This window comes from Candidatus Zixiibacteriota bacterium (genome assembly GCA_036397555.1).
In the GTDB taxonomy this organism is placed as follows: Bacteria; Zixibacteria; MSB-5A5; order WJJR01; family WJJR01; genus DATKYL01.
The window spans coordinates 672,501-730,171 of record DASWIS010000008.1; the positions used below are offsets into that span (position 1 = coordinate 672,501).

The 57,671-nt window shown below is 60.5% G+C and carries 55 protein-coding genes, 1 tRNA gene, 2 rRNA genes and 1 riboswitch (2 of these 59 cut by a window edge); of the genes, 47 read left to right on the plus strand and 11 right to left on the minus strand.

The annotated features are described in order from the left end of the window. From VGB22_04495 to VGB22_04510, 4 genes are all read left to right on the plus strand, one after another. A 23S ribosomal RNA gene (locus VGB22_04495) occupies positions 1-2,489 on the plus strand (it extends 1,283 nt beyond the left edge of the window). Positions 2,490-2,671: 182 nt separating this feature from the next. Next, a 5S ribosomal RNA gene (gene rrf, locus VGB22_04500) occupies positions 2,672-2,788 on the plus strand. A gap of 81 nt (positions 2,789-2,869) precedes the next feature. Next, complete coding sequence (locus VGB22_04505; protein HEX9750534.1) at positions 2,870-3,166, plus strand: nucleotidyltransferase family protein; 297 nt, start codon at positions 2,870-2,872, stop codon at positions 3,164-3,166. A gap of 22 nt (positions 3,167-3,188) precedes the next feature. Then, on the plus strand, positions 3,189-3,317 hold the full coding sequence (locus tag VGB22_04510; protein ID HEX9750535.1) for a hypothetical protein: 129 nt from the start codon (positions 3,189-3,191) through the stop codon (positions 3,315-3,317). A 6-nt stretch (positions 3,318-3,323) separates the two neighbouring features. On the opposite strand, the gene VGB22_04515 is transcribed toward VGB22_04510, so the two are convergent. After that, positions 3,324-3,566 carry a hypothetical protein gene (locus tag VGB22_04515; protein HEX9750536.1) on the minus strand — a complete coding sequence of 81 codons (243 nt, stop codon included), beginning with the start codon at positions 3,564-3,566 and terminating at the stop codon, positions 3,324-3,326. Between VGB22_04515 and VGB22_04520 the strand changes: the two genes are divergently transcribed. From VGB22_04520 to VGB22_04530, 3 genes are all read left to right on the plus strand, one after another. Next, on the plus strand, positions 3,553-3,831 hold the full coding sequence (locus VGB22_04520) for a hypothetical protein (GenBank protein HEX9750537.1): 279 nt from the start codon (positions 3,553-3,555) through the stop codon (positions 3,829-3,831). The genes VGB22_04515 and VGB22_04520 overlap by 14 nt on opposite strands. Before the next feature lie 38 nt (positions 3,832-3,869). Next, positions 3,870-4,595: a hypothetical protein gene (locus tag VGB22_04525; GenBank protein HEX9750538.1), complete on the plus strand. Its 726-nt coding sequence runs from the start codon at positions 3,870-3,872 to the stop codon at positions 4,593-4,595. 143 nt (positions 4,596-4,738) lie between these two features. After that, positions 4,739-5,032, plus strand: a complete 294-nt coding sequence (locus VGB22_04530) for a hypothetical protein (GenBank protein HEX9750539.1) — start codon at positions 4,739-4,741, stop codon at positions 5,030-5,032. A gap of 119 nt (positions 5,033-5,151) precedes the next feature. Here VGB22_04530 and VGB22_04535 read toward each other — a convergent pair whose 3' ends face one another. Further along, entirely contained in the window at positions 5,152-5,538 is a 387-nt protein-coding gene (locus VGB22_04535) for a hypothetical protein (GenBank protein HEX9750540.1), read from the minus strand. 365 nt (positions 5,539-5,903) lie between these two features. Here VGB22_04535 and VGB22_04540 point away from each other — a divergent pair, with 365 nt between their 5' ends. The 14 genes from VGB22_04540 to VGB22_04605 all read left to right on the plus strand — a co-directional run bounded on the left by VGB22_04540 (position 5,904) and on the right by VGB22_04605 (position 18,530). Then, complete coding sequence (locus VGB22_04540; protein HEX9750541.1) at positions 5,904-6,401, plus strand: DinB family protein; 498 nt, start codon at positions 5,904-5,906, stop codon at positions 6,399-6,401. A 117-nt stretch (positions 6,402-6,518) separates the two neighbouring features. After that, positions 6,519-8,021 carry a Do family serine endopeptidase gene (locus tag VGB22_04545; protein HEX9750542.1) on the plus strand — a complete coding sequence of 501 codons (1,503 nt, stop codon included), beginning with the start codon at positions 6,519-6,521 and terminating at the stop codon, positions 8,019-8,021. Positions 8,022-8,068: 47 nt separating this feature from the next. Continuing rightward, positions 8,069-8,722 (plus strand): hypothetical protein, encoded by a 654-nt coding sequence (locus VGB22_04550; protein HEX9750543.1) that lies wholly within the window; start codon positions 8,069-8,071, stop codon positions 8,720-8,722. Between the two features lie 193 nt (positions 8,723-8,915). Further along, on the plus strand, positions 8,916-9,542 hold the full coding sequence (locus VGB22_04555) for an STAS domain-containing protein (protein HEX9750544.1): 627 nt from the start codon (positions 8,916-8,918) through the stop codon (positions 9,540-9,542). A gap of 12 nt (positions 9,543-9,554) precedes the next feature. After that, complete coding sequence (locus VGB22_04560) at positions 9,555-10,646, plus strand: GGDEF domain-containing protein (GenBank protein HEX9750545.1); 1,092 nt, start codon at positions 9,555-9,557, stop codon at positions 10,644-10,646. A 50-nt stretch (positions 10,647-10,696) separates the two neighbouring features. Next, positions 10,697-11,848: a DUF362 domain-containing protein gene (locus VGB22_04565; GenBank protein ID HEX9750546.1), complete on the plus strand. Its 1,152-nt coding sequence runs from the start codon at positions 10,697-10,699 to the stop codon at positions 11,846-11,848. 19 nt (positions 11,849-11,867) lie between these two features. Beyond that, a complete protein-coding gene (locus VGB22_04570; protein HEX9750547.1) occupies positions 11,868-12,260 on the plus strand; it encodes a CoA-binding protein in 393 nt (130 codons plus the stop codon). 40 nt (positions 12,261-12,300) lie between these two features. Continuing rightward, a complete protein-coding gene (locus VGB22_04575; GenBank protein HEX9750548.1) occupies positions 12,301-13,497 on the plus strand; it encodes a threonine synthase in 1,197 nt (398 codons plus the stop codon). Positions 13,498-13,595: 98 nt separating this feature from the next. Continuing rightward, the gene (locus VGB22_04580; GenBank protein ID HEX9750549.1) at positions 13,596-14,651 is read left to right on the plus strand and encodes a glycosyltransferase family 2 protein; all 1,056 of its coding nucleotides are present in this window, start codon (positions 13,596-13,598) and stop codon (positions 14,649-14,651) included. 14 nt (positions 14,652-14,665) lie between these two features. Then, positions 14,666-15,859 carry a glycosyltransferase gene (locus tag VGB22_04585; GenBank protein ID HEX9750550.1) on the plus strand — a complete coding sequence of 398 codons (1,194 nt, stop codon included), beginning with the start codon at positions 14,666-14,668 and terminating at the stop codon, positions 15,857-15,859. A 16-nt stretch (positions 15,860-15,875) separates the two neighbouring features. Then, positions 15,876-15,947: transfer RNA gene (locus VGB22_04590), tRNA-Asn, on the plus strand. 87 nt (positions 15,948-16,034) lie between these two features. Further along, on the plus strand, positions 16,035-16,844 hold the full coding sequence (locus VGB22_04595; protein ID HEX9750551.1) for a class I SAM-dependent methyltransferase: 810 nt from the start codon (positions 16,035-16,037) through the stop codon (positions 16,842-16,844). Beyond that, complete coding sequence (locus VGB22_04600; GenBank protein HEX9750552.1) at positions 16,841-17,740, plus strand: class I SAM-dependent methyltransferase; 900 nt, start codon at positions 16,841-16,843, stop codon at positions 17,738-17,740. The genes VGB22_04595 and VGB22_04600 overlap by 4 nt, the downstream gene beginning before the upstream one ends. Then, positions 17,721-18,530, plus strand: a complete 810-nt coding sequence (locus VGB22_04605) for a prepilin peptidase (GenBank protein HEX9750553.1) — start codon at positions 17,721-17,723, stop codon at positions 18,528-18,530. The genes VGB22_04600 and VGB22_04605 overlap by 20 nt, the downstream gene beginning before the upstream one ends. Before the next feature lie 78 nt (positions 18,531-18,608). On the opposite strand, the gene VGB22_04610 is transcribed toward VGB22_04605, so the two are convergent. Further along, positions 18,609-18,851 (minus strand): zinc-ribbon domain containing protein, encoded by a 243-nt coding sequence (locus VGB22_04610; GenBank protein HEX9750554.1) that lies wholly within the window; start codon positions 18,849-18,851, stop codon positions 18,609-18,611. 204 nt (positions 18,852-19,055) lie between these two features. After that, the gene (locus VGB22_04615) at positions 19,056-20,426 is read right to left on the minus strand and encodes a sigma-54 dependent transcriptional regulator (GenBank protein ID HEX9750555.1); all 1,371 of its coding nucleotides are present in this window, start codon (positions 20,424-20,426) and stop codon (positions 19,056-19,058) included. A 159-nt stretch (positions 20,427-20,585) separates the two neighbouring features. Here VGB22_04615 and VGB22_04620 point away from each other — a divergent pair, with 159 nt between their 5' ends. The 16 genes from VGB22_04620 to VGB22_04695 all read left to right on the plus strand — a co-directional run bounded on the left by VGB22_04620 (position 20,586) and on the right by VGB22_04695 (position 35,574). Continuing rightward, on the plus strand, positions 20,586-20,924 hold the full coding sequence (locus VGB22_04620; GenBank protein ID HEX9750556.1) for an STAS domain-containing protein: 339 nt from the start codon (positions 20,586-20,588) through the stop codon (positions 20,922-20,924). 20 nt (positions 20,925-20,944) lie between these two features. Further along, on the plus strand, positions 20,945-21,664 hold the full coding sequence (locus VGB22_04625) for an SDR family NAD(P)-dependent oxidoreductase (protein ID HEX9750557.1): 720 nt from the start codon (positions 20,945-20,947) through the stop codon (positions 21,662-21,664). Between the two features lie 166 nt (positions 21,665-21,830). Continuing rightward, a complete protein-coding gene (locus tag VGB22_04630; GenBank protein ID HEX9750558.1) occupies positions 21,831-22,655 on the plus strand; it encodes a segregation/condensation protein A in 825 nt (274 codons plus the stop codon). Next, positions 22,648-23,499, plus strand: a complete 852-nt coding sequence (gene scpB / locus VGB22_04635) for an SMC-Scp complex subunit ScpB (GenBank protein ID HEX9750559.1) — start codon at positions 22,648-22,650, stop codon at positions 23,497-23,499. The genes VGB22_04630 and scpB overlap by 8 nt, the downstream gene beginning before the upstream one ends. 9 nt (positions 23,500-23,508) lie before the next feature. Beyond that, positions 23,509-24,291 carry a pseudouridine synthase gene (locus VGB22_04640; protein HEX9750560.1) on the plus strand — a complete coding sequence of 261 codons (783 nt, stop codon included), beginning with the start codon at positions 23,509-23,511 and terminating at the stop codon, positions 24,289-24,291. A 75-nt stretch (positions 24,292-24,366) separates the two neighbouring features. Continuing rightward, entirely contained in the window at positions 24,367-25,878 is a 1,512-nt protein-coding gene (lysS, locus tag VGB22_04645) for a lysine--tRNA ligase (GenBank protein ID HEX9750561.1), read from the plus strand. Between the two features lie 7 nt (positions 25,879-25,885). Further along, the gene (locus VGB22_04650) at positions 25,886-27,112 is read left to right on the plus strand and encodes a lipoprotein-releasing ABC transporter permease subunit (protein ID HEX9750562.1); all 1,227 of its coding nucleotides are present in this window, start codon (positions 25,886-25,888) and stop codon (positions 27,110-27,112) included. Between the two features lie 28 nt (positions 27,113-27,140). After that, positions 27,141-27,863, plus strand: a complete 723-nt coding sequence (locus tag VGB22_04655) for an ABC transporter ATP-binding protein (protein HEX9750563.1) — start codon at positions 27,141-27,143, stop codon at positions 27,861-27,863. 104 nt (positions 27,864-27,967) lie between these two features. Further along, positions 27,968-28,507 (plus strand): UvrB/UvrC motif-containing protein, encoded by a 540-nt coding sequence (locus VGB22_04660; protein ID HEX9750564.1) that lies wholly within the window; start codon positions 27,968-27,970, stop codon positions 28,505-28,507. Continuing rightward, complete coding sequence (locus tag VGB22_04665) at positions 28,504-29,607, plus strand: protein arginine kinase (GenBank protein ID HEX9750565.1); 1,104 nt, start codon at positions 28,504-28,506, stop codon at positions 29,605-29,607. Before VGB22_04660 ends, VGB22_04665 begins: the two co-directional genes overlap by 4 nt. A gap of 120 nt (positions 29,608-29,727) precedes the next feature. Then, positions 29,728-32,202 (plus strand): ATP-dependent Clp protease ATP-binding subunit, encoded by a 2,475-nt coding sequence (locus VGB22_04670; GenBank protein ID HEX9750566.1) that lies wholly within the window; start codon positions 29,728-29,730, stop codon positions 32,200-32,202. A gap of 95 nt (positions 32,203-32,297) precedes the next feature. Beyond that, positions 32,298-32,552 carry a 50S ribosomal protein L27 gene (gene rpmA, locus VGB22_04675; GenBank protein HEX9750567.1) on the plus strand — a complete coding sequence of 85 codons (255 nt, stop codon included), beginning with the start codon at positions 32,298-32,300 and terminating at the stop codon, positions 32,550-32,552. A 99-nt stretch (positions 32,553-32,651) separates the two neighbouring features. Further along, positions 32,652-34,049 (plus strand): class II fumarate hydratase, encoded by a 1,398-nt coding sequence (gene fumC, locus VGB22_04680; protein ID HEX9750568.1) that lies wholly within the window; start codon positions 32,652-32,654, stop codon positions 34,047-34,049. Between the two features lie 215 nt (positions 34,050-34,264). Beyond that, positions 34,265-34,729: a nucleotidyltransferase gene (locus VGB22_04685; protein HEX9750569.1), complete on the plus strand. Its 465-nt coding sequence runs from the start codon at positions 34,265-34,267 to the stop codon at positions 34,727-34,729. A gap of 26 nt (positions 34,730-34,755) precedes the next feature. Next, positions 34,756-34,817: riboswitch (Fluoride riboswitch) on the plus strand. Between the two features lie 11 nt (positions 34,818-34,828). Then, the gene (crcB, locus tag VGB22_04690; protein HEX9750570.1) at positions 34,829-35,227 is read left to right on the plus strand and encodes a fluoride efflux transporter CrcB; all 399 of its coding nucleotides are present in this window, start codon (positions 34,829-34,831) and stop codon (positions 35,225-35,227) included. Next, positions 35,224-35,574: a DUF190 domain-containing protein gene (locus VGB22_04695; GenBank protein ID HEX9750571.1), complete on the plus strand. Its 351-nt coding sequence runs from the start codon at positions 35,224-35,226 to the stop codon at positions 35,572-35,574. Before crcB ends, VGB22_04695 begins: the two co-directional genes overlap by 4 nt. Here the strand turns inward: VGB22_04695 and VGB22_04700 are convergent. From VGB22_04700 to rplU, 5 genes are all read right to left on the minus strand, one after another. Further along, positions 35,541-35,939, minus strand: coding sequence for a dockerin type I repeat-containing protein (locus VGB22_04700; GenBank protein ID HEX9750572.1), 399 nt, complete (start codon positions 35,937-35,939; stop codon positions 35,541-35,543). The genes VGB22_04695 and VGB22_04700 overlap by 34 nt on opposite strands. A 179-nt stretch (positions 35,940-36,118) precedes the next feature. After that, positions 36,119-37,201: a UDP-3-O-(3-hydroxymyristoyl)glucosamine N-acyltransferase gene (gene lpxD, locus VGB22_04705; GenBank protein HEX9750573.1), complete on the minus strand. Its 1,083-nt coding sequence runs from the start codon at positions 37,199-37,201 to the stop codon at positions 36,119-36,121. Beyond that, complete coding sequence (locus VGB22_04710) at positions 37,198-37,755, minus strand: OmpH family outer membrane protein (protein HEX9750574.1); 558 nt, start codon at positions 37,753-37,755, stop codon at positions 37,198-37,200. Before VGB22_04710 ends, lpxD begins: the two co-directional genes overlap by 4 nt. 27 nt (positions 37,756-37,782) lie before the next feature. Continuing rightward, a complete protein-coding gene (gene bamA / locus VGB22_04715) occupies positions 37,783-40,218 on the minus strand; it encodes an outer membrane protein assembly factor BamA (GenBank protein ID HEX9750575.1) in 2,436 nt (811 codons plus the stop codon). Continuing rightward, on the minus strand, positions 40,211-40,528 hold the full coding sequence (gene rplU / locus VGB22_04720; GenBank protein HEX9750576.1) for a 50S ribosomal protein L21: 318 nt from the start codon (positions 40,526-40,528) through the stop codon (positions 40,211-40,213). The genes bamA and rplU overlap by 8 nt, the downstream gene beginning before the upstream one ends. Before the next feature lie 257 nt (positions 40,529-40,785). Between rplU and uvrB the strand changes: the two genes are divergently transcribed. The 4 genes from uvrB to VGB22_04740 all read left to right on the plus strand — a co-directional run bounded on the left by uvrB (position 40,786) and on the right by VGB22_04740 (position 46,497). Further along, positions 40,786-42,834 carry an excinuclease ABC subunit UvrB gene (uvrB, locus tag VGB22_04725; GenBank protein HEX9750577.1) on the plus strand — a complete coding sequence of 683 codons (2,049 nt, stop codon included), beginning with the start codon at positions 40,786-40,788 and terminating at the stop codon, positions 42,832-42,834. 341 nt (positions 42,835-43,175) lie between these two features. Then, positions 43,176-43,439 (plus strand): FeoA family protein, encoded by a 264-nt coding sequence (locus tag VGB22_04730; GenBank protein ID HEX9750578.1) that lies wholly within the window; start codon positions 43,176-43,178, stop codon positions 43,437-43,439. Beyond that, positions 43,436-45,604 (plus strand): ferrous iron transport protein B, encoded by a 2,169-nt coding sequence (gene feoB, locus VGB22_04735; GenBank protein ID HEX9750579.1) that lies wholly within the window; start codon positions 43,436-43,438, stop codon positions 45,602-45,604. The genes VGB22_04730 and feoB overlap by 4 nt, the downstream gene beginning before the upstream one ends. Positions 45,605-45,840: 236 nt before the next feature. Continuing rightward, on the plus strand, positions 45,841-46,497 hold the full coding sequence (locus VGB22_04740; GenBank protein ID HEX9750580.1) for a hypothetical protein: 657 nt from the start codon (positions 45,841-45,843) through the stop codon (positions 46,495-46,497). Positions 46,498-46,916: 419 nt separating this feature from the next. On the opposite strand, the gene VGB22_04745 is transcribed toward VGB22_04740, so the two are convergent. Together VGB22_04745 and VGB22_04750 are read right to left on the minus strand one after the other, a co-directional pair. Continuing rightward, positions 46,917-47,789 (minus strand): FlgD immunoglobulin-like domain containing protein, encoded by an 873-nt coding sequence (locus VGB22_04745; GenBank protein HEX9750581.1) that lies wholly within the window; start codon positions 47,787-47,789, stop codon positions 46,917-46,919. 297 nt (positions 47,790-48,086) lie between these two features. Next, entirely contained in the window at positions 48,087-48,401 is a 315-nt protein-coding gene (locus VGB22_04750; protein HEX9750582.1) for an iron-sulfur cluster assembly protein, read from the minus strand. Between the two features lie 281 nt (positions 48,402-48,682). On the opposite strand from VGB22_04750, the gene VGB22_04755 reads away from it, so the two are divergent. The 6 genes from VGB22_04755 to VGB22_04780 form a co-directional block, all read left to right on the plus strand. Beyond that, the gene (locus VGB22_04755) at positions 48,683-50,659 is read left to right on the plus strand and encodes an oligopeptide transporter, OPT family (GenBank protein HEX9750583.1); all 1,977 of its coding nucleotides are present in this window, start codon (positions 48,683-48,685) and stop codon (positions 50,657-50,659) included. An 84-nt stretch (positions 50,660-50,743) separates the two neighbouring features. After that, positions 50,744-52,549, plus strand: a complete 1,806-nt coding sequence (locus VGB22_04760; GenBank protein HEX9750584.1) for a tetratricopeptide repeat protein — start codon at positions 50,744-50,746, stop codon at positions 52,547-52,549. Positions 52,550-52,604: 55 nt separating this feature from the next. After that, the gene (locus VGB22_04765) at positions 52,605-54,332 is read left to right on the plus strand and encodes an Ig-like domain-containing protein (GenBank protein HEX9750585.1); all 1,728 of its coding nucleotides are present in this window, start codon (positions 52,605-52,607) and stop codon (positions 54,330-54,332) included. Between the two features lie 79 nt (positions 54,333-54,411). Then, a complete protein-coding gene (locus tag VGB22_04770; protein HEX9750586.1) occupies positions 54,412-55,323 on the plus strand; it encodes a mechanosensitive ion channel family protein in 912 nt (303 codons plus the stop codon). Positions 55,324-55,491: 168 nt separating this feature from the next. Next, a complete protein-coding gene (locus tag VGB22_04775) occupies positions 55,492-56,247 on the plus strand; it encodes a hypothetical protein (protein HEX9750587.1) in 756 nt (251 codons plus the stop codon). A 33-nt stretch (positions 56,248-56,280) separates the two neighbouring features. Next, positions 56,281-57,671: the 5' portion of a SpoIIE family protein phosphatase gene (locus VGB22_04780; GenBank protein ID HEX9750588.1), read on the plus strand. Its footprint extends 628 nt past the window's final position; the window shows 1,391 of its 2,019 coding nt (coding positions 1-1,391); the start codon lies at positions 56,281-56,283; the stop codon falls past the right edge of the window.

Sequence of the window (57,671 nt, forward strand, 5' to 3'; positions counted from 1 at the left end):
CGGATCGGTAGGGGAGCATTGCCAATGGGGTGAAGGTCGTCCGTAAGGGCGGCTGGACCGTTGGGAAGAGATTATGCCGGAACGAGTAGCGATCAGACGGGCGAGAAACCCGTCCGCCGAAAACCCAAGGGTTCCTGAGGAAGGTTAATCCGCTCAGGGTTAGTCGGGACCTAAGCCGAGGTCGAAAGGCGTAGGCGATGGAAAACAGGTCAATATTCCTGTACCTCCTGATGACGCGTTTGAGCGATGGGGTGACGCAGAAGTGACGGCCAGCCGGGTGTTGGATGTCCCGGTCCAAGCTGGTAGGAGGAGACGGCAGGCAAATCCACCGTCTCATACTCCGAGAGGTGATGGGGAGGGCTCTGCCCACAAACTGGTCTTAATCATGCTGCCGAGAAAAACCTCTAAGCGAGTGTCGTCGGGGGCCCGTACCGCAAACCGACACAGGTGGGTGAGGAGAGTATCCTAAGGTGCTCGAGAGAACCCTCGTTAAGGAACTAGGCAAAATGGCCCCGTAACTTCGGAAGAAGGGGTGCTCCTTAGTACGTCGGCGGTCTTCGCGACCGACGGCGGAATGGAGCCGCAGAGAATCGGCCTGGGTGACTGTTTACTAAAAACACATGTCTCTGCTAAGCCTAAGAAGGCGATGTATAGGGACTGACACCTGCCCGGTGCTGGAAGGTTAAGAGGAGGGGTCATTCCACTTCGGTGGGAGAAGCTCTGAATCGAAGCCCCAGTAAACGGCGGCCGTAACTATAACGGTTCGAAAACGTACCTCTTCCGATTCGCTCCCTTGACTATCACACATAGTGACTGTCTCAGGGCCGTTGCAAAACCCGGCTGTATGCTGGAACATCCGTGTATCCGAGACTACTTCAGAAAGAGGTGATTATGTCAGGCAAGCTTTTGTCTGACGCGCGTCTCAGGCGTAGTTGGCATCAGTCACCTCGCGAAATCGTAGGCAAGTTGCTTTCGCGAGCCTGAATGCTCAAGCGTGCTGAGTGCAACGAATAGCTGATGCCCCGAAAGGATGCCTACTGCATAAGGGTCACCTTCGGCCGCGCGTCCATCTTTCTCGAAGTGATAATGTCGTTGGTGCGGACAATCAGCAGGAAAGACCGTGGTCGAATCCGTAGGGGCACACTTCGCTACGCTCAGTGCGAGCGGCGTGCCGTGCCCGTTAAGATCGACCGCGGTATCCCCAGAGACTACACGCCGGGGATGCCGACCATCTCAATACTGTCATTCTGAGGACGCTCCGCCGATGGCGGAGCAGGACGAAGAATCTGCTGTTCGAAGGGAACAAAAGCAGATTCCTCGCTTCGCTCGGAATGACAGAATTGGATTCGGCATCAAGATATAGTCCGACCTCCATGGCGACATGGAGAGTCCGGCGGAAACGACCGGACCCATCAGCTCAACCTCTCCCTGTGGGAGGGGTCGTCCCGAATTTCGCGTGCGATGGCGAGCGAAACGGAGGGACGGGTGAGGGATGAGTAACAAATCGCCTAAGGTAGCGAAATTCCTTGTCGGGTAAATTCCGACCTGCACGAATGGTGTAACAATTTGGGCGCTGTCTCAACGAGGGGCTCGGCGAAACTGAAGCAGCGGTGAAGATACCGCTTACCCGTATCGGGACGGAAAGACCCCGTGAACCTTTACTGTACCCTGGCGTTGGGTTTTGATGTGGCATGTGTAGCATAGGTGGGAGACTGTGAGACCGGGTCGCTAGATTCGGTGGAGTCGCCGTTGAAATACCACCCTTGTGGCATCGGAATTCTAACCCGGAGCCGTGAATCCGGCTCGGGGACATCGCCAGGCGGGCAGTTTGACTGGGGCGGTTGCCTCCTAAATGGTAACGGAGGCGCTCTAAGGTTCCCTCAGGCTGTTTGGTAATCAGCCGCAGAGCGTAAAGGTATAAGGGAGCTTGACTGCGAGACCTACAAGTCGAGCAGGTGCGAAAGCAGGACTTAGTGATCTGGCGGTTGCACGTGGACGCGCCGTCACTCATCGGACAAAAGGTACTCCGGGGATAACAGGCTTATCTCCTCCGAGAGTTCACATCGACGAGGAGGTTTGGCACCTCGATGTCGGCTCATCACATCCTGGAGCTGAAGAAGGTTCCAAGGGTTTGGCTGTTCGCCAATTAAAGTGGTACGTGAGCTGGGTTTAGAACGTCGTGAGACAGTTCGGTCCCTATCTGATACGGGCGCAGGAAACTTGAGGGGAGCTGTCCCTAGTACGAGAGGACCGGGATGGACCGACCTCCGGTGCACCGGTTGTCGTGCCAACGGCATCGCCGGGTAGCCGCGTCGGGACGGGATAAGCGCTGAATGCATCTAAGTGCCAAGCCCACCCCAAGACAAGGTTTCCCTCCCGCGCAAGCGGGACTGAAGGCCCCTAATAGACGATTAGGTTGATAGGTCGCAGGTGGAAGCGCCGCGAGGCGTGCAGCCGAGCGATACTAATCGGCCGTGCGACTTGACCGGATTATTTTCTGAGGATTCCACACATCGCGCGCGACACAGAAGATATGGAATCCTTAGGTGGGTCGATCGAGCAACACAGACGAATGGCTTCCTGCACGATTTCGGATATGAAGTTGTCGGCGAACTGACCGACTTTCGGTCGGCAATCCGCCCAAATGACGGCGGACAAGCGCCAATCGATTTCCGGTGACTGTGGCGAGGGGGAAACACCCGTTCCCATTCCGAACACGGCAGTTAAGCCCCTCAGCGTCGATGGTACTGCCTCTGAGAGGGGGTGGGAGAGTAGATCGTCGCCGGGATTAATTTAAACGCCTTCCGTCACCTGACGGAGGGCGTTTGTTCTGATTGCCTCGTCCGGAGACCGACATTTATATACACCGATGATCCGCATCGACTACGACCGTCAGAGACTGACGGCATTCTGCGTGCGCAATCACATCCGGCGATTGGCGTTCTTTGGTTCGGTGACGCGCGACGACTTCGGGCCCGGCAGCGATGTTGACGTACTCGTCGAATTCGCGCCGGGGAAAACACCGGGCCTGGCATTCTTTCGCATGCAGGACGAATTGTCGGAATTGCTGGGTCGACGGGCTAACCTGAATACCGTCGGGTTTCTCGGTCCGTACTCTCGTGAGCAGGTGATCCACGAATCGGTACCGGTGTATGACGCGGCATGACGACACAGCGAGCATGCGCCACATGCTTGATCTCGCCCGCGAGGCCATTGTCATCGCTCGCGGTAAGACCAAGTCGGATTTGCTGACCGACAGGAAGTTCGGTCTCGCTGTCACACGCCTCCTGGAGATTATCGGCGAGGCGGCCGTTTGAGTTTCGTCAGCAACGCGCCAGAAATACGAACTCATTGAATGGCGAGGCGCCATCGCTATACGTAACCGACTGATCCATGGATACGATGAAACTGACTAAGACGTCCTGTGGAAAATCGTGACCGATGATTTGCCGCCGCTCATAGTCGAGCTCGAACGAATCCTCGACCGTTGAGCAAGAACCGTCGGTCGGGACGACTGTGCTTCTGACATGATGTGGAAAGGAGATCGATCGCATGCCCAGATTCATGATCGAAGTTCCCCACGAAGAGAGTGTCTCCGCCTGCCTGCGCGCAATCGAGGTCTTTCTGCAGACCGGCTCGCATTTTCTCACCAATGCCGATTGGGGCTGTGCCGAAAACGTTCACAAGTGCTGGTTCCTCCTGGATGCCGACAGCCGCGAGGAGGCGCTCATGGTGGTCCCGCCCGCCTACCGCCCGGTCGCCACTATCATCGAGGTCAGCAAGTTCAACATGAAGCAGGTCGAAGAGATGAAGAAAGAGCACCGGATCTGATTCTTGCGCAGCACCAATCCGTAATTCACGAGTGAATTGTGACGCTGTACGAAGTGTTACTCGCCTACCTGCAACAGTGGGGGCAAGTCTTACTCACCATCGCGATCGCTGTCGGCGGATGGATGGTCGCGTTCTGGGTCTCAAACAGGCAGGTGCGAAAGACATTTGAGAGATCCGCGAGACTGGCTGATAAACAAGCGAAGTGCGAAATGTCGATGACCGCTGCTGATGAAATGATCAAGTCACTAAGAGAGATGGAACGCGCTTACGGCGACTTCGTGGAGTGGATCTCCACGCGCAGTGCTGTATTGAAGTGGGAGGCGTCAAAACTGTCAATTCCTGTACGGTCACTTGCCGACTTCCAAAAAGAAACAGTGGAAAGATGGAGATCAACAGTTTCCGCGGGCACCGCATGCGGGCAAACATTCGAATCGAGACAAGTCATCCTCAATCGGTTCCTCCCCTTCCACGACAAACTCAGCAGTGTGAACCTTAGGTTCATTGAGTCGATCGGAGCATTATTTCCGCTCCTGTCTCCGAGGGCAGCGAAAGACTGGGACGCGCTGAAGGATCAGTTAGGGCAACTCAAGGAATTGAGCTGGGATGTCACCTGCTATACTCATGATTTCATTGTGGGTCTGCAGAATGAGTTTCACTCGCCCCTGTATGGTTACCTGATTCCAAGGAGACAGCCGACCGATCCTAGGTACAAAGTCCTCTCCGTCGATCTTGCCTCATTTACTGGAATTGACAAAGAGTCGTAATGTCTCTTGGGTTTCAAACCGCCATCTTACAATCGTCGGGCCGATACGTCAGCGCAGCGTAGTTTATGCTGAACACGAATTCGTTGACTAACTGTGAGTGACTACAGATCCTACCGCCACTGTAGCACAAAAGGAGCGCCTGCATGTCGATCCATCTGATTCGCCGGTTTTTGATTGCGCTTTCGCTGGTCGCGTTTTTCGGGTGCGCTGGGACGGCCTACGTTGTTGTCGATCCTCCCGCGGCGAAAGAAGAAGTCCAACCGGCCCGCCCCGGGCCGCGTGCGGTTTGGATCCCGGGACACTGGAAGTGGCACAAAGGGCAGTATGTCTGGGAAGGCGGGCATTGGGCCAAGAAGGCCAAGGGAGCTTGGGTCGCCGGCCATTGGGACAAACGTCCGCGCGGCTGGGTCTGGGTCCCGGGGCATTGGAGAAAGTAGCGAGTGCGGGCTGCTGCTACTCCACCTCACCTTCGCGCAGAGCTATCGCGACCCGCACACGAGTGCAAAAAGCCCCCGGCAGTGACTCCGGGGGCTGACTCATTCCGGTACGGATCAGTTCACTCCTGCGAGTCTGCCGGCTCCGGCGGCGGCACATACTCCGGCACCCGGTTGGGAATCGCCGGGATACTGCGCAGGTAGGCATAGACCGCCTTGAGATCATCCTCGGGCAGCGATGCGAGATTCATCCACGGCATCGGCGGCATGATCGGATGCCCGGCGCCCATGTGCTGGCCCGATTTCATCGCCTGGAGAAACATCTCCTCTGTCCAAATTCCCATTCCTGTATTGGTGTCCGGAGTGAGGTTGGGGGCATACGTGATTCCCCAGGGCCCCGCGAACGCCGTGATCGTCATCGCGCCCACCCATCCCCACGGGCTGTTGCCCAAGTCGGGCGGTGTCGGCATCACCATGTCCTGCGGGTGGCCCGAGAGCATGCGGCTCATGTCGGGTGCGAAACCTTGACCACCCATGACCCATGGCGTGTGACATCCATTGCAGTCGCCGATGCACCAGGAACTCGCCCCGCTTGACTGTGTCCGGTACGCTCCGCTACTGGGCCTGAGTCGACGCCAAGGCGACGTAGACAATGAGCAATCCGACGAACGTGCCGGCGCGCAGTCCGACACGAGACCGAGGGAGCGTCTTACAGGTGGACTTTTGAGTATTCATTTTGTTCTGATCCTCCCATTTTGCGGCGGATTATGAGAGATCGCGATCGACTATTACAAGTGAATTGTTTGACCGCTTGCCAGTATTTGGCGACCCTTCGGGCAGTGGTCCCATCGGTCACAGGGGAGGATGTGGCGTCATGAACACCGATCCATTGAGCTGGGCCGACTATCGTCCGTGGCTGCGCGCCGTCCTCGATGAGTACGCGCGGGCGATACGTGACCTCGAAGGAGTTCTAAAACCCGTGACCCCCGACCGCTATGTCGCACGGACCGAACTCTCCGATGAAGAGTTTCCGTCGATGCGGGAGATCATGTGGCATGTCATCGGCGCCGCCAACCGCTATGTCGACTACATCAATGACGCCCTCGACAAAACCGACCGCGGCATGCAAAAACACGAGTATGCCTTCGAATCGACACAGGCAGCGGCCGCATCGCTCGGGACTGCTTTCGGACGGATGGTCGAGGTTCTGGGCAGGGTGCGCGACAAAACCGACGAAGATCTCCAGCCCATTGTCTTTCGTACCCGGTGGGGTCAGAATTATGATATCGAGCAGATGCTGGAGCATGCCATCGTGCACATCCTGCGTCATCGCCGCCAGCTCGAGCGCTGGCTGGTCGCCGCACCGGCATAGCCACCCGGTCGTCGATGCGATGCATCCGGCACGGGCCGCCGATTGTACCTCTCCTTGCGCGGGCACCCAACCTGCGTATAATCGTTGCGGGCCTGCATCACCGGGCCCCACAGGACAATGGGCCGACCGCTACGTGTCATAGCTGCGCTGATCGTTGTGGCCTCCGCCGTGCTGGGTGGAGTGCTCATCGGTGCGCGTCTGGGCGGGATCGACGACCCCCTTGGCCAGGAGACCCCGACGTCTGAGCCGGGTGCGGGAGACTCAAACTCTTTACCGATCGACGCGTCTCCGCCGTTGCTGCTGAACGGCGCAGACCGCAGAGTCGGCTTCGGTGAAGTCGCCGCCGCCGTGGCGCCCGCAGTCATCAATATCTCCTCGGAACGCATCATCACAACGCAACGCCGTGTCCCGACACCGTTCGGATGGGACCCCTTCTTTGAGTTCTTCGGGCAGCGCTGGCAGACCGTGCCGCAGCAGCGCCGTCAACAATCGCTGGGCTCCGGGGTCATTGTCGCCGATTCCGGGGTCATTCTCACCGCCAATCATGTGGTCGAAGGCGCGCGCGAGATCATGGCCGTGCTTCCCGACGGCCGCAGTGTGGCCGCGAAGCTGCTGGGCAACGATCCGGCCACGGATGTCGCGGTCCTTAAGGTTGATGCCGCCGATTTGCCCTCGGTCCCGCTGGGCAATTCCGACTCCGCGCGGATCGGCGATGTCGTTCTGGCGTTCGGCAATCCGTTCGGGCTCGGCCAGACCGTGACGATGGGCATCATCTCGGCGACCGGCCGCTCGTCCGTCGGGCTGGTCGACTATGAAAACTTCATACAGACCGATGCGGCGATCAATCCGGGGAATTCCGGCGGCGCACTGGTCGATGTGCAAGGACGTCTGATCGGAATCAACACCGCCATTTTTTCGCGCTCCGGCGGCTACCAGGGGATCGGGTTTGCCGTGCCGATCAACATGGCGCGCTCGGTCATGGATGGCATTCTCAGCACCGGATCGATCACACGCGGCTGGGTGGGTCTGTCCTACCAGGATATCGATGAGGCCATGGCCCGCGCGCTGGGATTGCCGAGCACGCAGGGCGCGCTGATCAACGACATCACCAGCGGCAGCCCCGCCGCCGATGTCGGATTGGAGCGCGGCGATGTCGTCGTCAGCTTCGATGGCCAACCGGTCGCCAATTCCGCCCAATTGCGGCGGCTGATCGCCCTGGGGCGCATCGGGCAGTCGGTCGAAATCGTCGTGTGGCGCGACGGACGAGAAGACAAACGCCAGCTCACCGTCGAGTCGTACGAAACCGAGTTGGAACTGTCCGAGGAAATCAGCCACGGTACGCCATTGGAGGGATTGGTCGTCGAAGAGCTTGATGCCGCTGGCGCCGGGCGCATCGGCCTGCGTGCCGACACACGTGGTGTAATCATCAAAGACATCGTCCCCAACTCGCCCGCCGATCGCGCCGGATTTCGGATCGGCGATGCCATCCTCGAGATCAATCGCGAGTCGGTCGTGGGCGTATCGAACTTCCGGCGGCTCGTCGAACGCATCGGCGACCGACCGGCCGTGATGCTGCTTTCGCGCGACGGCCGATTGTACTACCTTTCATTCCCGACATGACTCCCCGGCAGACAATTCTCCGGCTCGTCCGGCACTGCAGCGCGGCCTTGACAGCCGCGATTGTCGTGGCCGTTTTCCCCGGATGCCGAAGTGAACAGCAGCAGACAGCGCCGGAACCGAAGCCGCAGGTCATCATTCCGGAGAAGCCCGAACCCCGCGATGAGAAAGTCGAGTGGGTGACGCGCAAACCCGGCTGGCCGGACACCTTGCGATTCACCGCCGACGAATCCGGCGAGATTCATCAGGACGATTTTTTGTTGCGGCTTTACGTGGTGCCGATGAAAATGCTCCACGCAGCCGACAAAGTGCCGGAGAAACCGCTCTGGTCGCGTATCGACATGACCATCCGTCCCGTTCCCGACTGGAAGACAGCGATGACGCTGCGAATGGATTCTGTCGTGTACTTCGACCCGGTGCGATCGGTGCGCATACCGGCGCTGCCGATGCTCTCGTCGGCGCGCCACTATGATGGGTGGACCGTTCGGACCGAATTTACCAACAATGCGGTCGTCATAGTAGACCCGCCATTGGACGAAGGGCAGCCGCTGGAGCCGACAGTTTATTTCACGTGGGATGACAAGACGTTCATCATCAAGGTCAAGCCGATCCCCGTAACCTTTATTCGTGGCGTCCGGGAGCCGGGCACCCCAACGCCCCGTTGGGTCCCCGATTCGATCAAACGTTCATCGGACGGTACCTAAAAGGCTGATGAAAAACTCCAGGAAGTGCAGAAGAGCCAGCTTTGTCATGCTGAGCGGAGCGAAGCATCTGCTGTTTTTCTCCTATGGGGCAGAAAGCAGACTCTTCGCTTCGCTCAGGGTGACAGACTGCGTTGTGGCGATCACGGTGGTTTTTTCAGCAACCTGCTAAGCGCTCTGTGTGATGACCCCGCTCGTGCGCGAGAATTTGCGGATTTCCTTGTCCGAACCCGGCAAGGGGGTCCATGTCGTGCGCGTCGATGGCCGTGTCGATGCGATCACGGCGCCGGAATTGGATGGCGTTCTCGGATCATTGATCGGCCGCGGCGACCGGCGTCTCGTCATCGATCTCGCCGGCGTCAACTACATCTCCTCGGCCGGATGGGGAATCTTCGTCTCTCGGCTGCGGGCGGCCCGCGATGGCGACGGCGACATCGTCCTGGCGCGGATGACACAACCGGTGCGCAGCGTGTACGATCTGCTGGAATTCGACGGACTGTTGCCGACGGCGCAGAGTCTCGAGGCGGCGCAGGGGAGGTTTAACGCTGGCCGTATCGAGTCGACGCCTCCCGCAGTGCTCGCCGAATCCCGCGAAGAATCCATCGAATCGACGTCCGCCCCGGATTCATGGGATGCCGCGCTGGTGCGCTTGGTGCTGGAAGACCCGTTTTATTCGATCGGAGAACTGCGGACGCGACTGGCTGAGTTGGGTCACACAGGGCACGGCCGACTTTCGATCTTTCGCGCCCTTTGGATACGGCGCCTGTGGCGTCCTCGTCAACGATTCAGTCACTACCGTCGTCACCGTCGTCCGATGATTTAGAGTCCACGCTCCATGAGCGGCCAACCTCCTGATCACAGACGCGGCGGCGACCCCGCCCCATCCGATGCGCTCAGCACGCTCCGCCGGTGGCTGGCGCTGGATTCGCTCGAAGAGATTTGCACGCGCGCCTTTCCGGTATTGCAGGAACATATGGGAGTCGAATCACTGGTCGTCGTCGAGTTACACGGTCGGCGTGTGGTGAGATGGTCGGGCCATGTGGGCGAGACGGCCGACCCGACGATGATTCAACAGATTGAGGAGGTCATTGGGCGCGGCTCCGCCGAGTCGAGGGATGGCCTTGCCGGATCACAGACAGCGGCGACCGCGGACATTCCCGAGATTTTGTCGGCAACGGGCCTGAATCACCTGCAGCGGCTGCAGAGCGGAAGCGCCACCATATTCGATATCGGGTGGCGTGGAGCGCCGCACGTGCCCGATGACGCTCACGGCTATTGGCGCTCGTTCGAATTGAGTCTTGAAAATCTGGCCCGGCGCGATGCCCTTCTGGAGCTTTCGCACATCGATCCGGTCACACGCGTCTACAACCGACGACACTTCAATCAACGCATTCACGAAGAATTGCAGCGTGCCAAGCGTTACGGTCGGCCGCTCTCGCTGGTGTTGCTCGATCTGGATCGTTTTAAGCTGCTGAACGACACCCATGGCCACCAGGCGGGTGACATCATCCTGCGCTATATCGGGCAGTCGATTCGGCGCTCGGTCCGGGCCATCGACATCTTGTGCCGCATCGGCGGAGACGAGTTTGCCGTACTGATGCCCGATACCGACATGGATAGCTGTTGCGCGCTGGCCGAGCGACTGCGGGATTTGACCTCGACCCGATCGATCACGGTCGGCCCCGCCGGATCCTCCGTCACGGTCTCCGCGTCCGTGGGAGCGGCGACTTTTCCCCGTCACGCCGATAGTCCGGAACGTGTCCTGTGGTGTGCGGATATGGCGCTATTGGCGGCCAAGCACGCAGGAGGCGCGCGCAGTGCCTACTTCGACCCGGCGCTGCACTCGACGGGCTGCGCCCGGGATGGTGAGAGCGAAAGACATTCCGATGCCACACGGAAACAAACCGATAGGACGCAATCTTCGTAGGTGATGGAGATGTTCGGATCCGCCAAACCATCGACTGACGCAGGGAATTGATGCCGACCAGACCCACAGAGACTCAGGACTCCCGTACAACGCAGCCGTCGCCGATTCGGTCGCGTGTCGTTGCGGTCAAAACGACGCCCGGCACCGTGTTGAACGACTATCGCCGGCTGCTGGACTTAGTCGGTGTGACCGACGGCATCTCGCGTGAGATCGACACACTGCTCAAACTGAACCTGTCGTGGACCAAGTACTTTCCGGCGTGCTCCTCGCAGCCGTGGCAGGTTGAGGGTGTGGTCCGTGCATTGATCGACTACGGGTACGACCGGCGGCGTCTGATCCCGATCGAAAACAAGACCGTCGTGACCGAGCCGGTCGAAGGCGCGATCAACAACCGCTGGTTGCCGGTCCTGAAGCACTACGGTCTCGATTTTACGCCGCTGCCCAGCGTCGAGTGGATGACCTATACCTTCGAGTCGCCGCTGTTGATGCTCAACCAGATTTTCCCGAACGGAATCGAGATTCCCCGGATGTACGCCGGCAAGCAGATCATCCATCTGCCGACGGTCAAGACCCACGGTCACTCGATCACCACCGGCGCGATCAAGAATGCCTTCGGCGGGCTGCTTAAAGAGGTTCGGCATTACGCACACAAGCACATCCATGAAGTGCTGGTCGACCTGGTCATGATGCAGAGAGAACTGCATCCGAAAGTATTGGCCGTGATGGACGGCACGGTCTGCGGCGACGGCGCCGGACCGCGCACGATGATCCCGCGCGCGGGCAATGTCCTGCTGGCGTCGTTCGACTCCGTCGCCATCGATGCGGTTGCGGCGCGCGTCATGGGCTTCGAGCCGCTGTCGATTCCCTATCTGCGCATGTGCCACGAACGCGGGCTGGGCGTCGCTGATCCCGATGCAATCGATCTGATCGGCGATGATATCCGCGAGCTCAATCTCGGATTCCGGACCAAACGCTCACTGGTCATCTGGGGCGATCAGATGCTCCGACGCGGACCCTTGCGTTTTTTGGAAAAAGTCGCCTTGCACTCGCCGCTCGTCGTGTGGGCGCCTTTTGCCTCCAATGTATACCACGACTGGATGTGGTATCCCACCATCGGCCAAAAACTGATTCGCCAGTTCCGCAAAACCGAATGGGGCGCGTTGTGGGACGACTACAAGAACCGGTACCGGGATTCTGAGTAGCGCGACGAGCCGCTCGTCCATGACGTCCGAATTCAACAAAAGCGTCGTGATTATCGGGGCTTCCAACGATCGCCGCAAGTTCGGCAACAAGGCGGTGCGCGCCTATCGGTCGCTGGGCTGGACGGTCTACCCGGTCAACCCGAAGGAGCGCTTGATCGAGGATTTGCGTGCTTATCGTGCTCTGGCGGATGTCCCGCGGCCGGTCGACCGCGTCTCGATGTATGTCCCGCCTGCTGTTGGCATGACGCTGCTGGAGGATCTCGCCGCACTGGAACCCGACGAGGTGTTCTTCAATCCCGGCTCCGACTCCCCTGAAGTAATCGACTGCGCCAAAGGGGTGATGCTGCCGGTCGTGGCCGCCTGCTCGATTGTCGATATCGGCCTGTCGCCGTCGCAATTCCCCGACGCCTGAGCAATCCACGACACCTGTTGCTCTCCAGCACGAGAATCCCGTGAACAGTCATCCTCGCTTCGCACTGCGGTGCGGACTGTGCGGACGGTCGCATGATCCGGCCGTCGTGCAGCGTCTCTGCGCCGATTGTCAGCGTCCCTTGGTTGTGGAGTATGAGTTGAGTCGCGCCCTGGGCCACGCGATCAGATCAGGGCTGTCAGCCCGGCCCCACTCGCTTTGGCGTTACGCCGATGTGCTCCCCATTCGGAATCCTGAGAACGCTGTCACTTTGGGAGAAGGTGCGACGCCGTTGGTGCGTTCAGAACGGTTGTGTCGACGCCTCGGCATCGACGAATTGTGGATTAAAGACGAATCACAGAATCCAACCGGGTCATTTAAGGCCCGCGGGATGAGCGTTGCGATTACACGCGCCGTCGAGCTGGGCGTTCGGCGGTTTTGTCTGCCGTCGGCCGGAAATGCCGGAGGCGCCGCCGCAGCGTATGCTGCAAAGGCGGGATGCGAAGTGCGCGTCTTTCTGCCGGCGGATTCCGGAGAGGCATTCTTTGCCGAGTGCCGCGCTCATGGCGCGCAGGTGGTCGCCGTCGACGGGACCATTGCCGATTGCGCAGCGCAGATGCGCTTGGAATGCAATCCGAATGAGTGGTTTGATCTCTCGACGCTCAAGGAGCCGTTCCGATTGGAAGGCAAGAAAACTATGGGATACGAGCTCTGGGACGACTTGGGAGGTCAACTGCCCGATGTCATCGTCTATCCCACCGGCGGCGGCACCGGTCTGATCGGCATGTGGAGGGCGTTCGGCGAAATGCAGCAGTTGGGATGGATCGGCGACGAGCGCCCCAGAATGGTCTCCGTACAGGCCGTCGGCTGCGCCCCGATTGTCAATGCGTTCGAGTCCGGCTCCGAGTTTGCGAGTCCGGTCAGCAATCCTTCGACATCCGCCCTCGGTTTGCGTGTCCCCTCGGCCATTGGTGACTTTCTGATTCTGCGCGCAATCCGTCAATCCCGCGGCTGGGCCGTGGCCGTCACCGAAGAGCAGTGGGCCGAGGGCCAGTCATGGCTTGCGTCCGACGCGGGGTTATTCGCCTCGCCCGAAGGCGGCGCCGCCGTCGCGGGGCTCTACCAGGCGGTCGCCAGGGCAAAGGTGAGCTCGACGGACCGTGTCGTCGTATTCAACACCGGGTCGGGATTCAAATACCCTCCATCCGTGCACCCACGCGCGCCAAGTAGCCGTACGTAGCTCCCCGCATTCCCACAGTCAACGCCACGGTCGCCGGCGTCGATATAACTACTATAAGGACGCCACCGTGTCGTTGTCCATGTGGGGGGAGAAAACTTGTGCTCATAGATCCGGACGGAACCAGTCGGCGGCCCGAAGTGTCCATCGTTGTGCCGATGCACAACGAGTCGGCGAATCTGCCCGATCTGATCACGCAGCTCGGCGACGCGGTGAGTGCTTTCTGTCGCTCCTTTGAAATCGTCGCGGTGGATGACGGTTCGACCGACGACACGCTGGCCCATCTGAACGGCGCCGCCGCTCACGGTGCGCCGCTGCGAATCGTTACCTATCGCACCAATCGCGGCCGGGGATATGCGCTGCGACGCGGGTTTGCCGCTGCGAACGGAGACATCGTCGTCACCATCGATGCCGACCTGAGTTATGCCCCATCACACATTCCCGCCATGCTCCGCACGTTGGCGGAACATCCCGAAGCCGACTTTGTCGTCGGCTCACCGTATGCCAGAGGCGGCGGTACCAGAAACGTTCCCACCGGACGGCTGCTTTTGTCACGCTGGGGCAATCGCGTGCTCGGACTGGCGATGCCCGGCAAGCTGACGGCGGTCACCGGAATCCTGCGCGCCTACCGGCGGCCGGTGCTCGAAGGGCTCGACTTGGAATCCAACGGCAAGGAGATTCATCTCGAGATCGTCTCGAAGGCGCTGGCGGCCGGATTTGTGCCGGTCGAAATGCCGGCGGTACTGACCGGACGGCGCCGTGGCAACTCGAAATTCTTGTTTCGCGCGACCGTTGCGTCGCATCTGATCTTTTCATTCTACGAACGGCCCGTGCTGCTGTTCGGACTCATCGGCGCCCTGTTTATCGGCGTCGGATTGGGCAGCGGGTTACACCTGATCGCGCTCTGGCAATCGGGGACCTTGAATCCCACGCGTCCCCTCGTTTCGCTCACCGTCATCCTGCTGGTGGCAGGGCTCCAGATTCTGCTGTTCGGGTTTCTGGGTTCGCAGATTGTGCAGGTGCGGCGCGAGTTGTTTCGCATGCAGAAGCATCTCAAATCGCCTCGACAGCAGGCGCAGGTCTCCCGGCCCGCTCCTTCAGAAAATCCCGACTCACCGGTTGTTCACGGCGCAGGTCGGACACCGGCCCCGGTCTGACTCAGCCGTTTCCCATGCGCATCCTGCTGATCAGCAATCGCTATCCGACAAGCGTCGATGACACGGCGTCGCCGTTTGTGCCGCACTTTGTCGACGCGTTGCGCGCCGGCGGTGCCGCGGTCGATGTCCTCACTCCCCAATACAATGACACAGCGGACACCGATCCCGAAGTCCATCGCTTCGCCACCGGGGCGACCGACCCGATCGGCTCCTGGTCGATGTCCAACCCGCTTTTTCCGATACGACTGATGCGGTTCATCCGTCGCGGTTTGGCATTGGGTGAGCGACTCTGCCAGACCAGCACGTATGGCCACATTCTCGCGCTCTGGGCACTGCCGTCGGGGCACTTTGCCCGTGCCTTGTCTCGACGGTATCGCATCCCGTATTCCGTCTGGTGTCTGGGATCGGACATCTATTCCTGGGCACGACGCCCACTGGTCCGCATGCAGATTGCCGGGGTTCTCGGAGACGCGGTTTCGGTCTACGGCGATGGCGAAGACTTGTGCAAACGTGCCCAAGCGCAGTTTGGCATCACGTGCACATATCTTCCGTCGTTTCGCCCGTTGCCTGTCATCACACGAACGCGCCCCATCCGTGCCACCGATGCACCGAAGTTTCTGTATCTGGGACGCATTCATCGCGCCAAGGGAGTCTTCGATCTGTTCAAGGCATTCGAGATGGTCCGCGGGACACTCCCGTTGGCGACACTGCGCTACATCGGCGAGGGACCGGCGGCGCACGAACTGTCCGCGGGAATCGGCCTGTCGCATGTATCGGGGGCGATTCGCTTTGATGGTCGTGTCGGACACGATGGCGTCATCGACGCGCTCGCCTCATCCGACTGTGTCGTCATTCCGACCAAATCCGATAGTCTGCCGCTGGTGTTTTCCGAGGCGGTACAAGCCGGGACGCCGGTCATCGGCACCGATGTCGGCGACTTGGGATGCTTCATCCGCCGTTACCGGGTCGGCGCGGTGGCGCCGTCGGCGACTCCGCGTGATTTGGCCGACACGATGCTGCAGATGGCGCGTCTCCCGGTCTTCGATCATGCCGGGCAATCGCGTCTCATCGACGACCTGTCGCCCGCTCGTGCCGCCCGGCTGTTCTGTAAGCGATCCCTCGGTTTGACGCCCTCCGACACGCATCGTTTGGCACAGCCCCGAATCAGTCGATCTGCGAAGGTGGCACGATCGTCGGCAATCCATTAGATTCGCGCGCAACGTTTGGGGAGTGGCCAAGCGGTAAGGCGTCCGGCTGTTAACCGGAAGAGCGCAGGTTCGAATCCTGCCTCCCCAGATGATCCGCAGAAATTCCCCAGACCCGGCGATCATCGGGTTCATACAGGGATGCAGCGACATCGGCTGCACGCCGATAATTCTATAGATGGGGATGAATGCAGACTCCGTAATCCGCTCGCTGCCGGCGGCCCATGAACCGGCGACCGCGGGCACCGGCGACCCACAGCGCGCGCGCAACTCGACCCCGGTCGGCAGCGCCGCAGCCGCTCAGCATCAACGCTTCGACCGCTACTGGGCCACCCGCGAGCTCCGTTCACTCGATGCGCGAACACGGTTGCGCATCGGCATCGTCGAACACATGCTGACCCATGCCTCCGGGAGTCTGCTTGATGTCGGCTGCGGACGCGGCGCAACCTCGGCGCACTTCGCGCAATTGGGCCATGCCGTAACCGCCATCGATATCTCGCCGCAGGCCCTCGAATGGACCCGCCGCCAGCATCCGTCGGTGCGGACACATTTGGTCGATCTGGAGTGCGACAGTCTCAGCGGGCGCTTTGACGCTGTCGTCTGCCTTGAGGTCTTACAACAAGTCCGCAACCCTGTCGATGTGCTGTCGGGGCTGGCAGGCGTGACCGCCGCCGCCGGCGATCTGATTGTGAGTCTGCCCAATGAGTTTCACCTGCGTCGGCGGTTGCAGATTCTGGCGGGGTCCGTCGATTTCGGCGGTATCGACGATACGCACATCAAACTCTACAACGTCGCTGAGCACCGTCGCCTCTTCGAACGCTGCGGCCTGCGCGCCGTCGCGTCGGCTCAGCAATCGATCATCCCGCCGCGATGGCTCGATGGAGGGCCCCACCGCGCCGCCAACGCTCTGGCACGGATGCTGCCGGGACTGCTGGCGTTGTCGGTCGTTTATCGTCTCGTCCCGGCGGTCGGGACGCGCACACCATGAGTGCGACCGCTGCCGCCGCACCGTCGGTCACCCGCGTCAACGACGACGCCGGGACATTCTCCGAACGCTTTCCCATTCTCTTTGATCCGGGCGGACGGTTGCAGAAGGCCGACAAAGTAGTTGCCGTTCTCTCAGACTACTTCGGTCCGTCGGCGTCTGAAATCTCCGCATTGGACATCGGCTGCTCGACCGGCATCATGACGTGCCGGTACGCCCAGAGATTCGGACGCGTCGTCGGGATCGATACCGACGCGGTGGGAGTCCAGTATGCCCGTCGATTCGCCGAACAGGCGGGATTTTCCTCGGATCAGGTGGCATGTGAAGTTGCCGATGGATGCAATCTGCCCTTCGACGATAACTCATTCGACGCCGCCGTTTGCAATCAGGTCTACGAGCACGTCGACGACCATCAGGCGCTGATCAACGAGATCTTCCGTGTTCTCCGTCCCGGCGGCGCGTGCTATTTCGGCTGCGGCACGCGCCATGTCCTGATCGAGGGCCACTACAAGCTGCCGCTGTTGTCATGGCTGCCGCGACCGGTGGCCGATTGGTACATGGCGGCGGCCGGAAGGAACGCACGGTACGACGTTACGCTGCTGTCCTACAGAAACCTCAGAAAGCTGGTGCGGCCGTTTGCCGTTGTCGATTACACGATCGACATCATCAAGCGCCCGGAACGCTACGCCGAGGGCCATCGCGGACCAATCCGTCGATTCGTATCGCGCTGGCCGGCATGGTTGCTTCAGGCGATTCTGCCGATTGTCCCTATCCATGTATGGGTCTTGGTCAAGCCGGATGGCCGAAGCGCATGGGCTGCATCATTTGGACACCGGCACGAGCAGGCGTTGGCAATAGCAGCCGGAAACGAGGACCAAGATGGATCTGAGCGTTCTTGAAGCATACCCGGCGTTTGCCTGGAGTCTGGTTGTTTTCCTTGGGCTGGTCTTCGGCAGCTTCACGACCGTCCTCGTGCATCGATTGCCGCGCAACGAATCGATCTTCCGTCCGCGTTCGAAGTGTCCCTCATGCGGCCGGTCCATCGCCTGGTACCACAATATCCCGGTTGTCTCATGGGCATTTCTGCGGGGGCGATGCGGGTTCTGCGGCACGGGGATTTCGTGGGTGTATCCCGCCATCGAGCTGGCGTGTGCCGCGCTCTTTGCTGTGTTCTACCTGCGTTACGGCGTCACCACGACAACACTCGCCTTCTGGTATCTCTCCGTCACGCTGCTGGCGGCGTTTGTCATCGATGTCCGCGAACGAATCATCCCCAACACGCTGACCTATCCCGGCGTGGTGGTGGGTATTCTCTTCGCCATCATCTCACCGCATATCATCTGGTGGCAATCATTGCTGGGGGCTGCTGTCGGCCTGTTCGGGTTTATGGGAGTGGCATACCTCGGGACACTGCTGTTTAAGAAGGAGAGTCTGGGCGGCGGCGACATCAAGCTGGCGGCAGTTTTGGGGGCATTCCTCGGCGCAGAAAAGTTGGTGCTGGTGTTGATCGTCTCCGCGGTCGTCGGGCTGGTCGCCTCGGTGGCCGCAATGGCCGTTTCACCCGCCCTGCGACGTGACCGCGTAATCCCCTTCGGGCCGTTCCTGGCCATTGCCGCGGTTGTCGCAGCGGTGGCCGGCGACCGGATTATCGCCTTGTATCTCAGTTATGTGATGCGTTCAGCGGGCTGAGTCGGAGTGGCGTGATGACGGCACCCTCAACCCGTGGACTCCGTGTGCCGTCCCCGACGGCACGTCGAACGGCGACCCTTAACGCTCGCGTTTGTACTTGCTGTGACACGATTTGCAGCGCTTCGGGTTCTTTTGGTATCCGCGTTCGGCGAAGTAGTCCTGGGCGGATACCGGAAAGACGAATTCCTCTCCGCATTCCTTGCAGATCAGTATCTGGTGCTTCCGTTCCTTGGTCTGCATACTTCCCCCCGGTGAATATGACGGCAACGGCATACCCGTGTTCTCACTGCTGCCGGAAACACCGACGCCGAAGCTTCTCATAGGCGCTGGACAAACCATGCCCTTGTCAGTGACCGGATGTCACTGACGAGTTAAAACCGGTACTCGGACGACGCAGCCGATCCCACGCAGTTGCGCGTCTGCCGTCCCCCCCTCTTGGAGACGGCCGCGGACTGCGCCGCAAAGATTTAACAATCGCGTTTCCTGTCAAGATCAAAATCGGCGCCCGCCGGATTAGTGTCGGCCTTAGTTGCGCGTGTAATCGATCTCGTATCGCTTCAGCTTTTCAAACAACGTGGTATAGTCAATCTGCAGGATCTCGGCCGTTCTCCGCTTGTTTCCGCGGGTTTCCCGGAGCACGCGCAGGATCGCGGCCCGTTCGGCGAGCATCTGGGCATGGCTGCCGATTTCCTTCAAACCGGCCCCCTCGCGAAGCTGGATTTCCTGATCGCTCGGGATACGGATGGCCAGGTGCTCGGGGTTGATGTAACGCCCCTCGCACAGAATGACCGCGCGCTCGACCGTATTCTCCAGTTCACGGACATTCCCCGGCCAGTTGTAGCGATCCATCAGCTTCTGGGCTTCCTGCGACACTTTCTTGTGGGGCTTCTTCATTTCGTCACAGAACTTGGCCACGAAGTACTCGGCCAGCTTGGCAATGTCCTCGCGACGGTCCCTGAGCGGGGGAACCTGAATCGGGAACACCGACAACCGGTAAAACAAGTCCTCGCGGAAACGCTTCCTGGCGATGGCGCCCTTCAGATCGACATTGGTCGCGGCGATCACACGGACGTTGACGCTGATCTGCTTGTTGCCGCCCAGGCGCTCGAACGTCTTCTCCTGAAGGAAGCGCAGCAGCTTGGCCTGCAGCGCCATGTCGAGATCGCCGACTTCATCCAGAAAGACCGTCCCCCCATCGGCGATCTCGAACTTGCCCAATTTCAGCTTGTGCGATGATGTGTAGGCGCCCTGCTCCGAACCAAACAACTCGTTTTCGAGCAACTCATGCGGAATGGCGGCGCAATTGATCGTGATGTACGGCTTCTCTTTGCGATTGGAGAGTTGATGCACTGCCGCGGCGAAGAGCTCCTTACCGGTGCCGCTCTCCCCAAGGAAGAGCACGGTTGTCTCTGAGGCAGCTACCTTCTTGACCAGCTTTTCGACCTCTAACATCGTTGGCGCGTTACCGATGATATGGTTGTAGCCCATCCTGTCGGCCAACTCTTTGCGCAACAACGTGTTCTCGGCCATCAGCCGGCGATTTTCCAGCGCGCGGCCGATCAGGACATTCAGATGATCGGGATCGAATGGCTTCGTCAGAAAATCGTAGGCCCCCAGCTTCATCGCCTGCACCGCGGCCTCGATGGTGCCGAAGGCACTCATGACGATGACCGCCGTCTCGGGATCCGCTCCCTTAATCGCCGAGAGGACCTCCAGTCCGTCCATCTCCGGGAGTTTCAGGTCGGTTAATACAAGATCGAAACGGCTGCTTTTGGTCTTCTCAATGGCCGAATGCCCGTTGCGTGCGACCTCAACGTCGTGCCCGTTGGAGGTCAATGCATCGCAGAGCATCTTGCGAACTGAATCTTTATCATCAACGACAAGGATGGATGACATGAATTCCCCCAAATCGCTTGCCCCCCAATCTTATCGGACAATTTCCACCTTTCATTACCTGCCAACGGGGAGTCCGGGCCATGCTTGTTCGGGAAAGTCGGATGTTGTACTATTGCCGCTCGTCCCGGCCCATTGCCTGGCTTGGACTAAGGAGGGACCATGAAGGTCAAGTCATACCAGCAGAACGGGGTGGAAATCGTTGAACCGCACGGAAAATTCTTAGGCGGTCCCGACACCGGCGAGTTGGATGAAAAGCTCTACTCGCTGCTGGGACGTCAATGCAAGAAGGTCATCATCGATCTGGGGCATGCCGACTGGATCAATTCCTCGGGGCTCGCCATCCTGATCCACCACTGGAAGAAATTTCACGATATCGGCGGTGAACTCAAGTTGGCGCGCCTCACCGACAAGATCGAGAAGATCCTCATCATTGCCAAACTGACCTCGGTCTTTGAGGTCCACGACACGCTTGAAGAAGCGATTGCCAGCTTCAAGTAGGGTGCTTTGGAGTCTCCGTGATGGATAACCTCAACGGCTGTCGCGCCATTGTGACCGGCGCGTCCAAAGGCATCGGCCGCGCCATTGCCGAACGGCTCGCCGACGAGGGCGCGCGACTGGCGCTGATGGCGCGATCGGGACCCGTGCTCGATGACCGTGTTGCCGACTGCCACCAGCGCGGCGCCCAGGCCACCGCATTCGCGTGCGATGTCTCCGATGCCCGGGCCGTCGAGCGCCAGTTTGCCGCCGCGATCACCTGGCTCGGCGGCGTCGATCTGTTGGTCAATAACGCCGGGTTGGGCTACTTCGCCTCGGTCGATGAGCTGACCGTCGAAGAATTCGATGAAATGCTCGGCACCAATCTGCGCGGCGTCTTCCTGTGCTCGCGCGCCGTGGTCCCGCGAATGAAAGCCGACGGCGGCGGGCTGATCGTCAACATCGCCTCCATCGCCGGCAAGTACGGCTCCGAGATGGGAGCCGGATACTGCGCATCCAAGTTCGGCGTGATGGGACTCAATGAGTGTATGGGTCTCGATTTGCGTCGCCACAATATCCGTGTCACCGCCATCTGCCCCGGATCGGTCAACGCGCCCGACTTTCGGACCGGCCGCTCCGCCCGCATCGCGTCCGAGCACATGATTCAAGCCGGCGACGTGGCCGAAGCGGTTGTCTATCTGGCCCGCCAGCCGGATCGTATCTTTCTGCGCGAGATGGAGATACGGGTAACTCAGACATCCTGATCGCTTCCAGTCCCCGAAATCTGCTTCGCTGGGCCCGCGACGCGACCGGGCCGAGACTCCGTGGAGTTTGGCGACTTTTCTATTGCCGCGTCTGCGCACTCCGGTAACTTGATTGGGTAACACTGGGGGGCGGATTACTGCGAACGATCCGCCGACGCGACGTCAGATGTCCAAGGTCCTATCACGCGCGAAGAGCGCGAACGCTGAATTGACGGGAGTTTCCGATCCTGATGCCCCCAATGGCAACGGGCATGAGGGCTGGCCGATCTTCAAGCTCGATGTCTTCGAGGGACCGCTGGACCTCCTGCTGTATTTGATTCGCAAGAACGAAATCGATATCTCCGACATCCCCATCGCCCGCATCACCTCCGAGTATCTTGCGATGGTGCGCCTCATGGAGGCGTTTGATCTGGAAATCGCCGGCGAGTACATCGTGATGGCGGCGACTTTGATGCGGATCAAATCCGCCATGCTCCTGCCGCGCGATCCCATACTCGAGGATGAGGACGACCCGCGATCACTCCTCGTCCAGGCGCTGTTGGAGTATCGGACATTCAAAGAAGGGGCGGGGATACTCGGGGAGCATGAGGAGAGGGAACGACGCGTCTATGCCCGCTCGGATTTCTCCGACGGCACCCTGCCGGTCAAATCGCGATTCGTGATCGGCCACACGCTGTATGATTTGATAGCGGCATTCGGCGATGTCCTGGCGCGCATGCCCAGTGACACCTCGCACAACGTCGACATTCCCGAGTACACGGTCGAGGATCGCATCGCCGAACTGGAGACGATGTTGGATGCGCAGGATCAGTTTGAATTCGCCCAACTGATTGCCCACGCGGCGACACGCTGGATGGTCATTGTCACGTTTCTGGCGCTGTTGGAACTGGTGCGCCTGCGCCGCATCACACTCGTGCAGCCACGGCCGTTCGGCGAGATTCGGCTGGCGCGACGCGTCATGGCGAGCGGAAATGAGGGACACGATGATTGACGAGCACAGACAGGAGACGATGGAATTGACGCACGACACCGCGCACGGGCAGAGTCAACTGTCCGATGGCGAGGAGCGATTCGTCAGCGCCGTCGAAGCGTTGCTGTTCGCCGCCCACGAGCCCCTGGCGCCGTCGATGCTGATGTCGCTGGATGGCCGGACCGGGTGGACCCTCGACGATGTCGCCGGAGAGATCAACCGCCGACTCAGCGCCCATCGGCATCCCATGAGGGTTCGCAAGGTCGCGGGCGGGTATCAAATGCACCTGCTCCCCGAGTTCGCGCCGATTGTGGATGCACATCTGGTGCGCGAGAAGACTCAAAAGCTCTCACGGGCAGGTCTCGAGACGCTGGCGATCATCGCTTACCGTCAGCCCTGCTCCACGCCGGAAGTCGAACATATCCGCGGCGTGGCATGCGACGGTGTCCTGCGCACGCTGATGGAGCGCGGCCTGATTACGCTGAAGGGACGATCGGATGCTCCCGGCCGTCCGTGGCTGTATACGACGACGCGGGAGTTCCTGCAGTACTTCGGGATCGATGCGCTCGCCGATCTTCCGCCGGAAACCGAACTGGCGTCGATTCTCGCGTCACGCAATCCCGACGACTCCGATCCGACCGCCGACTTGTTCGCCCGCCTCGTCTTGAAACGCAATGAGGGGGAGTGTCGATCGTCGACGATCACCGCCGAGACGTTTCGCATCGGCGATGTTCGCTGGTCCGGAAACCACGACGAAACTGACTCCGAGTCCGACGAAGACGCGGGCGTTGCCGAATCCGGGTATGAGCAGCAAGACGTCGGATTGCAACGCGGCGCTGAATCGCTCGTGACGGCGCCCGCCTGATCCCCTGGCATGTCTGAATCCTCCGCGACTTCGCGGGAGCGTCTGAACCGTTTCCTGTCACGCTCGGGCATTGGGTCGCGCCGCAAAGCCGACGACCTGATTGCGGCCGGGCGAATTGCCCTCAACGGTATTCCTGTCGAACGCCCCGGGGTGCTCGTCGATCCGCTCGCCGATCGGGTGACCATCGACGGACGCCGTGTTACCCCGGCGATCAACGACACCGTCTGGATCGTGCTGTACAAACCCGCCGGTACGCTGACCACGCGACGCGATCAACGCGGTCGCCCGGTCGTGTTTGACCTGCTGCCGCGCAAGTATTCGCAATTGATTCCGGTCGGACGGCTCGATCAGGACGTGACCGGCGTGCTGTTGTTGACCTCCGATGGGCACGCGGCCAACCGGCTGATGCACCCGCGATACGGCGTTTCCCGCTCTTACGAAGCGACAGTCATCGGACGACCCGGTTCGGCAATCCTCAGGATGCTTGGACGTGGAATCGATCTGGGAGACCCGACTCCGGCGCATGCCGATGTGAGCATTCTGGCCCCGGTTCGTGACGGCACGCGTCTGCGTGTCGAGATTCGCGAGGGTCGAAAACGCGAGGTCAAACGCATGCTCGCTGCGGTCGGGCACCGTGTACTGAGTCTGCACCGGCACAGCTATGCCGGCATCACCCTCGGTCGACTTCGTCCGGGCCAATGGCGGTTCTGCTCGAAGACGGAACTGCGCCGACTCACGGACCTAATTTCGGAGACTGGACCGGAAACGGCAATGACCGCTGGCAGTCCATAGTGGCCGTTTAGCAGTCGGAGATTGCGCGCCCGGAATCCTGCCTGTATCATCGTCTCACCAATGCCCGAACGCGCCATGAGCACATCGTCATCCACCACACACACCGCGGACGACCCGGTCGGACATCGCCGATCCAAGCTGGCGCGGTGGCGGCAGGCCGGTGTCGATCCCTATCCGCCCGGCTTCGACCCGACGCACCGCTCCAGCGCCATCATCGCCGCATTCGCAGAGCACTCCGGAAAGTCCGTGCGGATCGCCGGACGGATCGTATCGTGGCGCGCGCACGGAAAGAGCACGTTTTTTCACCTGCTCGACGGCGACGGAAGGATTCAATGCTATGCGAAGGCCGATGTTCTCGGCGCCGAAACTTACGAACGATTGGACTGGCTCGATACCGGCGACTTCGTCGGTGTGATCGGCGAGGTGTTCAAGACGCGCACCGAAGAGATCACGGTCAGAGCCGATTCGATCGTGCTGCTATCGAAGTCGCTGCGCCCGCTGCCGGAAAAGTGGCATGGCTTGGTCGACAAGGAGCTGCGGTACCGTCGGCGTTACCTCGATCTGATTTCGAATGACGCGGTGCGCGAGTTGTTCGTCACACGCACCCGCATCCTAAGCGCGGTCCGCTCGTTTCTGGACCGGCGCGGCTTTCTCGAAGTCGAAACCCCGGTGCTGCAGCCGATTTACGGCGGCGCGGCGGCGCGGCCGTTCGTGACGCACCACAACGCGCTCGATGCGCAGTTCTATCTGCGTATCGCCGATGAGCTGTATCTGAAGCGGCTGATCGTCGGCGGATACGAACGCGTCTACGAAGTCTGCAAAGACTTCCGCAATGAGGGCATCGATCGCGATCACAATCCCGAATTCACCATGGTAGAGTGCTACGCCGCCTACTGGGATTATCGCGATGTCATGACGCTGCTGCGTGATCTGATCATCGAGGTCGCCGTCGCTGTCCGTGGTCGGGCCGCCATTGAATGCGAGGGTCGCAATATCGACCTCTCCGGACCATGGCGGGAATGGCCGCTCCTGGATGCCATCAGGGAGAAGACCGGACTGGATTTGTCGTTTCCCGATGCTCCCGACGCACGCGCTGCGGCGCGAAGTATCGGTATCGAAGTGTCTGCTGACGCATCCTACGGAAAAGTCGTCGACGAAGTTTTCTCGCAGCGCGTGCAGCCGGACCTGATCGAACCGACCTTCATCACCGATTACCCGGAGGAAATCTCTCCATTGGCGAAGAAACACCGCACCAAGCCCGGACTGGTCGAGCGGTTTGAGTTGTTCATTGCCCGCATGGAACTTGGGAATGCATTCAGTGAGCTCAACGACCCCGATGACCAGCGGGCGCGATTTGCGGCCATGGCCCAGGCCGCGCAGCAGGGCGATGAGTTCGCCCACCGGATGGATGAGGATTTCCTGTTTGCGCTCGAACACGGCATGCCGCCGACCGGCGGGCTGGGCTTCGGACTGGACCGGCTGGTCATGGTCGTAACCGGCGCGCCGTCGATCCGCGAGGTCATCCTGTTCCCGACCCTGCGGCCGGCGACGTCTGAGGACGCCGCATTACCCCCGGCGGATGTATAACCCGACGATGTCCTACACCACGTTCATCGCCCGCCGCCAGTTGCGCTCGCGGCAGCGTCACGGGTTTCTCTCGCTCATCACGCTGATCTCCATTCTCGGCATCATCGTCGGTACCGCCGTCCTGGTCTTCGCGTTGGCGATCATGCGTGGTTTCGAAACCGAGGTGAAGCAGCGCATTGTCGGCACGACCGCGCATGTCTCGGTGTTCCATCGTTTCGACGACGGCATCGTCGACTGGCAGCCCATTCGAGACCGACTGGCGTCGATGGACGAGGTCGAGGCGGTTGCGCCGTTTGTCTACTACAAGGCGGCGATCTCTTCTGGTGATGCCAACGACGGTGTCATCGTGCGCGGGATCATTCCCGATCGCGAAGTCGAAGTGACCCGGCTGCGCGAATCGGTCCTGGGCGGCAACTGGCACATGGATTCCGATGACCCCGACGATCATCCCATTCTGTTGGGCAGCACATTGGCGAATCGGCTCAATGTCGTCGGCGGCGACGAAGTCGTCCTGTACAGCTTGCGCGGGGAAGCGTTGGCCGAAGGCGCTCCGCCCCGCATCATGAAGTTCGTGGTCGCCGATCTGTTCGAGACCGGCATGTACGAATACGATGCCGCGTTGTGCTACATCACACTGGCCGATGCCCAACGACTGTTCTTGCTCCCCGATCGCATCTCCGGATTTCAACTGAAAGTGTCCGACTGGAACCGCGCAAATACCGTCGCCGAGCGCATCGAAGGCACGCTCGATCCCGATCTGTATGCGACCGACTGGATGCGAATGCACCGCAATCTCTTCGGCTGGATGGAAATCGAACGCCGCTGGGCGATCGTGGCACTGTCGCTGATCATCGCGGTCGCCGCCTTTAACATCATCTCGACGTTGATTATGGTCGTCATGGACAAGCGCCGCGAAATCGCGGTGCTGAAAACGATGGGCGCGCCCTCACGCGGCATCCGCGCCATCTTCATGTGGCAGGGAAGCCTGATCGGCATCACCGGAACCACGATCGGACTGATCCTGGGATTGGGAATGTGCTGGGTGCAGAAGACTTTCTCTCTGGTGTCACTGCCGGCGGAGATCTATTTCATCGACTCGCTGCCGGTCATCGTCGACGTCCGCGATGTCGCCATCGTCGGTGTGGTGGCGCTGGTGATTTCGTTCCTGGCCACGATCTATCCGGCAGGACGCGCGGCCCGTCTGTATCCGGTGCACATTCTGCGGTACGAATAGGACGATGGCCGCACGCGAGTCGCCCCCCATGCCTTCTGCCGCCGTGTCCGACTCCCCCCCGACACGCGTCGTCGCGTGCGCGGTCGGCGTCCATCGCTACTTCGATGCGCCCGAAGGACAGTTGCGCATCCTGCGCGGCATCGATCTGGATGTGCCGGAGGCCACCATGATCGCCATTACCGGCGCGTCGGGCGTCGGCAAGAGCACCTTGTTGCACATCCTCGGCGGACTGGATGCCCCGACGTCGGGCGATGTGTATTGGGACGGGCAATCACCCTACCACATGAACGAGGAATCACGCGCGCATTATCGGAACAAGTCGGTCGGGTTTGTCTTTCAGTTCCATTACCTGCTGCCCGAATTCACCGCCGAGGAAAACGTCGCGCTGCCGCTCATCATCGGCGGCACACGGCTTGAGGATGCCCTGATCGCAGCGCGGTCGTTGCTCTCGGATCTGGGGTTGGGCAACCGTGGCGCGCATCGTCCGGGTGAACTCTCCGGCGGCGAGCAACAGCGCACCGCGCTCGCGCGGGCGCTCGTCACGGGGGCGCGTCTCATTGTTGCCGATGAACCGTCGGGAAACCTCGACTCGCGCACGGCGGAACAGTTGCATGAGTTGCTCGGTACCAAGCTAATGGATAGAGGATGTTCAGTCGTTTTGGCGACGCACAATCCCGATCTGGCCCGACGGGCCGGGATCCGGTATGTGTTGAGCGACGGCGTGTTGCGAAAGGCGCAGCCGCCGATATAACTTAAGGCAGGGCGACGCCGGCGATTTGGCCTTGCCCCGGCCCGATGCCGGGGATAAACTTCCCCGACGCTTTGCCCGCGCGGTGCAAAAAGGGGGTTATTCTCGTGAAGTGTGAGAGCTGCGGTGAACGCGACGCCAGTGTGCATTTCACCCAGATTCGCAGCAACAAGAAGACCGAGATGCACCTCTGCAAGGAGTGCGCCAAGAAGAAGGGGTTTCACAATCCGCTCGATGATGTTCCCTTTCCGTTGGCGGAGTTTCTCAGCTCGATGGTGCAGCGCGCCGGCGCGCCGTCGGACGCGATGGGCAAGATGGTCTGCCCGTCGTGCGGTATGCGCTTTGTCGATTTCACGCGCATCGGACGATTCGGCTGCGGACATTGTTATACCGCGTTCAAGACTCCATTGGAGGATTTGCTGCGAAAGATTCACGGGTCGACACGGCATCGCGGACGCACACCCATGACCAAGACCGTCGAATCGGTGAGCGCCGTCGAAGAACTGGTGCGCCTCAAGGACGACTTGAAAAAGGCCATCGAGCGTGAAGATTTCGAGCTGGCGGCCGATCTGCGCGATCAGTTGAAAACCGCCTCGCGACGCGCACAGCAAGCGGAGAAGCAAAAAGCGCAGGAGAACGCATCATGATGTCGTCATTCGCCGAGCTGATCAAGCGCCCGGTCGCCTGGCTCTCCGGCGAGGGGGAAGAGGCGGGATTGGTCCTCTCCAGCCGTGTGCGTCTGGCGCGCAATCTGGCCAAGCACTCCTATCCGGTCCGCGCCGAACCCGCCGAAGCGCGCCAGATTGTCGATATCGTCAAGACCGCGATCGAGAAATCCTCGCTCGCCGACAACGGGTTGTTTCTTGACTCGGAGTCGATCACCGAAGACGACCGCGACGTGTTGATCGAACGCCATCTCATCTCGCCGGAATTCCTCCGCGATGAAATGCCGCGCGGCCTCTACGTCGATGAGGAAGTGGCCGCCAGTCTCATGGTCAACGAGGAAGACCATCTGCGAATACAAGCGGTACGGTCGGGCCTCGATCTGCGTCACGCGATGGACCGCGCGCGCGGCATCGAAATGGAATTGGGCGAGCGTCTCAACTTCGACTTCGACTCACGACTGGGATATCTGACCGCTTGCCCGACCAACGTCGGCACCGGATTGCGCGTATCGGTCCTGATCCACCTGCCCGGATTGGCGTTGACCAAGGAAATGGATACCGTCCTGGGTCAGATGAACAAAGTCGGGCTGACGGTGCGCGGGTTTTACGGTGAAGGATCCGATGTTCTCGGGTATTTGTTCCAGGTGTCGAATCAAACGACACTGGGGCGCACGGAAGAAGACGTCCTCGATTCTCTTGAGAAGGTGACTCGGCAGTTGATCGCCTATGAATCCAATGCGCGTCAGGCGCTCTTCACCGATGCGTCGCCGCAGATTCTCGACAAAATCTGGCGCTCATACGGTATATTGTCCAATGCCCGGGTGCTGACCTCGCAGGAGGCGATGAATCTCTTGTCGGCAGTCCGTCTCGGGGTTGCCATCGGCGAGCCGCTGGGACTGACCTTGGGGAAGGTGAACGAGTTGATGTTATCGACACAGCCGGCCCATCTGCAACGTCACGCGGGACATCCCATGAGTTCCGAAGAGCGGGATGTGGCGCGTGCCGAACTGGTCCGCAAGCATCTGAGCAAGCGGCCCGCGCGCCGTCGTTCGGGCGGCGGACGGACATCCGGGAAGGATTAGGGGAACCCGCAGAGGTTCCAGTCAAGAGGCGGACGTGCTCCGGCCGATAGAGGGTTTACCGGCACACGGGACGGAGCCGGTTGTGCAAGGGATGCAACGGAGACCTTTTGAGGATTGATGATGAACGAGTCATTTTCGGAATCGGCACGTAAGGCGATCGAGTTCGCCCGTGATGAGGCGGCACGACTGCGCCACGACTATATCGGCACAGAGCACCTGCTGTTGGGGCTGATCCGACTGGGCGAGGGCCAGGCGGTCGATATCATCGCCAACATCGGCATCGATATGGCCGAGTTGAAGACCTCGATCGAGGAAGTGGTGCAACCATCGGGCGGCACCATGACCATGGGGCAATTGCCGCTGACCGCGCGTGCCAAGAAGACACTGGAAGTCGCCGGCGCCGAAGCCCGCGCCTTGAAGTCGAAGGAAATCGATACCGAACATATCCTGTTGGCACTGCTCAAAGACGAAGAGGGCGTCGCCGCGCAGGTGCTGTCGATGTACGATGTCGACTACAAGGACGCCTACGAAGAACTCAAGAACATTCGCGGCGGGAAGCCGTCGGCGTTCGGCAAGAAACGCAAGAAATCCAAGACCCCCGCGCTCGATCACTTCGGACGCGATCTGACCGAACTGGCGCGCAAGGGCAAGCTCGATCCGATCATAGGACGCGAAAACGAAATCGAACGCGTCAGTCAAATTCTCTCGCGCCGCAAGAAAAACAATCCGGTCCTGATCGGTGAACCCGGCGTCGGCAAAACCGCGATTGCCGAAGGACTGGCCCAGCGCATCATTCAGGGCAAGGTTCCCGAAATCCTCGAGAACAGACGCCTCGTGACGCTCGACATGACCTCGCTGGTCGCCGGAACCAAGTACCGCGGCCAGTTCGAGGAACGCCTCAAAGCGGTCATGAACGAAATCGTCAACACCAACGACGTCATCATTTTCATCGATGAATTGCACACCATCGTCGGGGCCGGAGGCGCCGAAGGATCGCTGGATGCCTCCAACATCTTCAAGCCGGCCCTCGCCCGCGGCGAATTGCAGTGCATCGGCGCCACGACGCTTAACGAATATCGCAAATACATCGAAAAAGACGGCGCGCTGGACCGACGTTTCCAGACCGTGATGATCGAGGAGCCGAACTACGCCGACACACTGGAGATCCTCAAGGGGCTCAATCCGCGCTATGAAGAACATCACAAAATTAAAATCTCCGATGAAGCGCTGATCGCGGCCGTCAAGCTCTCGGACCGCTACATCTCCGGGAAATTCCAACCCGACAAAGCGATCGACGTTATCGATGAGGCAGGATCGCGTGCGCACCTGAACGCCTGCACCAAGCCGACCGAATTCTCCGAACTGGAGAACAAGATTCTCGAGATTCAGACCGCCAAGGAAAACGCCGTCAAAAATCAGGAATTCGAGAAGGCCGCCGGTCTGCGCGATGAGTTGAAAATCGCGCGCGAAGAACTGGAAGAGAAGAAAAGAGCATGGCAGGAAGACCGTGAGAAGCTCCTGTACGTGCTCACCGCCGAGGATGTCGCCACCGTCGTCTCGAAGATGACCGGCATCCCGGTCCTGCGTCTGGAAGAAAAGGAATCCAAGAAGCTGCTCCGCATGGCCGAAGAACTCGGACGCCGGGTGATCGGACAGGAAGAGGCGATCTCGGTTTTGACCAAGGCGATCCGCCGTGCCCGCGCCGGTTTGGCCGACCCGCGCCGTCCCATCGGATCGTTCGTCTTCCTCGGACCGACCGGCGTGGGGAAGACCGAACTGGCCCGCGCGCTGGCGCAGTTCCTCTTTGAAGACGCCGACGCGCTCGTTCGCATCGATATGTCGGAGTACATGGAGAAATTCGCCGTATCACGCCTGATCGGGGCGCCGCCGGGATATGTCGGATACGAAGAGGGCGGACAATTGACCGAGAAAGTGCGCCGCCGCCCGTACTCGGTCGTCCTCCTCGATGAAATCGAAAAGGCGCATCCCGAGGTCTTCAATATCCTGCTGCAATTGCTCGATGATGGGCAATTGACCGATTCGTTCGGACGCAAAGTCGATTTCCGCAACACGGTCGTGATCATGACGTCCAACATCGGTACGCGCCAAATGCGCGATGAAAAGGCGCTCGGATTCCAGAAAGAGCATCTGGAAGGGTCGTATGACCACATGAAGTCCAAAGTGCTCACCGAATTGAAGAAGACGTTCAATCCCGAACTGCTCAACCGCATTGATGAAACCATCATCTTCCATGCCCTGGGCGCCGAGGAGATCAAGCAGATTGTCGAGATCGTTCTGGAAGACGTTTCCAAACGTCTGGCCGAACGCGGCATCTCCTTCGATTTGACCGCCGCCGCGCGCGCCTTTCTGGCGCAGAAGGGGTTTGATCCGACTCTTGGTGCACGGCCCTTGCGCAGAGCCATTCAAAAGTATCTCGAAGACCCACTGGCTGAGGAAATCCTTCGCGGTCAATTCGCCGGTGACTGCAATGTCAAAATCGACGCCGACCCCGATGGCGATAAGCTTTTGTTCAACATGGAGTTGACATCGGCGGCGCGCGAAAAGCCCACCGCCTCCAAGAACACGGTCGGGTGACTGATCCACTTGACCGATAACGCCGCCGGGCATATCTTCGACAATCCGCTGGTGCGGAGTGACGGACTTCCGAACGAATCAGGAGCATAGGTCAGATGGCGCATAAAAAGGGCGTGGGATCCTCGCGTAACGGGCGCGATTCGCACGGCCAGCGTTTGGGTGTCAAAATCTTCGGCGGCGAGGCCGTCAATGCCGGCACGATCCTTGTCCGGCAGCGCGGCACCCGCATCCACCCGGGCCGCAATGTCGGAGTCGGCAAGGACTGGACGCTGTTTGCACGCATCGACGGTAAGGTCTCGTTCGTGCGTGGAGCACGCGACCGCTCGTATGCCCATGTGGACCCTGCGTAATCAACAAGAAAAGTGAATGACAGGCCGCCTTTAGGCGGCCTTTTTTGTTGGTACCCGCCGACTGTGGCGATCGCGGCAAGCGGCTGAATGGAGAGCGCAATGGGAGCACGGATGGAGAAGGATACGATGGGCGAGATCGCGGTCCCCGACGACCGCTACTGGGGCGCACAAACAGAGCGGTCACGTCAGAATTTCAAGATCGGCGGCGAGCGCTTTCCGCGTTCCCTGATCCGTGCGCTCGGCATATTGAAGAAGGCGGCCGCACTAACCAATCAGGAATTGGGGCTGCTCTCCCAAGACAAGGCCGACCTGATTGCGCGCGCTGCCGACGAAGTGATCGACGGTTCGCTCGACGATCACTTTCCGCTGGTGGTCTGGCAAACCGGATCGGGGACCCAGACCAACATGAACGCCAACGAGGTCATCGCCAATCGCGCGATCGAGCTGGCGGGTGGGCGCATCGGCTCCAAATCCCCGATTCACCCGAATGATGACGTCAACAAAGCGCAGTCATCCAATGACACGTTTCCGACCGCCATGCACATTGCGGCCGCCGACGAAGTGACGCAGCGTCTCTTGCCCGCCATCCGCGGGCTGCGCGATACGCTGCGCCGGAAGTCGGATGCATTCGCCGACATCATCAAGATTGGACGCACGCACTTGATGGATGCCGTGCCGCTGACACTGGGACAGGAATTCTCCGGGTACACCCAACAGTTGACCAACAACATCGCGCGCATCGAATCGGCGCTGCCCTTCGTTTACGAATTGGCGCTGGGTGGAACCGCGGTCGGCACCGGGCTGAACACACATCCCGATTTTGCCGGAAAGGCCGCCGCCCGCATCGCCGGGATCACCGGGCTGCCGTTTGTCAGCGCACCCAACAAGTTCGAGGCACTGGCCGCGCATGATGCACTCGTGTCCCTCCACGGCGCGCTCAAGACGCTGGCAGCATCGCTGCTGAAGATCGCCAACGACATTCGCTGGATGGGATCGGGGCCGCGTGCGGGATTGGGAGAATTATCGCTGCCGGAAAACGAGCCCGGCAGCTCGATCATGCCCGGCAAAGTCAACCCGACGCAATGCGAAGCGATGACCATGGTCTGCGCGCAGGTGTTGGGAAATGATGTTGCCGTCAATGTCGCCGGATCATCGGGCAATTTTGAGCTGAATGTATTCAAGCCCGTGATCATCCATAATGTGTTGCAGTCGGTCCGGCTGCTGGCGGATGCGTGCGAGTCGTTCGACGCGCATTGCGCAGCCGGAATGACCGCCAACCGCGAGATCATCGAACTGCACATGACCCGCTCGCTGATGCTCGTCACCGCGCTGAATCCGCACGTCGGCTACGACAACGCGGCGAAGATTGCCAAGAAGGCGCACGCCGAAAACACGACGCTCCGCGAGGCCGCCATTGAGCTGGGCCTGCTGACCGCGGAGCAGTTCGACAGTTGGGTGCGCCCGAATGATATGCTGGGGCCGAAGGTCCTCTCTTGAGGGCCGAAGGGCTGAGAGTGCCTCTGCACAGTCGTAATGGCTCATTGCTGACGACCGGTGTACTCCGTATCCTGATCGCATGAATCGCAAAATCACGCGTCTGAAACGATTGACCGATCCGGACGAAGTCACGGTCATGCGCGGCACTCCGGCCGAGCGGATCGCGATGGTCTGGCCGCTCACACAAGAACTCTATTCGCTGAGCAAGTCTTACGATGTTGAACAGCCACTACAAAGACATGTTGTCCGCGTTGTCCGAGGAAGGCGTTAGGTTCCTCGTCGTCGGCGCGTACGCCATGGCCGCACACGGTTATGTGCGCGCTACGTCTGATCTGGACATCTGGGTTGAGCCCGCGCCAGACAACGCGCAAGCCGTCATGCGTGCGCTCCAACGATTCGGTGCACCAATGCATGATATCAGCGTACGCGAACTGGAACAGTCTGACACCGTTCTGCAGATCGGCGTCGCCCCCCTGAGAATCGACATTATGACCGGTGTGGCAGGATTGGAGTTTAGTGAGGCGTATCGGAATGCCGTGGAAACGCAAATCGACAGGATTACAGTTCGCCTGTTGTCTCTGAACGATTTGATCAGGAATAAGCGGGCCTCGGGCAGAACTCGAGACACTGCCGATGCCGAGGCCCTCGAATCACTGAGAAACTCAGCCGCTCCAGAGTAAGCAGGGGCATGACGTGTTGTGCCCATGACACACCGGGCAATGGAGTCTGCCTTCGACCGCCGACACGGCTGATGACTCCTGTGATCGAACACGAGGGTAATGATGCGACACATTGTGTTGATCGCCGTCGGCGGCAGTCTGGGCGCGGTCGCGCGATACGGTTTGACGGGGCTGGTTCATAAACACTTCAAGGGCCTCTTTCCGCTCGGAACGCTGGCCGTCAATTTGGCGGGGTGCCTGTTGATCGGCGTGATTATGGGACTGGTGGTTCAGCGGCAACTGTTCGCGCCGGGAACGCGCATCTTCTTGCTGGTCGGATTCCTCAGTTCGTTTACGACGCTCTCGACGGTATCCTACGAAACCTTTCAGTTTCTGCACGACACCGAGATCGCGCTGGCCCTCGGCAACATTCTGGCCAACGCGATTGGGGGAATCGTGCTGGTGGCCGTCGGCTGGCTGGCTGTTCGCTTCTTTGCCGGATTCGGAGGCATATCATGAAACTGGAAGGTGAAGGGCAGCTTCTCCGCATCCTGATCGGCGAGAGCGATCGTTGGGAAGGCAGGCCGCTCCACGAAGCCATCGTGCTGAAGGCGCGGGAGTTGGGGCTGGCGGGCGCGACCGTCCTGCGCGGACTCGAGGGATTCGGCGCGCACAGCCGCATTCATACCGCCAAAGTCCTGCGACTCTCCGAAGATCTGCCGATTGTCATCGAAATCGTCGACCGACCGGAACGCATCGCCATGCTCCTGCCGGAACTCGACAAGATGGTCTCCGAAGGAATGATGACGCTGGAAAAAGTCCAGGTCATCGCCTATCGGCACAACGGCGATGCCAGTCGTGCCTGACATGTTGCTTGGTGGCAGGGGAGCTGCGGCTGACCACAACTCACATCGCACCGTATCGCGCTCTCGTCGGTACCGCATTCCGGATAGGGCGCCGGCGGGCCGCCGGAAAGAAAATTCTGCAGAAAAATAACGTCGGCCACCTCCGCCGCCAGTCCGTTCCCATTGACATCGGCGGCCTTCATACAGGGAGGGACCGGCATGCCGGTGTCGATAAAGCTGAGCAGATCATCGAAGTCCCGTCCATCGACCACACCGTCACAGTTGAAATCGCCACGAATGAAGTTCTGACCGTAAACCACCGACGCAAACAGAAGGACCGCCGGTGCCACCAACCCCCAAACGACACGGAGAGTGCGGACCCGCATGACCCACCTCGATTTGAAATGTACGGTATTTACAATGACTGCAACTTCACGGTGTTAATTCTTCGTTAAGACCGCGGGTTTGTCAAGAGGGAAGAGTGAGCCAACCACGGCGAGTTACGTCACGGCCACTTAACCGGAGACGTAAATCAATTTTCTCAGATTCAGTTATGTGAGATAAATCAGGAGGATTTGTTTTTAGAAGTTAGCTGCCGCTCCAGCTCCTCGACCCGCTTCTCCAACTGCCGGATCGTCTTGACGTGATTGGGGAGTGAGTTCTCGACGGCGAAGATGCGTTTCTGATGGCCGACATCGCGCGCAGGCGATCCTAAGTAAACAGCGCCCGCCGGGACATCGTTGGAGACCCCCGCCTGCGCCAACACGATCGCGCCGTCGCCGATCTCGATGTGCCCGACGATCCCCGCTTGGCCCGCCAGCGTCACGCGATCGCCGATCTTTGTCGAGCCGGAAATTCCGACTTGCGAGATGATGATGCAGTGTTCGCCGATGCGGACATTGTGACCGATCATCACGAGATTGTCGATCTTGGTGCCGCGTCCGATGCTCGTCTGATCGAGCGTTGCCCGATCCACCGCGCAGCACGAACCGATCTCGACATCGTCGCCGATGGTCACGCCGCCGACTTGCGGAACCTTCACGTAGCGTCCATCGGACTGTGTGTACCCGAAGCCGTCAGCGCCGATTACGGTCGCGGGATGAATGCGCACCCGATCGCCGAGCGTGCAATCGTGCATGATGGTCGTGTAGGGACCGATGCAGCAGCCGCGTCCAAGCCGTGAGTGCCGTCCGACGAAGGACCCGGCGAGAATGACCGACCCCGCTCCGAGCGCGGCATCATCGTCGATGACGCAGTGGGCCCCGACATGCACGCCGTCGCCCAACTCGACGCGAGCGCCGATGCGCGCAGACCGGTCCACTCCCGGCGAGGGTCGTTCCACCTGCGGATGAAATAGCTCGACCGCCCGCAAAAATGCCTTCTGCGGTTCGGGATGTGTCAGAAAAGTGATATCCGAACGCCCGATCTGACGCCACGCCGATGCGCCGTTCCCGGTCGAAGGAACGAGCACCGCCGATGCCCTGGTGCTCGTCAGATGGGACGCAAACTTCGCCGATCCGACGAACGTCAGTTGACCCGGCCGCGCCGCTTCGATTCCCGCGACTCCCTCAATGATGCGCTCAGAGTCGGCAGTGCCCTCGATGCCGGCTTCGAGATAGGCGGCCAGCTCGGCGAGTGTGTGATTCATTTGAGCTTGCCCAGCTCCTCAAAGACGCGGTCGGTCAGGTCGAGCTTTTTCTTCGCGTACATGATCGGCGCGAACTGAAGGCCGTTGGGTGTCATGTAAATCTGCGATGCATTGATGATGTAGTCGTAATCTTCCTCGGTCGCGACGAGTTCCACGACCTCCTGAATGCGCTGCAGGATCGGATTGGTCAACTCCGCGCGGCGCTGCTCGGCTTTCTGCTCCAGTTGCGTCTTGACCGTTATCACACTGCGTTCCATGTCCGCCAATTCCTGCTCGCGCTGCTTGCGCGTGTCTTCCGACAAGAGCAGGCGCTGTTTCTGGTAGTCCTCGACCTTGGTGAAATAGATTTCCTGCACGCTGTCGAAATCGGCCTCCCAGAGTGCCGCATCCTGACGAAAGAGTTCCTCGGCCGTGCGGAATTCCTCGTACTCGGCGAGAATGCGGTCCAGATCGACCCAGCCCACCTTGCTTTGAGCGTCGGCACTGTCGCCTATCGCCACGATCGACAGGGTGCCGATGACGACAGCCAGTCCGATTCTCAGTCTATTCCTCATGAAGAACTCTCCTTGCGATCTGGTCCGTTAGAACGCACCGCCGAATTGGAAGTGCGGTTTGAGTTTTCCCTTCTCGTCGCCGCGCAATGGAATGCCGAAATCGAACCCTAAAGTCCCCATGCCGGGAACTGCTACGCGGAATCCGAATCCGTAGGACGTCCACAGGTCCGCGAACGGCGTTATCTGCGACGCATTCAGCCATACGTTTCCGGCATCATAGAAAAACAGCCCGTACACCTGCTGCTTGACCACCGGGAAAGTGATCTGCGCATTGAGCACCATCAGCGCCTGCCCGCGCACCGTGTCGATGGCGTGGCGCCCATCGCCCGTGATCAGGTCGCCGGGTGTCGTATAATACGGCTCCGGCGCGCTGGATGTGTCCACAAACGCGACGATGGAGCGGTCGTCATACCCGCGAATCATCCCGTCGGAGCGGATGCCGCCCGCATAGTACAATTCCGAATACGGCACCGATGCCGCGCTCGCCCCTGCCTGCACGACGCCCAGCGTCCAGCGCGGGGCGAAGGTAAATCCCTTCCAAAGCTTTTTATAAAACGAGTGGGACGCGTTGTGTTTCGTGTAAACCCAGTCACCGGCAAAGAGCTTCGTGCCGAATTCGACCGAGTAGGTGCTGCGGCTGCCGGCAGTGGCAAACTCCGGCAGATTGCGCGAGTCGCGCACGACCGTCAGCGAAGTCGAAGAGATGATACCCGCCGCGCTGGCGATCAGTGCATCCCGCGATGCCGGGTTATATTCACTGGAAAAGTCGCTGTACTCCTGATCCTCCCAGCGGTAGTTCCCAAAAACGCTGAAGTAGTCATCGGGCCAACGCAATCGCCGTCCCAGCCGAACGCCCGCCCCGTTGATGCGCTGGGTAAAGTCGTTGGAGCCCGACACGAACGGATCGTCCCAGATGCGTTCCAGACGCTGGACATCGAAGCCGACCGTGGTCGGCGTGTCCATAAACCATGGTTCCGTAAAACCGACGCGAAAGGACTGACGGCGGCTGCCGAATTCCAGCAGGAAGTTGGCGCTCTGTCCGTTGCCGAACAGGTTGGGAATCCCCAGGTCGATCGTTCCGACCAGGCGGTCCTGCTCGGAGTAACCGCCGCCGACCTGGATCTGGCCGGTCGGCTTTTCTTCGACTGCGAACTCCAGGTCGACGCGTCCGTCGGGAAGCTGATTGAACTCCGGCGTCACGTTCCCGAAATAATTCAGGAGCATGACATTGCGCATCGACCGCTGCAACGCCGAACGACGAAAGATGTCATTGGGATACAGCGCCAGCTCGCGGCGGATCACCTTGTCTTTGGTCTTCGTGTTCCCCGTGATGTCGATGCGCCGCACATGGGCCGGGACTCCCTCGGAAATCTCATAGGACATGTGAACGATCGAGTCCTGCGTGCGCGTGTCGTCGATGATGCGCGCGTACAGATAGCCCTCTTCCATGTACGCTTCGTACATCCGGCCGACCGACTGTTCGTATTCCGCCTGGCTGAAAATGTCGCCCTCGCGGTAGCTCAGCAGCCGCCGCAACCGCTCCTCCGGCAGGACGCTCATTCCCTCCAGTTCGCTGCTCCCGAAATAGTACCGCGCTCCTTCATTGATCGTCAGTTGGAGCGTGACGCGCGTCTTGTCCTCGTCGAGGATCACGGTGTCGCTGACGATCATCGCATCCAGATATCCCATGTCGCGATAGTGATCGATGATCGCGATCTTATCGTCGGCATACTTCTGCCGGTCGAATTTGCCGCCCCCGAAGATCGACCGGGGGAATCCGCGCGGCTTGTTCGACATGCGGCCGCGCAGCGCACCGGCATCGAGACGTTCATTGCCCACAAACTCCACCTCACGCACCTTGACCGGCCGGTTTTCCTCGATGTGAAAGACGATGTCCGTTTCTCCGATGACCTGCGTGTCCGCCAGTTCGGAGCGCACGTTGACCAGAAAGTACCCCTTTTTCTCGTAGGCGCGGCGAATGGTCTGCTCGGCTTCGCGCAGCTTGTGCGGCCCGACCGGCTGCCCCCGTTTGAGCGTGAGCCCAAAATCCTTCTCCTTAAGCTCCTTGTTGCCCTTAAAAATCATGGTGTTCAGACGCGGGAACTCGTCGACGTGAATGATCAGTTTGATGCCGCCGGTGACCTCTTCACCGAGGATCTTGACGTCACCAAACAGATCCAAACCGAAAACCTGGTGAACCGCATTCTGGATGTCCTCGCGTGACACCGATGCGCCGACACGCAATCCGGACACATTGCGGATCAACTGCGCATCGGTGACCTGTGCGCCGTCCACACTCAGATCGACCAGCGTCACGTTTTGCGCATGGGCGTCCGGGGCGGCCGACAGTGTCACGGCGCACAACAACGCGGACAGACACAGCCCGAAGCGCAGTCCGCGCGCACCGGTTGGCACCCGCGCATCGTCCCCCGGCCTGATTCGCTGATTGATCGCGTTACGCATGGACGGCCGTAATTCGGACAGCAGTATGGGGCTGCCGATGGCCGGTCTTGCGACGGTAGCTGGTGTTCTGATGAAATCGAAAGACGATAAGTTTGCGGTCGTGACCCTGCCCGACGATCTCGCCTTCGACATGCGCCCCTTCAAGATGGGGTCGGCCGGTCCGGATCTCTTCGCCCTGTCGGGAGACCAGCACCCGGTCAAAGGCGACCCGATCTCCTGCGGACCCGCCCAGAAGCGGGACACGAATGACATCACCGACGCTGACTGCGAACTGCTTGCCCCCGGTTTCCAGAATTGCTTCGTATGCCATAGAGTCCTCGTTGGTGCCGGCACCGCTTCATGGCGGGCAGGAAGACGACTAACTTGGTGTGCCGGCGGCGCCTTGTCAAGCGCATTCAACCTGTTTGCCCCCAATCTCTTCGGCCCTCTCTTGGGAGTTATACAGCATGGTCGGGATTTATGTCCATGGTGTCAATCTTTGTCGAACCCCGGCGGTATCCGGCAAGCGCAAGTCTGTGCCTGAGAATATGATTAGATCAGTTCATCGTCGGCTTATCTTACAAGCTTATGGCGACGAAAGCGCCGACAGGCACGGATAAGATTGCCAGCGGCTCTCACGGCGTGTTTCACCTGCAGGGACCATACACGCCCACCGGTGATCAGCCCGAAGCGATCCGGCAATTGATGGAAGGTCTCAACCGGGGAGACCGCCACCAAACGCTGATGGGAGTCACGGGGTCCGGCAAGACGTTCACGATGGCCAATGTCATCGCACAATGGAAACGACCGACACTGGTCATCTCACACAACAAGACGCTGGCGGCGCAGCTCTATGGCGAGTTGAAATCGTATTTCCCCGACAATGCGGTCGAGTTCTTCATCAGCTACTACGATTACTACCAGCCCGAGGCGTATGTGCCGCAGACCGACACGTACATCGAAAAAGACACCTCGATCAACGACGACATCGACCGTTTGCGGCTGCGCGCGACCTCGGCACTTTTGGAGCGCGACGATGTGATCGTTGTCGCCTCCGTCTCCTGCATCTACAACATCGGCTCGCCGGATGAATACAAGAAGATGATGGTCTTGGCGGAGGTTGGCCACAGCGTGCGTCGGGATGAGTTCCTGTTGGCGCTCAATGCGATCCATTACACCCGGAACGATTATGATTCTGCGCGCGGCACGTTTCGAGTGCGCGGCGATACCGTCGAAGTCATGCCCGCCTACGAGGAGACCGCGGTCCGGATCGAGTTTTTCGGCGACGAAATCGAGCGGATCACGGTGATCGACTCTCTGACCGGCGAGGTCCTCCGCCGTCAGAATCGCAAGGCGATCTACCCCGCCAAACACCATGTCACCAGCCCGCCGCGATTGGTCGAGGCGATCGACAAGATCGAACGCGAACTGGGTGAGCGGCTGTCGCAGTTGCGCAGCGAGAACAAACTTCTGGAAGCGCAGCGCCTCGAGTCGCGCACCCGCTTCGATCTGGAAATGCTGCGCGAGGTCGGCTACTGCAGCGGGATCGAGAACTATTCGCGGCACCTGTCCGGCCGTCGCCACGGGGAACGGCCCTATACCCTGATCGATTTTTTTCCGCACGACGACTTTCTGACGATCATCGACGAATCGCATCAGTCGCTGCCGCAGATTCGCGGCATGTACGAGGGCGACCGCACCCGCAAGCAGACATTGGTCGACTTCGGATTCCGACTGCCCTCAGCCCTTGACAACCGGCCCCTGCTCTTCGATGAGTTCTGGTCGCTGTTGGACAAGACGATCTATGTCTCCGCCACACCCGCTGATCTCGAACTGGAACAATCCGGCGGCGTTGTGGTCGAGCAGATCATCCGTCCGACGGGGCTCGTCGATCCCGCGATCTCGGTGCGCCCGCTCGCCCGCCAGGTCGATGATCTGATCGAGGAGATTCGTAAGCGCGTTGCCGTCGGCGAGCGAACACTGGTCACGACGCTCACCAAACGCATGTCCGAAGACCTCGCCGACTACCTCGCGCAATTGAACATCCCCGTGCGCTATCTCCATTCGGAAATCGACGCCATCGAACGCACCGACATCCTGCGCGATTTGCGCCTGGGCGAATTCGACGTGCTGGTCGGCATCAACCTCTTGCGCGAGGGGCTCGACCTGCCGGAAGTGTCGTTGGTCGCCATTCTCGATGCCGACAAAGAGGGGTTCCTGCGCTCCGAGCGTTCGCTCATTCAGGTGGCGGGACGGGCCGCACGGCACAAAGAGGGCACGGTGATCATGTACGCCGACAAGGTGACCAACTCGATGCGCAAGGCCATCGATGAGACCCAGCGGCGTCGTCGGATACAGATCGCCTATAATCAGGAGCACGGCATCGAGCCGAAGACCATCATCAAAAGTCCCGATGAGATACGCCGCGCCACCGTCTTTGCCGATGCCAAGGGACAGGGCGCGGCCCCTGAAAAACCGGCCCGCCCGACGGGATTCGACCGCATGTCGATCGAAGACCAAATCATGTTTCTGAACCGCGCCATGCGCGACGCCGCCAAAAAACTCGACTTCGAACAAGCGGCGCAGTTGCGCGATGACATCGCAGAATTGAAGAAGCAGCGGCACACCAGCCGTTGAAATCCCGCCAATCTGACAAAACCTCTCCCATTTCCCTTGCATCGGGGACCGGGCATCGTATAAATAGTGCCCGGCTTAGGGAATATCACGGCGGAGGAGTGGTGCCGATCACAGTATCATCTCGATGGACCGGAATAAAATGAACTGCGCGGCTCTTTTTTTGGACAAAAACTTAGGCGCGCCTAACTTTCAGAGTCCTGCCTTCGTCCGGCAGAAGAACAAGCCATCAGCTTGAATAGAGGCAGCATCATGTTGACGAGGACGGTGTTGCAATGACAGAGTTAGCCGCACCTAACTTTTCCCTTGATGGCCGCATAAGACCCCGGCCCGCAGTCGCTGCCTTGGCGTCTCTTCAAGTCGGTCAGTCCGCCGCCATCGCCGCGCTGGTCGCGCCGCCCGAACTGACGCTGCAGATGATGGAAATGGGATTGGTCAAGGGGCGCTCGATCACACTCCTGCGCAAAGCGCCATTCGGGGGACCGGTTGCCATTGAACTGGACGGCTCGATTCTTTCTCTGCGCCGGGATGAAGCTGAGTTGGTGCTCGTTTCAGGCGACGGCAGTACCGCGAGCGACTCCGATCAGGACGGAACACAGACACGATGACGAACGCAACAACCGTCGCCGCGCCCAAACGCGTAAAAACCACCAGCGTGGCGCTCATCGGCAATCCGAATTCCGGCAAAACCACGCTGTTCAATGCTCTCACCGGACTGAGGCAGAAAGTTGCCAATTATCCCGGCGTCACAATCGAAGAACGGCACGGACGCGCCCGCATTGACGGTCTTCAACTCGACTTGATCGACCTGCCGGGATGCTACTCGCTGTTCCCACGTTCTCCCGATGAGAGCATCGTCTGCGATTTGTTGTTCGGCAAAGTCGGCGGTCGTTGTCCCGACGCGGTGATCTGTCTGGTGGATGCCACTAATGTCGGACGCCATCTGTATCTCACCGGCCAGGTCATCGACCTGGGCATCCCGGTGGTCGTGGCACTGACCATGTCCGATGAGGCGCAACGACATGGGATTCAAATCGATCGCCAACGTCTATCCGAACATCTCGGTGTGCCGGTTGTCCCGGTAATGGCTCCGGACGGGGTGGGATTAGTGGAGTTGGCCCATGCTGTAGCACATGCGGTCAGCGCAACGGCGCCGTTAGAGCGCGGATACAGACTCCCGCCTCCGTTGGAGGCCAGACTCAGGCAGTATGCACCCGAGGCGTTCGTCTCGGAGGGCCACTTGCTCTATTGCCTCGCCGGACAGCACATGCCCACGTGCAGCGAAAAAGTCGAAGCCGCCGCGTCGCGCATTCGTGAAGAACTTCACATCACCGAAGACACCGTGCGTCGGTACACAGCCGAGGCGCGTTACGATTGGCAGGGCGCCATCGCCCGCGACGTGGTCCGTCGTTCGGGGTCGGCCAGGCGCGACCGGACCAATCGCCTCGATGATGTTCTGCTGCACAAAGTCTTTGGACCCGTCGTCCTCTGTCTGGTGCTGGCCGTCGTGTTTCAGTCGGTGTTTGCATGGGCCGGCCCGGTCATGGACGGTGTCTCCTTCCTTATGGAAGACCTGCTGCCGTCTATCGTCTCCGGCCTCGTGGCTCCGGGACCGTTTCTGAGTCTCATCAATGACGGCATCTTCGCCGGAGTCGGCGCGGTTGTCGTGTTCCTGCCGCAAATACTGTTTTTGTTCTTCTTCCTGACGCTGCTGGAAGACTCCGGATACATGGCACGGGCGGCGTTCATCCTCGACCGCGTCATGTCGCGTGTCGGCCTCTCGGGACGCAGTTTCATTCCGCTGCTATCGTGTTACGCCTGCGCGATTCCCGGCATCATGGCGACGCGCACGATCCCCAATGCGCGCGAACGTCTCGCGACAATCCTCGTGGCTCCACTGATGACCTGTTCGGCGCGGCTGATCGTCTATACCCTGCTCGTCGCCGCCTTCGTTCCGGCGCAATCGATCTGGGGTCCCATCGGACTGCAGGGGGTCGTGCTGCTGGGATTGTATCTGTTGGGCGTCGTCGGCGCGGCCGCGTCGGCGTGGGCCTTTCGCAAGACGATGCTGCGCGGCCCCAAGCCGCCGTTCTTGCTCGAATTGCCGCCGTATCGCCGTCCACGACTGAAAACGCTCGCCCTGACGCTGATGGATCGTGGTCGCGTCTTTCTGGTCAACGCGGGCACCATCATCTTTGCGGTCTCGATTGTCCTTTGGGCCTTGCTGAGCTTCCCGAAGTCCGGCGAGATTGAAGCTCGCTCTGCCGCACAGCAGCAGGCGATCCTCCAATCGACTCCGCCCGGAGACCAACGCGATGCTGCGCTCCTCCAACTCGAAAACGAGCGGGCCGCGCAGCAGATTCGCCATTCGATAGCCGGACGAATCGGTCTGGCCATGGAGCCGGCGCTGCGACCGTTGGGATTCGATTGGAAAATCGGGATCGGTATCCTGGGATCGTTCGCGGCGCGTGAGGTCTTCGTCTCGACGCTCGGGGTCGTCTATGGGGTCGGCTCAGAGGTCGAAGGAGAGAGTCTGATCGCCCGTGCGCGCGCCGATCGCAACCCTCAGACAGGCGCTCCGGTTTGGTCGACATTGGTGGCCATCACACTCCTCGTCTTCTACGCCTTTGCCTTGCAGTGTATATCCACCATGGCCGTCATGCGCCGCGAGACCAACAGTTGGCGATGGCCGCTTTTTGCCTTCGCCTACATGACCGTTCTGGCGTACGCGGCGGCATTTGTCACGCGACAAATCGGTCTGTTGATTGCGTAACCGCATGACTCCGATCTCACTACCGCTCGCATGGCAATTCGTCCTCGTGGCGGCTGTCTTCGCAGGCGCCATCGCGCTGGTCTGGCGCATCAGGCGACGGGGACGAGCGCGACAACACTCCGGATGTCATTGTCCCCGCCAGTGACTTTTGCCCCAACCGCCTCGAATACGATCGCCTGCGGCTCGCGATCTGTCGCCGGATTGTGTATAATGGACCACTCAGGAGGTGTCCGAACATGATCGATCGCCCGCTCATTACCGTCATTTTGTGCTGTCTGCTGGCGCTCGCTGTTGTCAGTGCGCGGGCTGAAAACAGCGTGATCGTCGAATCCAAGTGCGTCGAACCCGGATCCGGCCCCGTGACGGTTGGTATTCACATTGCCAACGATCTTCCCATCACCGGTCTTGTTCTGCCGTTCGAACTGCGCTCGCTGGAATCGGGGGCCTTCATCGCGAAGAGTCTCGACGTCAAGGTGCAGGGACGCCTGACACCCTGGGTCAAAGGCAGCTCGTTTGCCATCCAACGAACGATGGGGACGCCGTCATCGGCGATGGACGCCAAAGATTGTCTGGCGTCAGACGGCCTCCACACATGGTTTACGCTCGATTCTGCCGCCGACTTCCGAAGTCCCGACGCCATCCTCTATGCCTGCGTCGGATTGCAGCCGGAAACGATCGCACCCGGCGACGATGGCAAAGCGGGATCCGGCACCCCATCAATGGTGCTGTCCTTCCATGTCGGGGCCACGCGCGGGAAGTTTGTCATCGATTCGGTCTGCGTCCCCCCGGGAAACCACCTCGTTTTCGTGCCGGAGAGCGGTGCGCGCGGGGACGCTGTTGTACCGCGGTTCGAACCCGGACTCATCACGGTCGGTTGCCCCGGCAGACCCTGATGTCCGCCGCACGCCACTCGGCAATACAGAGAGTAGCATGAGCAGGAGCGTTTGTTGGTTTCTGAGCGACGGCTCCGACTGAGATTACCGGTTGGCGTCCCTGGCCGGCCGATCGCTGGCGTGGCGCACACCGTAACGTGAGTGTTGAAAAGACGCCCATGCGATACTGGCCGCTTCTCGTGAACATTCTCAATCTATCGTCATTCCGAGCGAAGCGAGGAATCTCCAACGAGTTGTCGTCATCCTCGCGCGTATAGAAATGCCTCGCCCGAAGGGCTCGGCATGACATTGAAGTGGCTCTTGCAACACTCCCGCAATGTGAGGACATCTCGATCGCGATTCCCGACGCACCCCAACAAACAAAAAACCCCGTTCCGCTTTGGGCGGAACGGGGTTGACTGTCGACGGGATCTTGACTGCTACTTCAGAAGCGTCATCTTCTTGGTATCGGTGAAGTTCCCGGCCTGCATCCGATAGAAATAGACACCGGACGATACCGTTGTACCGTGATCGTTTGTGCCGTCCCAGGTCGCCTGATGCGAACCGGGCGTGTACTGCTCGTCAACGAGCGTCCGAACCGCCTGTCCGAGCACGTTGTAGACCACCAGCTTCACATTGGTCAGATCACCCGCGTCGCTCCGTGGCACATTGAAACGGATGACCGTGCCGGCGTTGAACGGATTCGGGTAGTTCTGGACCAGCGAGTAGCTGGACGGCACCAACGGCCCGGCGCCGGCCATCCTCACGGTGTAGTTGAATTCCGGCTCTTCCCAGACGATCTCCGGCTGGCCGCTGGAGAAGTCGTGGGAAACCAGGATCAGCCGGTGGCTGGGGCTCTCCATCTCGGTCGAACGGATCACGAACTCCGACATGGTCGGGTCGGTCACCTCAAACCGCAGATTCGCGATGGCACCCTTGCCATTGGCCAGATCCTTTGTGTTCGGGTCGGTCGCCATGGCGATCAGGCCCATGATGACGTTTTTGTTGTCGTCGTCGATGTTGGTGATCTTCATGTCGAAGTAGTCCACGCGCGATGCATAGGTCACTTCGACCAAACTGATCCCCTGACCCGGCTGGCCATAGTTCAACGGCAGATCGATCGCCGCGATCGATGGCTTGTTGTCGAGTATGATCGGCACCGTCACGGTGCGGACCAACTCCGACGTCGCGGCGACTTGCACATCGCCGATCGACATCCGGCTGCCCAGGTCCACCGGCCCATTCGCGGCCGATGCGAGTACGGCCGGCAAGAGAAGCACTGCCGCCGCAAGAATGATTGTTCCTTTGCGCATCAAACACCCCCGTGTTCGATTTCTTCGTTTAACTTCCATGTTTGTTCTTGAAGTCAGTCCTTGCTGCGGTCAGGGGTTCATGTCCGTGGGATGCTTCTCCGTGCTACCTGACCCCGAAGTGTCATGCCGTGAGGGCCGACCTCTCTGTCTTCAAGATGACACCCGAAACGACGGTTGTCAACCGCGAAGACCCTCCGGGGCCTCCGAATAATCGATCTCCGCTTCTGTCGATAGCTCCTCCTTCCGTGGATTGGTCGGTTCGGCCAGGTCTCATACCTGACCGTCTGCCTGCCAGTGTCAACTCCAACCAAGCTTGCGACGGGCATCCTCACTCATGCGGTCCGGCGTCCAGGGCGGATCCCAGACGACATTGACCATGACATCGCCGACCCCGTCCATCTCGCGGAGTCTGGCAGCCGCATCCTGCGACATGGACTCGTGCATCGGGCATCCCTGAGCGGTCAGTGTCATGTCGACAGCCACATTCCGGCCGTCCTCAATTCGAATATCATAGACCAGCCCCAGATCGACAATCGACACCATCGGTATTTCGGGATCGAAGCAATTGCGCAACCGCTCTAACACGGCCTCTTTTGTGATCGCGCCGGCCATGGCCTATGCTACACGTGAGGGTGCTTACCGTTCCGCGCCATGCGGTGTTCGTTCATCTACGGGCGCGGCAGGGGTACGCAGAAGTGGGTGTTCCGTCAGTTTCCCTACCCGTCATCTGAAACATAGCAACTCGCCGGAGCTTCGCAACAACGATTTTCGACACATTGGGCTTGACCGCCGTCGGGTCTCCGGATAGGTTGGCAGACGCCGGACTCGCACAAGTGTTTGTGCGACACGAAACAACAGCAGTTTCCCTGAAGCACGAGGCGATAGACCCGACCATGGCAGCGGCCGGTTCCCACCCACATCAAAGCTCTGAAAAGCCGCGCGGCACCGCCCCAATACCCTACATCGCGTCCGATCAGTCCATCGCCGAGGTGACGCTCAAGACCATCGTTCTGGGCAGTTTGATCTCGATCGTCTTCGGCGTCGCGAATGCCTATCTCGGGCTTAAAGTCGGGATGACGGTCTCGGCGTCGATCCCGGCTGCCGTCATTTCGATGGCGGTTCTGCGGACGCTCTTCAGGAAAGTCACCGTTCTCGAAAACAACATTGTCCAGACGATCGGCTCTGCCGGGGAATCTTTGGCGGCAGGAATCATTTTCACGATTCCCGCCTTCCTGATCTGGGAGGCGACTCTTCCCGGGTTTGAGTATCGCATCACGCAGTGGCAAATCATCGGACTATCCTTGTTGGGCGGCACATTGGGAATCCTGCTGATGATTCCGCTGCGCCGTTATCTGGTCCACAAGGAACACGGGACGCTGGCTTTTCCCGAGGGGACGGCGTGCGCCGAAATCATCATCGCAGGCGACGAGGGCGGGGGAAAAGCCAAACTGGTGTTCACCGGAATCGGGTTGGGTGCGCTCTACAAACTCTTAATGGGCGTCTTCCGCATGTGGCCGGAAAGCCCGGTCTACGGATTCAAAGAGCGACTGCCCGGCGGTGCCGTCGGGATCGATGCAACCCCGGCGTTGCTGGGCGTCGGGTACATCATCGGGCCGAAGATCGCCTCGCTGATGATGGGCGGAGCGGTCATGGGGTATCTGGGCATTGCGCCGCTGATCAAGTACATCGGTTCCGCCCTCCCGGCGGGGCTGATCCCGCCGGCCGATATTCCCATCGGAGAGATGGACCATGACGCGCTCCGAGGATACTTCGTCAAATATCTGGGAGTCGGCGCAGTGGCGCTCGGCGGCTTCGTGTCACTGGCCAAGTCCCTGCCGGTCATTATTCACTCGTTCAGTCAGGGATTCGGGCAGTTGCTCAAACGGGGCGGCGAGACGGCCGGTGCGGTTCCGCGCACCGATCGCGATCTGTCGATGTCCGTTGTCCTGATCGGATCGCTGGCGATCGCCGTCGCCATCTGGGCGTTCCCCAGCACCGAGCTGCACTTCATGGGTGCGCTTCTGGCCATCCTGTTCGGGTTTTTCTTCGTCGTCGTGGCGGCAAGGATCGTCGGCTTGGTCGGCTCCTCTTCGTCCCCGGTATCGGGAATGACCATCGCCACGCTGCTGGTCACCTGCCTGGTCCTGCTGAAGTTTGGGGTGTCCGGTGTCTCCGGCATGGTAACGGCCATGTCGGTGGGGACAGTCGTCTGCATCGCGGTCTGCATGTCGGGCGACATCGCGCAGGATCTCAAGACCGGATACTTGCTGGGGGCGACACCGCGCAGCCAGCAGATTGTCGAGTTTATCGGTCTGTTTTTCCCGGCATTGCTGATGGGCGGTGTGGTCTTCTGGCTCGCGGGGTCGTTTGGATTCGTCGCATCACCCGAGCATCCCGAACCGTTGCAGGCGCCCCAGGCCAATGTCATGGCGATCGTCGTGCGCGGCGTCATGGGCGGTGACCTCCCGTGGATGCCGATCATATTCGGTGCGGTCCTCGCGGCCTCCATCGAACTGGTCGGCATCGGTTCGCTGCCGTTTGCGATCGGCATGTACCTGCCGCTGGAATTGTCATCGCCGATTATGGCCGGAGGTCTGATCGCCATGATCGTCCAGAAAAAAGCCGGTCCGGCCTCGGCCGAGCGCCAGGAACGGGGCATTCTCTTCAGTTCCGGATTGGTCGCGGGCGATGCCCTGGTGGGAGTGGCGGTTGCCGGCCTGATGCTCAACGAAGGATACAAGGCCTTCTACGACAGCCACGGCGGTCTGCTCGATTCGCTGTCTGGAGCGGCCGGTCCGGCGGTTTCACTGATCGCGTTTGCGGCCATCGCGCTGTATCTCTGGACTCGCACGCGAATCAAATCCTCGTAATCGCTTTCCGCAGAATTTCGTACCATAACTGCGTGGCGGAACCGGGCGTTCGCGCGCGGTGTTGGTGTTGGCCAGCGACAGGGGATGGCCGAACATATTGAATCCCGCCGCCGGCGAATCGCCCAGGTGAAACTCGTGCAGGTGAATCCGACGTCAGACCCGACACAGAACGCAGCGGCCGTCCGGCCGCGGCCTTTCGGTGGTACTCGAGGCGGCTTCAGCAAGCTGATCGCCGTGCTGTCCATCCTCGCCGTCGTCGGATGCGCCGGCACGGCCCGCGAGACCGCCGAGACCGAGGAGAAGTCGAAACGCACCGAACCGGTCAATGAACTGGCGTTTCTGCACTTTTCCAATGGCAGCATTCTGATGACCGACGGCCAGACTCAGGCGGCCATCAGGGCCTACGAGAAGGCGCTGCTGTATGATCCCCAATCCTACGAAATCAGGATGTCGCTGGCCGATGGACACGTGCGCCAGCGGCAGTATGAACAAGCAGCCGCAGTTGCCGAGGGGATCATCGGAAAGGACGCCCGTGTCTACGGGTTGTTGGGACGCGCCTATGCGATGCTCGGTCGCAACGATCAGGCCCGCGCGGCCTATGAGAAGGTCATCGAATTCGACAAGGACGACACACAGGCGTACTGGTTTCTGTCCCGCCAAGCCGTGCGGCAGGGCGATCTGCGCAGCGCCATCGGGCACCTTGAAGCCATGTCGGAGTATGTGCGCGACTCGCGCGTTCAAAATGAAATCGCCGAACTCCACACACGTCTCGACGACCACGCCGGCGCCGCGGCTGCCTACAGCATGTCACTGCAGTTCGATTCCAGCATGGCGAACCGTCGCGCCTGGGTCGGCCTGGCCGAGGCGCTGAATGAACAGACGCTCCGCGACGAAGCCGAGGATGTCTACCGCCGCATGATGGCCATTGCCCCCGACGATCACTTCGCACGGCGTCAACTGATCCAACTGCTCCTCGACGAAGGCGACCACGAAGTCGCGCGCCGTGAACTGGAAGCGCTCCTAACCGACAATCCCGCCGATCCCGAACGGATGCGTCTGGGGGTGCTGCTCTATAACGCTGCGCAGTATGATCGGGCCGAGAGTCTGTTCACCGTCATTGCCGCAGAAGAGGATCCCTACATTCCATTCTTCTACCTGGGACGGATCGCGTTCACACGCGAGCGATTCGCGGCCGCGAAAGATTACTTCCGCCGTGCGGTGGAGACCGATGACACGCTCCCCGACGCGTGGATTGCATGGGGCAACACGCTGTTGGCCGAAGACTCGCTGGAGGCGGCTTTGGAGTTATCCCAGCGTGCCGAGCAGCGCGCGCCTGATCCCGCCGACTTCTGGTATTTCACCGGGGTTGCGCTCGCGCGACACGATCAGCACGACAGTGCCGTTGTCTGGCTGCGTCGCGCGTGGGACGCCGACACCGCCAACGCTCGTGTCCAATTCAGTCTGGCGGCCTCGTTGGAGCGCTCCGGACATTTCAACGAGGCGGCCGCGCAATTCAACAGTCTGCTCCAACGCGAGCCCGACAATGCCAGCGCGCTGAACTACCTGGGTTACATGTATGCCGACAGCGGCATCAACCTGCAGGAATCGCTCCAACTGATCGAGAAGGCCGTCGACATCGATCCCGACAACGGCGCCTATCTGGACAGCTACGCCTGGGTGCTGTATCGACTCGGTCGGCTCTCCGAAGCGGAAGGCATGATCAAGCGCGCGGCCGACGTGCTGTCCAGTGATGCCGTCATTCACGATCATTACGGCGACATTCTGGCGGCGATGGGGCGTCGTGACGAGGCCGCTGTACGCTGGCGGCGCGCGCTCGAACTCGATCCGGGAAACCGCCCGATCATCGAGAAGCTCGGCATCGATCCATAGCCGGGAATTCATTGCACAACCGAAGATCAGCGGATAGTTTGCGCGCGTGAGCCGCATGGACGTGCCGGTACGCCTTCGCGGATGCCCACTCAGGAATGTGGCCGTTCTCTGCGTCGCATGGTACGGACTCGTCCTTCACGCCGGGTGTGCCCGACATGGAATCCCCTCCGGCGGACCGGCCGATGAGACCGCGCCCGTCGTGCAGCGCTCCGTGCCGACGTCCGGTGCCGTCAATACCGACCGCACCACCCCCATCGTCATCGAATTCTCCGAGCCGGTCGCCCGCGAGACACTGGCCGGACAAGTGACGGTGTCTCCGGCGCGCCATGGATCGCCCCAGATCAAGTGGTCCGATGGCGACCGGACGATTCGTCTCACTTGGACCGATACGCTGCGCGAGAACACGACCTATCGCGTATCGCTCGGCGCCAAGCTGTCGGACCGGCGGCAGAATGCATTGAAAGAACCGTACACGTTTGCCTTCGGGACCGGCCATCGGATCGACGGTGGGCACATCATCGGCCGTGTGGAGCCGCTCGATCCGGCCCAGCGCGCGGCCGCGTCGTGGACGGTCAACGCCTACCAACTCGAAGCGCTGCCCGATACGTTTTGGCGTGCCACGCCCGCCTATACGACCCGCACCGGCCCGGAGGGCCGCTTTGACCTTCCATTTCTGCGGGCGGGCGAATACCGTTTGTTGGCGTTCGCCGACAGAGACAACAACGCCGTGCACGATCCCGGCGAGTCGTACGGGCTGCCGGAGCGCAACGCCATCGCGACCGATACGTCGCTGCCGGACTCGCTCTCCATCTTCGGATTTCCCTATGACACGTCCACCTTCTGCCTGCGCCGATGCATTGCTACGGTGCAGCACGGAGTCACATTGACGATGACGCATCCGATCGACACTATGCGGCTGTCCGAATCGAGCATCGCGGTGAGCGATTCCGCCGGCGAACACCCCATTGCGTTTGCGTTGATTCCACCGACCGCGCGTCGCGCCGCGCAATTGGAGCTCCTGACAGAGGGACTCACCGCCGGTCAGACGATCCGCGTCGCCTGCGCGGGACTCTACGACCATCGCGGACAGGGACTGTGCGCCGACGCCGAGTGCTTCACCGTCGTCAATGACATTCGTGACACCAGCGGTCCCACGATTGTTTCAGTTGCGTTGCCGACAGTACGGGTCGCACTCACGCCGTTTGAACCGATTCGCTGGGAGTTCAGCGAACCGGTCGATGCCCAACGACTGTCGGATGCCGTGCGGGTCACCGACACGCTCGATGCCGCAATCGACGGCGAACGGATCTGGCGCAATCCGCTGTTGTTCGACTATGTCCCCGCAAACGGCTGGCCCGATGATGGGCCTGTGCGTGCGCGCATCGACTCGGCTGCTCTGTTCGACCGCCACGGGAACGCGGCGCCGTCGCAGGCCCTCGAATGGGTTTTCGAGCCGTTGACAGCGGCACGAATGGGCCGGATTGAAGGGGATGTGACAATCGCTGATTCGAGTTTGAATGCCGCCGTTTGCCATATCACACTCCGACGAACCGGCACGTCGACCAGCACACACATCCAACGCGCCGGTCCCGGTCCGTTTTCCGTCGAGATACCGGGCGGCAATTGGCAGTTGTCGGGGTATCTCGATGCCAATGGCAATGGCGAATTCGAGACGGGTCGGCTGATGCCGTGGCAGTTCGCCGAACCGATGACGGTCCATCCCGACACGCTCGTCGTCCGCCCGCGGTTCACGTTGGAAGATGTCGAACTGAAGTTTGATTGATGGGATCAACTCGCGGCGTGCATCACGACGAACCTGAAACACGCGCGCCGACGACTCACTACTGAACCGGAGACCTCCAATGCGCAATTTTACGTGGGACCAATGGCGCGGGCTGATCGTCGAGTACGGCGCAGCCGTCGCCCTGTCCGTCGGACATGTGTTGCTCATCGTGCTCATCGGATGGATTGCCGTTCGCGCCGCCCGACGGGCATTGCGAAAGCTCGAATCCGTCCTGATTGCGCGCGCCGAGCAAGAAGACTTCCACGAACGACAGGGGACCGAACGGCGGATCAAGACGCTCACGGGGCTGCTGATGACGGTCGTGCGCATCTCTATCTGGGCCGTGGTGTTGGTCACGTCTCTGACCGAACTCGGTCTCAACATCGGCCCGATCCTGGCCGGGGCGGGCATCGCGGGTTTGGCCGTCGGTTTCGGCGCGCAAAACCTCGTGCGCGACATCATCGCCGGCTTCTTCTTCATCATGGAAAACCAGGTCCGGGTCGGCGATGTCGCGATCATCAACGGCACCGGCGGATTGGTCGAGTCCATCAGCTTCCGCACCATCTCGCTGCGCGACTTGCGGGGCGTCGTCCATATCTTTCCGCATGGCGCCGTATCAACTGTCTCCAACATGTCCAAAGGATGGTCTGCCTATGTGCTCGACATGGGCATTGCCTACAAAGAAAATCCCGACGAGGCGATACAGGTCATGCGCGAAGTCTTTGCAGGGATGCGCGGTGATCCGGAGTTTGCCTCCAGGATTCTGGAAGACATTGAAATCTTCGGCGTTGACTCGTTCGGCGACTCGGCCGTCGTCGTCAAAATGCGCATCAAGACGGTTCCGCTGCAGCAGTGGTCCGTCGGGCGCGAGTTCAACCGGCGCCTCAAGCACGCCTTCGACGCCAGGGGCATCGAGATTCCCTTCCCGCATCGGACCGTCTACTTCCCCGACGAGATCAGGGCGGCGGTCCGGACCAAACAGGAGGGTTAGCGTCCGGCCCCGATCCCTCCCGGACCGGACAATTGCCCTGACGCATTGATTCATTTTTGTCTTGCGGACGGCACACGGATGCGCATCCTGTACCGGGGAGGGGCGCAAGTGACTCATAAGGGGCGGCAGGTCTTCACTCCAGATCGATGTGGCCGTGCGGCGTGGCTGATGATCGCGACGGCCGTCATGTTGTCCATCGCTGCTGGTCCGGCATTGGCCGACGACATCGCAGTGGCGCAATCGGGTCCCGACGCCGATGCCATCGAATGCCTCGTGCGGATCGGATGCGAGGCGATGGCGCAGGAACGATTTACCGAGGCGGGTGCACGTTTCTCGGAGGTCCTTTCGCTCGACTGGAATCACCCGCGCGCCTATGACCTGCTCCAGTTGGCGCGGACGAAACGCCGGCAGGCGCTGGCACGATGGGAATCGGCAGGGTGGGTCGCCCATGAGGATCGCCGGTTCAGCACGGCGATCGAGTTGTTCGGCTTGATCGTGCGCGAGGATTCCACGCGGACCGATCTGTCCCGCCGAATCATGTCGCTGCGCCATCGCGAACAGAGCGATGTGCATCTGCGCCGGGGGCTGGAGCAACTGGTGGCCGAAGACTACGGCAGCGCGATGCTCGAGTTCGAGCAGGCGCTGGCGGTCGACCCCGCCAACTCCGGCGCCGGCAAATACCTCGCGCTGGCGACACAGAGCACGAACGCGTCGGCGTCGACCGCCGATTTGCGGGCAGACCAGCCGACGTGGGCGGTCTACCGTAGCGCGCTGCTGGCATTTCGCGACGGGGACTTCGACCTGGCCGAACAACTGTGGCGGACGGTCCTGGAACAGTACCCCGGGCATCCGAACGTCTTGTCCAATTTGGAGCAGGTGCGCCGCCGCCGTGGCGATCCGGTCGCGGCGGCCGAACCGCAGTAAGGGGCGGTCGTTCGCACACGGTCCGCACTGATCATGGCACCGATCCTCTCGGAGCACTACGCGGCTTTTCCGGCGTCGAATGACGCCCTCGATGACATTCGCGAATTCGTCCAGGCGGCGCTGATCGAATCATCGTTGCGGCACAACGCCGTCGCGGGACTTCTGCTCGCCCTCGAAGAAGCGGTCACCAACATCATTCGCCACGGCTATCTGTACGGCCCCGGCCACATCCGCCTGCGCGTGCGGCGTCACCGTCGTGAAGTCCAAATCGTGCTGACCGACACCGGACGGCCGATGACGGCGGACTTCGATGACAAACCCGATCCCAGCCGCCTGGTCCGCACACAACGCCAGGGCGGATTGGGGATGCTGCTCATGTCCAAGGTGACCGACCGCATCGACTACCGACGGGTCGGCGATCAAAACATTCTCACGATCTACAAGAGCATCGGCCCCGGCGGTATCGCGCCGTCGTTTGCCCGCACCACGCGACGCACCGTTGCCTGGGCCGCCGGTGCGCTCGTTGCCCTCGGAGCTGTTGCCGCCACGCTGTGGAGTCATAATCGGGCGGAGCGCGCCATCGAGACGGCCTTCTTTTCGCGCTGGCAGGAATTCGGTCGCACCGCTGCCGCATCGTCGGCGCAGGCGGTGTTCAACGACCGATCCGATGTGGAATTGGATCAATTGATCGTCGGACTGGCGCAGGCGAATGCGGAGGTCGCGTACCTGTTTTTGATCGACGCGCACGGATCGATCCGCGCCGATCTCAAACACCCGGAACGCGTGCATGAATCATATTCGGCGCCTCCGTCACATGCCGACGAAGACACCGGTCGGCCCGTTACGCGCGCGGACGGGGAATCGATCTTTCACTTCAGCGAACCGGCACGAGTGGGTGCCGACGTGGTCGTCTCGGTGGTCTATGGCGTTCCATGCCGCGTGCTCAGCGAGCCCATCGAATCACGCCGTCGGGAAATCCTCGCCACGGGAGCGATCGCGCTGGTCGGCGGCGAGCTGGTTGTGCTGCTGCTGGTCGTCGTCATGGCGCGGCCGCTGCGCAAGCTCGGCGATGTCGTCCAACGGATGCGGTCGGGCCAGACGGCGCCCGCGGTCCCCTCGACCGCCGGATACCCCGATGAAGTCGAGCAGGTCGTCGCCGCCATGAATGAAATGGTGCAGGCAGTGACCCGCGCCGAGCAGCAGATGGCCCGGCAGGATGTCGAACGACGCGAAATCGAGCAGGCCCGGCACCTGCAACAGGCGCTGCTGCCCGGAGCGATGCCGCAGATCGACGGATTCGAGGTTGCCGGGACGCATCGCATGGCACGGCAGGTCGGCGGCGACTATTACGACGTTTTCCCGATCCGCAACGATCGCTGGGTGCTCTTCATTGCCGATGTCGCGGGCAAAGGGTTTCCGGCGGC

Coding starts and splice junctions, on each gene's coding strand:
- VGB22_04560 (HEX9750545.1), top strand. CDS start 9,555: ATGAGCGGCCAACCTCCTGATCACAGACGCGGCGGCGACCCCGCCCCA.
- VGB22_04775 (HEX9750587.1), top strand. CDS start 55,492: ATGATCGCGACGGCCGTCATGTTGTCCATCGCTGCTGGTCCGGCATTG.
- rpmA (HEX9750567.1), top strand. CDS start 32,298: ATGGCGCATAAAAAGGGCGTGGGATCCTCGCGTAACGGGCGCGATTCG.
- VGB22_04765 (HEX9750585.1), top strand. CDS start 52,605: ATGGACGTGCCGGTACGCCTTCGCGGATGCCCACTCAGGAATGTGGCC.
- VGB22_04595 (HEX9750551.1), top strand. CDS start 16,035: ATGGGGATGAATGCAGACTCCGTAATCCGCTCGCTGCCGGCGGCCCAT.
- VGB22_04505 (HEX9750534.1), top strand. CDS start 2,870: ATGATCCGCATCGACTACGACCGTCAGAGACTGACGGCATTCTGCGTG.
- VGB22_04625 (HEX9750557.1), top strand. CDS start 20,945: ATGGATAACCTCAACGGCTGTCGCGCCATTGTGACCGGCGCGTCCAAA.
- bamA (HEX9750575.1), bottom strand. CDS start 40,218: ATGCGTAACGCGATCAATCAGCGAATCAGGCCGGGGGACGATGCGCGG.
- VGB22_04545 (HEX9750542.1), top strand. CDS start 6,519: ATGGGCCGACCGCTACGTGTCATAGCTGCGCTGATCGTTGTGGCCTCC.
- rplU (HEX9750576.1), bottom strand. CDS start 40,528: ATGGCATACGAAGCAATTCTGGAAACCGGGGGCAAGCAGTTCGCAGTC.
- feoB (HEX9750579.1), top strand. CDS start 43,436: ATGACGAACGCAACAACCGTCGCCGCGCCCAAACGCGTAAAAACCACC.
- VGB22_04610 (HEX9750554.1), bottom strand. CDS start 18,851: ATGAGAAGCTTCGGCGTCGGTGTTTCCGGCAGCAGTGAGAACACGGGT.
- VGB22_04755 (HEX9750583.1), top strand. CDS start 48,683: ATGGCAGCGGCCGGTTCCCACCCACATCAAAGCTCTGAAAAGCCGCGC.
- VGB22_04655 (HEX9750563.1), top strand. CDS start 27,141: ATGCCTTCTGCCGCCGTGTCCGACTCCCCCCCGACACGCGTCGTCGCG.
- VGB22_04650 (HEX9750562.1), top strand. CDS start 25,886: ATGTCCTACACCACGTTCATCGCCCGCCGCCAGTTGCGCTCGCGGCAG.
- VGB22_04540 (HEX9750541.1), top strand. CDS start 5,904: ATGAACACCGATCCATTGAGCTGGGCCGACTATCGTCCGTGGCTGCGC.
- VGB22_04740 (HEX9750580.1), top strand. CDS start 45,841: ATGATCGATCGCCCGCTCATTACCGTCATTTTGTGCTGTCTGCTGGCG.
- VGB22_04640 (HEX9750560.1), top strand. CDS start 23,509: ATGTCTGAATCCTCCGCGACTTCGCGGGAGCGTCTGAACCGTTTCCTG.
- VGB22_04605 (HEX9750553.1), top strand. CDS start 17,721: ATGGATCTGAGCGTTCTTGAAGCATACCCGGCGTTTGCCTGGAGTCTG.
- crcB (HEX9750570.1), top strand. CDS start 34,829: ATGATGCGACACATTGTGTTGATCGCCGTCGGCGGCAGTCTGGGCGCG.
- VGB22_04600 (HEX9750552.1), top strand. CDS start 16,841: ATGAGTGCGACCGCTGCCGCCGCACCGTCGGTCACCCGCGTCAACGAC.
- VGB22_04750 (HEX9750582.1), bottom strand. CDS start 48,401: ATGGCCGGCGCGATCACAAAAGAGGCCGTGTTAGAGCGGTTGCGCAAT.
- VGB22_04570 (HEX9750547.1), top strand. CDS start 11,868: ATGACGTCCGAATTCAACAAAAGCGTCGTGATTATCGGGGCTTCCAAC.
- VGB22_04530 (HEX9750539.1), top strand. CDS start 4,739: ATGTCGATCCATCTGATTCGCCGGTTTTTGATTGCGCTTTCGCTGGTC.
- VGB22_04615 (HEX9750555.1), bottom strand. CDS start 20,426: ATGTCATCCATCCTTGTCGTTGATGATAAAGATTCAGTTCGCAAGATG.
- uvrB (HEX9750577.1), top strand. CDS start 40,786: ATGGCGACGAAAGCGCCGACAGGCACGGATAAGATTGCCAGCGGCTCT.
- lpxD (HEX9750573.1), bottom strand. CDS start 37,201: ATGAATCACACACTCGCCGAGCTGGCCGCCTATCTCGAAGCCGGCATC.
- VGB22_04760 (HEX9750584.1), top strand. CDS start 50,744: ATGGCCGAACATATTGAATCCCGCCGCCGGCGAATCGCCCAGGTGAAA.
- VGB22_04710 (HEX9750574.1), bottom strand. CDS start 37,755: ATGAGGAATAGACTGAGAATCGGACTGGCTGTCGTCATCGGCACCCTG.
- VGB22_04565 (HEX9750546.1), top strand. CDS start 10,697: ATGCCGACCAGACCCACAGAGACTCAGGACTCCCGTACAACGCAGCCG.
- VGB22_04620 (HEX9750556.1), top strand. CDS start 20,586: ATGAAGGTCAAGTCATACCAGCAGAACGGGGTGGAAATCGTTGAACCG.
- VGB22_04515 (HEX9750536.1), bottom strand. CDS start 3,566: ATGAATCTGGGCATGCGATCGATCTCCTTTCCACATCATGTCAGAAGC.
- VGB22_04770 (HEX9750586.1), top strand. CDS start 54,412: ATGCGCAATTTTACGTGGGACCAATGGCGCGGGCTGATCGTCGAGTAC.
- lysS (HEX9750561.1), top strand. CDS start 24,367: ATGAGCACATCGTCATCCACCACACACACCGCGGACGACCCGGTCGGA.
- VGB22_04520 (HEX9750537.1), top strand. CDS start 3,553: ATGCCCAGATTCATGATCGAAGTTCCCCACGAAGAGAGTGTCTCCGCC.
- fumC (HEX9750568.1), top strand. CDS start 32,652: ATGGGAGCACGGATGGAGAAGGATACGATGGGCGAGATCGCGGTCCCC.
- VGB22_04745 (HEX9750581.1), bottom strand. CDS start 47,789: ATGCGCAAAGGAACAATCATTCTTGCGGCGGCAGTGCTTCTCTTGCCG.
- VGB22_04670 (HEX9750566.1), top strand. CDS start 29,728: ATGAACGAGTCATTTTCGGAATCGGCACGTAAGGCGATCGAGTTCGCC.
- scpB (HEX9750559.1), top strand. CDS start 22,648: ATGATTGACGAGCACAGACAGGAGACGATGGAATTGACGCACGACACC.
- VGB22_04665 (HEX9750565.1), top strand. CDS start 28,504: ATGATGTCGTCATTCGCCGAGCTGATCAAGCGCCCGGTCGCCTGGCTC.
- VGB22_04510 (HEX9750535.1), top strand. CDS start 3,189: ATGCTTGATCTCGCCCGCGAGGCCATTGTCATCGCTCGCGGTAAGACC.
- VGB22_04685 (HEX9750569.1), top strand. CDS start 34,265: ATGTTGAACAGCCACTACAAAGACATGTTGTCCGCGTTGTCCGAGGAA.
- VGB22_04695 (HEX9750571.1), top strand. CDS start 35,224: ATGAAACTGGAAGGTGAAGGGCAGCTTCTCCGCATCCTGATCGGCGAG.
- VGB22_04585 (HEX9750550.1), top strand. CDS start 14,666: ATGCGCATCCTGCTGATCAGCAATCGCTATCCGACAAGCGTCGATGAC.
- VGB22_04700 (HEX9750572.1), bottom strand. CDS start 35,939: ATGCGGGTCCGCACTCTCCGTGTCGTTTGGGGGTTGGTGGCACCGGCG.
- VGB22_04535 (HEX9750540.1), bottom strand. CDS start 5,538: ATGAGCCGCATGCTCTCGGGCCACCCGCAGGACATGGTGATGCCGACA.
- VGB22_04630 (HEX9750558.1), top strand. CDS start 21,831: ATGTCCAAGGTCCTATCACGCGCGAAGAGCGCGAACGCTGAATTGACG.